Here is a 44,605-nt window from a genome sequence, read left to right on the forward strand (position 1 = left end):
CGGCGGCGGCGGCCAACGCGCAACGCTCCTTCCCTGCCCCCAATCAGGGGCACCCAGTGCGAATCAGTCAGCCGCGCTGACCGCCACCCCAGCCACCGACCATCTCGTCGGCGATGACCTCGGCACTGTCCCTCACCCGGCGGCCGAGGCCCCAACTCCTCGCCCTGCAACCCGACCGACGCCCTCCACCGCCACCCAAGATGTCGATCACCGAGAGCCAGGCATCCAGCACCGCAAAGTGACGGTAGTCGAAATCGGTGACACGAGCCATCCCCACCCACACGTGAGCCACCACACATCCAGGCGCGCGGCACGGGCGAACAAGACCAGCCGCGACGCCTCGTGCAGACACACCACCAGATCCAGCCGATCCGGCAGCAGCGTCCAGTGCTCGACGAGGCCATAAGTGTCCAGAGGCGATCGACTCACCAGCGATCATCCTGACCCCCCTCAGAGCCGCCGGGTCGCGCCACGCTTCGTCGCCAGCAGGTCGGTCTCCGACTCCAGCAGCGTCCAATGCTCAACCAGATCAGAGAAATTCTCCGGAAGCCCAGTCTACAGACGGACATCATCCCGGCCGAACCGGACCCAAGGCCATCCCTCAATCAGAGATCAACTAAATGATCCCCGGTGACACGAGCGTTAGGAAACCCCCTGAAGGGTCCGTCGGCGTGCGAGCAGGTCCAGCGCAGCCCTCGGTTGGTGAGCCACGCGCCGGCCCGGCCGGCGAGGTCGCGGTGCCGGCGTTGGGTCCTGTTGGTGTCGCCGCCGTCGGTGGTGAAGGCGAGCAGGGCGTAGCCGCCGGGGATGCCGGCGTCGGGCTCGCCGGGGTGCCGGCTGCCGTCGACGGGGAAGTGCACGCTGGCCAGGGCCGGTGCGCCCTGGCCGGGCAGGGTTTGCAGCATGTGGACGCGGCCGTGGTCGGTCAGGTGCCATCGGCCGTCCAGGGGCAGGCCGAGCGTGGTGCGGGCGTGGGCGAACAGGTCGTAGGCGTCGACGCGGTCTTGTACGACGAGGGTGGTGGTCACGGTCATCGCGGTCACCGGGCCCAGATCGCCAGGGCTGCGGTGGTGGCGGCGCCGGCGTACCCGGCGAGTAGCAGCGGCACGGCGCGGGAGATGGCGGTGTACTTGGCCCGTACGGCGTGGGAGAGCCACCACAACTCGCGGGCGCGTGCCAGGGGGGTCGTCTGGGCGGCCGGGTCGGTGTCGGCGCCGACGATGCGGGCCAGGACGTCCTGGGCGGTGTCGGTGTCGGCGTAGGCGACGAACCCGAAGTCCCCGCCCAGGCGCGGGCGGGAGGCCAGCAGCAGCAGGACCACTGCGGCGAGCACCACTGCGGCGGTGGCCGCGCCGGCCGCGAGCGCGGTCGGGGGGAGGTGTCCGCCGGCTCCGGCGCTGCCGAGCACGGCCAGGCCGGCGCCGAGCAGCACCCCGGCGATCTGCAGGTAGCCGGACGTCTTGGGGTCGATGCGGGCCAGTTCGGCGCGGACGGTGGCCACCTCGGCGTCGAGGGCGGTGGTGGCGGTGCCCCGGCCGCAGGCGGCGGCGTGGGCGCCGGCGCGGGCGAGGATCTCCAGGTGGGAGAAGTCGCTGTCGGTCGTGCCGCAGCCGGTGCAGTGGGAGGTGCTGTCGGTGATGCTGGGGGAGACGTCCACCAGCACCGCGTACGCACCGGCGGTCGGGATGGTGAAGTGGCGGCGTGGGCCGTGTGGGTCACGGTCGCCGGCGTACGTCGCGCCGAGATAGGCCGGATCGGGCACCATGGTGGTGACTCCTGTCGTCTGAGTGTGGATGGGGAGTTGGCGGGCGGCCCCGGCTTCTCAGGGCGTGGGGGCCGCCCGGCGGCGTTAGCGGCTGGTCGGGGCGTAGGTCGGGGAGTCGGGGCGCGGGTACGTCTGCGGGCGGCAGAAGTCGTCGTAGCCGCACCAGTCCCAGGCGACGGAACCGGGGCGGAGCGCGTTGACGCGAGGGTCGGCGAGAACCTGTGGGGAGTCCTCGGTCCAGTCGATGCCGGTGGCGATCGCCGCTGCGGCGGCCCGGTCGACGTGGCGGGCGCACAGCCGCTGGGTGATGGTCAGGCCGCTGGCCAGGTGAACGAGGCTGTAGCGGCCGTCCAGGCGCTGTCCGCCGTCGTCGACGGTGACGTGCACGGCCAGGCCGGGCGCGACCGGCCAGCCGGTGACGACCATCTCGCTGACGCGGGGCTGGTCGGCGGCGTCGGTGTCGAGCAGCTTGATCCGTACGGGGATGGTGACCGGCGCGGTGGTGGTCGTGGTGATCGTCATGCGGGTCTCCTTGTCGGTTTCAGCGGCGGGTGCCGCTGTGGGGGAACGGCAGCACGGTGGCGTCGGGGTTGGTGGGGGAGTCGCCGCCGAGGGCGGTGAGCAGGTCGGGCAGTTCGTCGGGGCGTACCAGGACCTCGCGGGCCTTGGATCCCTCGGAGGGGCCGACGACGCGCAGGTCGGCGAGGGTGTCCATGAGCCGGCCAGCCTTGGCGAAGCCGATGCGCAGCTTGCGTTGCAGCATCGAGGTCGACCCGAACTGGCTAGTGACGACCAGCTCGGCGGCCTCGCGCAGCAGGGCGCGGTCGTCGTCGCTGAGGTCGTCGACCACTGCGGTGTCCACGGCCGGCGTGGTGGCCGTCGGGGTGGCTGGCTCCACCGGTGCCGGCGGGGCTGGGGTGGCGTTCTGGCCGCGCCAGTGGTCGACCACGGCGGTGACCTCGTCGTCGGTGACCCAGGCTCCCTGGATGCGGGTCGGGGCGGACGCGCCGATGGGCAGGAACAGTCCGTCACCGCGGCCGAGGAGTTTCTCGGCGCCGGGCTGGTCGAGGATGACCCGGGAGTCGGTCAGGGAGCTGGTGGAGAACGCGAGCCGGGACGGCACATTGGCCTTGATCAGTCCGGTGACCACGTCGACGGAGGGGCGTTGGGTGGCCAGGACAAGGTGGATGCCGGCGGCGCGGGCGAGCTGGGTGATCCGCACGACGGAGTCCTCGACGTCACGGGGGGCGACCATCATCAGGTCGGCCAACTTCGTCGACAACCACCAGGTACGGGTACGGCTCCAGGACTCGCTGGCTGCTGGCCGGGGTGGTGATCTGGCCAGCGCGGACCTTGCGGTTGAAGTCGTCGACGTGGCGCACGCCGTGGGCGGCGAGGTCGTCGTAGCGCTGGTCCGACTCCCGCACGACCCAGCTCAGGGCGTCGGCGGCCTTACGCGGGTTGGTCACGATGGGGGTGACCAGGTGGGGGATGCCCTCGTAGGCGGTCAGCTCGACCCGCTTGGGGTCGATCAGCAGCAGCCGCACCTCGTCGGGGGGGTCAGCAGGGACACCAACAGGGTGTTCAGGCACCCGGACTTGCCGGATCCGGTGGCCCCTCCGATAAGGACATGGGGCATGGTCGCCAGGTTCGCGGTGACCGCGCTGCCGTCGATGTCCTTACCGAGGCCCACCAGCAGACGGTGCCCGTCGCGGGCGGCGCGGGAGCGGATCACATCGCCGAGGGTCACGGTCTCCCGGTCGGGGTTGGGCACCTCCACCCCGACGGCGCACTTGCCTGGGATCGGGGCCAGCAGCCGCACCTCGGCTCCGACGGCGTAGGCGAAGTTCTTCGCCAGCCCTTCGACCTTGGCGACCTTCACGCCGGCACCGAGGGTGATCTCGTAGCGGGTGACGGTCGGCCTGCGGCGGGCCCCGGACACCGTCGCGGCCACCTTGAACTCGTCGAGCACGCCCTGCAGCGTCGGTGGCGGCGGTCCGTGCACGCGGCGGGTCACCGGCGGCGAGCAGGCTCAATGGCGGCAGCCGATACCCGTCCGGGGCTGCCGGTGACACCGGGGCGGCAGCCGGCCGGGTGATTCCCCGGAATCAGCGCCGGCCGGGCGGGCCGACGTGGGCGTGGCCGGGCGGGCCGCCGGAGTCGGGCGCGGCGGCGCGTCCACCGTCTCCTCCTCGTCGTCCTCGTCGAGGTCGAAGCGGTCGTCGTCGAAGTCGTCGGCGGCGGCCGGGGTGGCGAGGGCCGGGCGGCGGCGGAGGGCTGCCAGGGCGGTCACCGCGGTGACCGGGGAGATGCCGGTGACGGCGGTGGTCCCGGCGGCGACCAGGGCGAGCGGCAGCGGCACCGCGCCCCACGCGGACAGGACGGCGTCGACGGCTCCGGTGGCCCGCCCAAGCAGACCGCCGATGCCGGTGGCGGCCAGGTCGAGCAGCCCGGCCACGCCGGCGGCGGTCAGCGCGATACCGGCGGCCTGGGCGAGGATCCGGACGGTGTGGGTGCCGGCCGGGTGGCGCATGACCTGCACGGCGAGCCACAGCAGCGGCAATGGGGCGAGCCGGCCGAGCAGCCCGCCGGTGATGCCGGCGGGGATGTCCAGGAGCCGGCCGGGCAGGCCGGCGGGGTGGGTCCACTCGGTGGCGGCGAGGAGCAGGCCGGTCAGCAGCAGCGCGAGGCCGGCGTTGTCGTGGCCGGGCAGGTCCAGGCCCGGCGTGCGGTGTGGGCTGGGCAGCCGGCGGGCCAGCCGACCCGCAGCGCGGGCCGTGTGGTGCCAGGCGGCGCGGGCGGCCAGGCCGGTGCGGCGGGCGAGTGCGGCGCCGTGGTCAGCCTCGGCCTGCTTGGCGCGGCGGCGGGGGCGGCGGGCGGTGCTGGCCATGGGTGGGGTCTCCTTGTCCGGGCAGGTGGCGTGCGGCAGGGGCGGGGGGTGGGGGGCTTGGCGGCCACCGCGAGAGGCGGACCACACAGTGGGGCCGGATCTCACGGCGGCGGTCAGGCCGAGACGGTCCAGGGGCCGCCACGCTGGGCGGGCGGAGTGACCTCCTTGGCGTCCTTGAGCCGGCTCAGCAGCGCGTAGAGCTGGGCCTGGTTGACCGGGCAGTCCGGCCGGTCCAGCAGCGCCTGCGCCGAGGCCGGGCCACGGCGCAGGCGCGCCAGGACCCACTCGGCGCTGGTCTGCGGCGTGACCTGCTCCACCACGGTGGTCTTGGAACGGCCGCCGAACGCGGCGCGCAGCCGGTCCACAGCGCTACCGCCGCCCTGCGCCGTCGGCGAACCGCCGGTGGCGGCGCTGGTCGCCGGAGCCTTGAACGCCCTCGGCCTGGTCGACCCGGCGGCCGGCCCGGACCAGCTCGCCCGATGGGGACAGTTGCACCTGGGCCTGGCGCTCGGGCACGCGAAGGCGGGCCGGGCCGGCGAGGCGTGGCGGGCGTGGGACGCCGCCGACAAGGCCAGCACCCGCCTCGGCGCCACCTACGTCCACCCCTGGCTGATGTTCGGCCCGGCCGCCTGCGCCGCCTACGCGGTCACCGTCGAGACCGACCTGTGCCGGCCGGGCGAAGCGGTTCGCCGAGCCGACTCGGCGGACTACTCGGCGATCCCGTCGCGCAGCCGACGAGCCGGACACCTGATCGATGCCGCCCGGGCGCACCTGCTGCGCCGGGAAGAGGTCGCCGCGGTGCACCTGCTCGGCCGGTCGCTGCGCGAGAGCAGCGACACGATGCGCCACCACCCGTTCGCCCGGGCCGCTGTGCTGGAGCTGACGGATCGGCGGGGCACGGTGGGCGAGGATGCCCGAGAGCTGGCCCTGGCCATCGGCATCGACTGGTAGGTGTCACCAGGGGACAGACTGTCCCTGTCGCTGTCCGTGATCGGTCGTAGCGTCTCTGCAACCGAATCGGTGGTCGTGTCCCCGTCACGACCGGTCCGGGGCAGCGACGGCGGTGCACATCCTGTGTCCGCGCGATGAGAGTGGTACCGCCGTCGCCCCCAGCAGGGGGCGCCCGTCACTTTGAGCGGTGGTCTGCGGCGCCCCACCGGCTGGGTGTGGCGGCAGGCAGTGTCCACGCGGCGTGGGCCGGCACTGGGCGCACGCGTACGCCGAGCTGCTCGCCCGGGGCCTGCCGGTCACCCGCGAGGCGAAATGACCGCGCGACTGCCTCGGCGGGTACCGACGTCAGCTGCCAGTCCTGGCGTCGAGAGCCCGTGCAACTACTGCGCCCGGGTCCTGGACCCCATCATCCCGGTACCGCACCAGCAGTGCGGCGGGTGGATGCTCACGCAGTCCCGCCCGGATCTGCCGATGACTCCGTGCGGGTGCCCGGTGTGCTGGCCGCCCGGGCGTCAGCGGCCGGCAGAGCCGAAGGATCCGCTGGAGGGCCTGCGCCTGCCGTGCCGGTAGGGCGCCGGTTGCCCGGCCGGGGAGGCTCGGCGCACGAGCCGGCCGCCCCTGTTCTCGGTCTTCCGGTAGACGTAGTTCCCGAAGGAACAATCCCGGTAGCCCTCGAATCTCTTGACCACTGTGAGGTTTGCCAGCGGGTCACTGAAGTTTGGAGGCGGTGGCGGGAACAGCCGCGGTGGAAGGGGCAATGCCGCCGGTCATCGGCGGGGCTGCGCTGGGCATGGGCGGTGTCGAAGCTTCCGGTGGCGTCGTCTGCTTCTTTTCCGGACCGCTACATGCTGTCAAGAATCCCAGCAGGACGACCATCGATATCGCGGTAACGCGGTACGCCCCCGCAACTCGACGAGACACGCCGGTTTTCATGCGTCGATTATCGGCGGGCCAGGTCAGAAGCGCTACGAGGGCAGCAGGCAGCATGATCTGTACGTCTCGGTGCGGGCCGCGCGCATCGTCACCCGGGTGTGCATGCCGGCCGCTGCCGGCGGTGGCGCGGGACCAGACCGGTAGCCGGCCGCCGGATAGTCAGCTGCGAACCTGTGGTGAAGCGGGCAGAATGCCCGCCCATGCAGGACAGACCGGCGGGTCTCGCGGAGACCGACCTGTTCGTGGCGCTCGACGAGGGCTGGGCCATCCGGGTCCGGTCGGCGGAGTACCTCCCGGTCGGGGCGGGCGGCTACCACTGGTCGGTGGTCGACGGGGCCGGCACGGCGTGGTTCGTCACCGTCGACGACCTCGGCGCTGGGGAGGCCGGGCGGAACGGGGCGTTCGACCGGCTCGACCGGGCGTTCCGTACCGCGCTGGCGCTGCACGCCGACGCCGGGCTGGACTGCGTCGTCGCGCCGGTCCCGACCCGTACGGGCGCGGTGGTGCGCCGACTCACCGACCGGTACGCGCTGTCGGTGGCGCCGATGGTGGCGGGCACCGCCGGACGGTTCGGCCCGCACCGGCCCGGCGACCGGGCCGAGGTGGTCGACCTGCTGGCCCGGCTGCACCGGGCCACCCCGGTCGTCGCGGCCACCGCACCCCGCCTCGACCTGGTGCTGCCCGGTTGGGAACGGCTGCACGGGGCGCTGGCGGATCTCGACCGGGAGTGGACCGGCGGGCCGTACGCCGAGCCGGCCCGGAAGCTGCTCGCCGGACGCGCCGGATACGTGGCACGCCTGCTCGCCGACTTCGACCGGCTGGTCGACCGGGTACGGCGGACCGGGGTGGACTGGGTGGTCACGCACGGAGAGCCGCATCCCGGCAACCTCATGCGTACCCCGCACGGCCTGCGACTCATCGACTGGGAGACGGTCCGCATCGCCCCGCCGGAGCGGGACCTGTGGATGCTCACCCCCGCCTTCGACCGGCTGGCCGGCGGTGCACCGGTCGGTGACGTGGACGACCTCCTCGCCCGGTACACCCGGGCTACCGGCCGGACGGTCACGGCGGACGGCTTCGCTCTCTGGGCACTGTGGTGGGAACTCGCCGACATCGCCGTCTACGTCGACGAACTCCACCGTCCCCACGGTACGGGTGCCGACCCCGCCGCCTCGTTGACCTATCTCGCCGGATATCTCGAATCCTGACCGGGTATCGGGCCCGCAGTAAATGGCACACGGGTGCGTGGAGCAGCCCGGATGTCGACCATGAATGCGAACGGTGTCCACGGAGCGGGGTCGCGGGATGCATCGAGCGTATGTAGTCTCGCCTATATGGATACCGTTACCCGTGCCTCAGAGCGTCCGCTGGCAACGGACACCCAGAACGACCTCGTCGAGTTGGACTTCACTCCGATCACCGACGAGGAAGCCTTCCAGGTGGAGGACCGGACGTACCTGTTCGGCGTCCACGTGGACGCGGTCCGCGGCTGACGTAGGACAGCGCACCACGCACCACCTCACGGGGGATCCGGCGGGCGCACCGCTCGCCGGAGTCTCCACGTCCTAGACGGGAGACCGAGGCTGCTCACCGACTCCGCCAGCGGGCTCGCGTACTCGTGCGACCCGCTCACCGGTCGGCCCGGCCTGTCGGGTCAGATCCGGTTCGCCGCGACGGGATCGCAGCTTCTCCTGACCGGCGGCCACGACCTTGCCGCCGTCGCCCCGGCGCACCCCTGGGGCGGGCAACTGACCGCGCTCGTGGACGCCGCGCACCAGCAGGCCGGCCATCCGGTGCGGGTCGAATTCGTGGTCGACGGTGCGGACGTGCAGGTCATCGCGGTCACCCCGGCCGAGCTGCGGGGCGCGGCCCTCGTCGCGCACGTCGCGCGTCTCGCGGCGCAGGGCGCCGTCACCGATGTGCAGGCCCTCGACCTGGTCGACGACGGGGACCTCGGTCGGGCGCTCACCCCCGTCGCGCGGGTGACCGGTCTCCCCGTCGTGTGCCACGGGCTCGGCGTCGCACCCGGGATCGTCAGTGGGGTCGCCGTGTTCAGCACCCCGGACGCGGTCGCCGCCCGGGCCGAGGGGGCCCACCCCGTCCTCATCCTGCCCACCAGCCGGCCAGCGGACCTGCCCGGACTGCTGGCCGCCGCCGCGGTGGTCACCGAGCACGGCGGGAGCACGTCCCACGCGGCCGTGGTGACCCGTGGACTGGGCCGGGTCTGTGTCACCGCGCTCACCGACGCCCGGGTCGACCCTGGTGCGTCCTGCCTGCGTCCGGCGGCCGGGGACCCGATCGTCGCCGGTGACGGGGTGACCGTCGACGGGCACACCGGCCGGATCCACCGGGGCGCCGCGGAAGCGACCCAGGCGACCGTCGCGGACGGCGTCGCACCGGCGGTCGACTGGCTCCTGACGGTAGCGGACCGGTACGCGGACCTGCCGGTGCGGGTGAACGCGGACACCCCGGCCGACGCCGAGGCCGGCCGGGCCGGTGGGGCGACCGGGATCGGTCTCTGCAGGATCGAGCACATGCTGCTCGGTGACCGGCAACCACTGCTCGCCCGCGCGCTGACCGGTGCCGGGACCGCATCGGGCGGCGAGGCCCTGGCGGAGCTGCGGGACATCCTGCGGGCCGACTTCGTGGCGATGCTGCGGGTGATGGACGGCCGGCCGGTGACCGTCCGGCTGCTCGACCCGCCCCGGCACGAGTTCCTACCCGACCTGGTCGGGTTGGAGGTCGCCGCAGCGGTGGCCGACAGCCGGGGCGAGTCCGGGCCGGATCCGGTCCGGCTGGCCGCCGTGCGCCGGCTCTGGGAGAGCAACCCGATGCTCGGGGTGCGCGGCGTACGACTGGCTGCCCTCGATCCGCTTCTGCTCGCGGTGCAGGTGACCGCCCTGGTGGAGGCGACCGCCCGGGTCCGGCGGGACGGCGGTGACCCCCGGCCGGAACTGCTGGTCCCGATGGTGACGGTGCCGGCCGAGCTGGACCTGGTCCGCGCCGCCCTGCGGCAGGCGTACGACTCGCTCGGGCTCGCCGGAAGGGTCGACCCGATGCCGGTGGGGGCCATGGTGGAGACCCCGCGCGCCGCGCTGGTCGCCGGTGCGCTGGCCCGGGTCGCCGACTTCCTCTCCATCGGCAGCAACGACCTCACCGCCCTGGTGTGGGGACTGTCCCGGGACGACGCCGAACGGGAACTCCTGCCCCGGTACCAGGATCTGGGCCTGATCACGGATCCGCCGACCGTCCGGTGGGACGACGAGGGTGTCGGCAGCCTCGTCCGTCACGCGGTCGACACCGCCCGTAGGGTGAAGCCCGGGATCGGGATCGGCGTGTGCGGCGAGCAGGCGGTCGATCCGGTGGCCGTGCGTCTGCTCCGGGAACTCCGGGTCGGCTATCTGTCGTGCTCGCCGGCGCGGCTGCCGGTGGTGCGGCTGACGGCCGCGCGGGCGGCGCTGGACGCCAGGCGGGACGGGGAGGCGTGATGGGCGTACCGGCGGTCGAGGTGACCGGGGTGGGTCGGGTGTTCGGCCGGGGCCGGCACGAGGTGGTGGCGCTGCGCGACGTCACGTTCGAGGTCGCGGAGGGGCAGATCCTCGGTGTGCTCGGCAGCAACGGCGCCGGCAAGACCACGCTGACCAAGATCCTGGCGACCCTGCTGGAGCCGACCACGGGTACGGCCCGGGTCTTCGGCCACGACGTGCGCCGCGAGCTGCGGGCGGTGCGTCGGCTGACCGGTGTGGTGTTCGGCGGTGACCGGGGTTTCTACGGTGCGCTGTCCGGCCGGGACAACCTCCGGTACTTCGCCATGCTCGCCGGGGTCGGGCGGCGGACCATCCGCGCCAAGGTGGACGACGCGCTCGCCGGGGTCGGGCTCGCCGAAGCCGCCCGCCGGCCGGTGGAGACGTACTCCAAGGGCATGCGGCAGCGGCTGCACATCGCGCTCGGCCTGGTCGCGGAGCCCCGCCTGCTGCTGCTGGACGAGCCGACCGTCGGGCTCGACCCGGTGGAGGCCGAGCGGCTGCGCACCACCATCGCCGCGTTGCGCCGTACCGGCGTCTCGATCCTGCTGACCAGCCACTACCTGCTCGACATCGAACGCCTGGCCGACCGGGTGCTGGTCGTCGCGCAGGGCCGGGTCATGGTGGACACCCCGGCGGCCGAGTTCGCCCGCTCGGCCGGGTTCGCGGCCACCGTGACGCTGCAGGGGCGCGGCCCGCTGCCGGCGCGGCTCGACTCCTACCGGATGGCGGTGGAGAGCGTCGAGGACCAGGGTGGGGTGTGGACCGCGCGGCTGCGCGTACCCGACTGGGGTGGCGAGATGTTCCAGCAGTTGAGCGCCGCGCTGGCCGACGCCGACGTGCTCGGCGTGGACGTCGCCCCGGTCCGGCTGGAGGACGTCTACGCGCTCGTCATGCAACGGCTGGCGCAGGGCGAGCCGGCCAGGACGGCTGGGGCAGCCGGAACGGACCGGCGATGACCGAGCGCCTCCTGACCGGCGGATGGGTGGCCTGGATGGCGCTCCGCGCCGAGCAGCAGGGCATGCGTACCCGGCCGATGGTGGTCGTGGTCGCCGTGATCCAGCCGGTCGCGCTGCTCTTCGTCGTCGCCGGCACCCGGGACCTGACCCCCGGCGAGGCAACCGTCACCGTGTCGGCGGTCGTGCTCACCGCGATGTGGAGTGCCACCGTCTGGACGGCGGGCGGGGTGCTGCGGCGTGAACGCGGCTACGGCACCCTGGCGCGCAGTGTCACGAGTCTCTACTCACCCAGCCTGGTGCTCTTCGGCCGCAGCCTGGGTGCGACGGTCTACAGCGCGGTCGGCATCCTGGCCAGTTCGGCGGCGGTGGTGGCGCTACTCGGCTTCCGGTTCGCCGTACCGCATCCGGGGTGGCTGCTGGTGGCGCTGCTGGTCGTGGTCGCCTCGGGTACCGCGCTCGGCATGTTGCTGGCCTGCCTGTTCCTGGTGACGCGGCACGGTCTGGCCTGGTCCGGTGCGCTGATCTACCCGGTCTTCATCCTCGGTGGCCTGCTGATCCCACCCGACGCGCTGCCGGCCTGGCTGCGCTGGGTACCGGCGCTGCTCAGTCTCCGGTGGGTGCACGAGTTCGTGGTGGCGGTCAGCGGCGGGTCGGTGCGGCTCGCGCCGCTCGGGGTGGCCGTCGCGCTGACCCTCGGGTACCTGCTGCTGGCGGTGGTCTGCCTGCGTGTCGCGGTCGACGCCGGACGGCGGAAGGGGACCCTTGAGCTCATCTGACCGGTTGGCCGTGCCGGCGGTGTGGCGGCTGGGGGAGACGGTCCGGTTCGGCTGGCGCGAGTTCCACGCCGTCAACCCGCCCAGCGTGGTCGCCGGCAGCCTCCTGCCGCGCATGCTGTTGCAGATCCTCTTCTTCACGCTGCTCGGCGGCGTCCTCGCCGGGACCCGGCACCAGGAGTACGCCTTCGTCGGCGGGCTGGTCCTCGGGCTGGCCATGACCAACATCCTCTACGTCTCCCAGGTGCCGGTGGCGGACAAGGAGTCGGGGACGTTCTGGCGGCTGCGTACCGGCCACCTGCCCCCGATGGTGGTGTTCACCGCCCGTGCCCTGCCGTACCCGGTGGTGGGGTTCGCCGTCCTGCTGGTCTCTGCCGCCGTCGTCGCCCCGCTCGCCGGGCTCGGTGGGCTCGCCGTGCGGCTGCTCCCGGTGGCCGGCATCTACCTGCTCATCTCGTTCACGGCGACGGCCGCCGGTTTGGCGGCGGCGGCCTTCGCGGTGGGACGGCGGGCGGAGACGCTGGTCAGCAACCTGATGGGCTACGTCGTGATGCTGTGCAGCGGTGCCTTCCTGCCACCGGGTCGGATCCCCGCGCTGGACGCGATCGGGACGGTGGTCCCCGGCCGGCACGGGCTCGCCGCCATCCACGCCCACCTGCGCGGTGACCCGTGGGCTTCCGGCGTGGTGGCCGAGGCGGTGGTCGGTGCGGCCTGGCTCGGTGCCGCGACGCTCGTGGTCGCCGTGCAGATCCGCCGGGCCCGGCGGCACGGGCACGACGACTTCGCCTGAGCTGCCGGTTCAGTCGACGCCGGTCGGCCCGGCACACCGGTCCGCCGCCGGTTCAGCCGGCGTCGATGGTCACCCGCTCGATCACCACCGGGTCGGGGGCGGTGGCGATGGCCGTGGCCAGTTCCCGGGAGGCCGGGTCGACCACCGCACCGAACGGCACGTACGCGCCGTCGAGGTGGCGGGCGGCGGCGAGGGTGATGAAGAAGCGGGACCCGGCGCTGTCCCGACCGTTGTTCGCCATCGCCACCAGGAACGGCCGGTCGAAGGTGGCATCGGGCTGGAACTCGTCGGGGATGCGGTAACCAGGGCCACCGGTACCGGTGCCCGAGCGGTCACCGGCCTGGATCACGAACCCGGGTACCCGCCGGTGGAACCGGGTGCCGTCGTAGAACGGCTCCCGGCGGCGGACCCCGGTCTCCGGGTCCCGCCAGGGGCGCGTGCCCCGGGCCAGCGCCACGAAGTTGTCCACCGTGTACGGCACCACCTGCGGCCACAGGTGCATCTCCAGCGGCCCCAGGTTGGTGTGCAGGACGGCGGTGACGTGGTCGTACCGCTGCGGTTCCGCCGGCCACGGCCGACGGAAGTGCCAGGTACGCGACCGGATCGGCTCGGTCACCGCCGCCGGGGACGGGGCGTACTCCGCCGCCTCCGCCCGGGAGCCGCAGCCCAGGCTGCCCGGTGGGGCGGCGCCGATGGTGAGCCGTCCGCCGGTCGGTGGCGGCCCGACCGGTGGCCCGACGGCCGCCACCATCCCGGGACCACCCGGCTCGGTCCCCGGGGCAACCGGCGCCCGGTTCCCGCCCAGCCACCGTGGTGAGTAGCCGGCCTCCCGTTGCCGCCGGTGCCGCTGCCAGCGCCCCCGGACCTCGGCGGAGGCGTGCCGGGCGAGCAGCTCCAGGTCACCGGCGGCCTGGGCCTCCAGTACCGGCCAGAGGTGTTCGGCCTCGAAGTACTTGTCGAAGAGGCAGCCGTTGTTGTGTTGCAGGGTGAAGCACTGGTCGATGAAGACCCGGGCGGGCAGTTCACCGGCGGCGTACCGGCGCAGCATGGCCGCGATGGGCGCCCACGCCTCCCCGCCGTACTCCACCCCGGGACCGGCGAACGCCTGCACCGCCAGGTCGAGGGCGGGTACCTCGCCGAGCGCGCGCCGGCTGCGCCACCAGCCCACCCGGCTGTCCCCGGTGGTCACCTCGGCGAGGAAACCGGCCAACGCCGGGTCGAGGGTGTCCCGCCGGGCACACTCGTAGTGGCCCAGCTCGGTGCCGATGATGACGTCCAACTGGGCGGCGAAGTCGGCGCCCAACTGCGGCGCCCACTCGGCCAGCCGGGCCCGGGCCGCCGCGTCACCCGAGGCGGCCAGCCACTCCAGCAGGTAGAAGTCGGCCGCCAGGGCAGCCCCGTCGATGTTCTCCACGTACCACCGTGGCGCGTACGACGCGGCCTCCCCGGCGATGGCCGCGAGAGCGTCCTCCCGGTCGGTCAGGCCGTCGAGGTAGCGCAGCCAGTGCCGGCGGGCGAGGTCGTAGAGGCGGGGGAACCGCCAGGCGGTACCCAACACGTCGACGCAGGGCCGGTGGGTGGGATCGGTGCTCCGGATCAGGTGGCCGGCGGTCAGCTCGACCAGGACCTTGGTCAGCAGCAGCCGCAACCGGTCCGGGTACGGGCCGGAGTCGGGGAGCAGCGCGCGTAGCCGGTGCAGCAGATGGTCCGGGTGCTGCTCGTTGCGCAGCAGCGCCCAGCCCAGCTGGGTCAGGGCGGCGTCGGCCAGGGTGGCGCCGACGTAGCGCCGGCAGTCGAGGTACCCGCCCACCACCCGGCCGCCGTCGGTCAGGAAACCCACCGACGGCGGGTACGGGGCGAACGGCACCAGGTAGAGGGGGAGTTCGAGGCCCGTCCCGGGGACACCCATCGCCTCGGCCAGTGGCCCGGCCACCCGGTCGAGGCACAGCCGCCGGTCGAGCTCGGCCTCGGCGCGGGCCCGGTGTTCCGCGTACCCGTCGATCGCCGGCAGCAGGGACGGGCGGGCCGCCGCCATCGCCCGCAGCACCGTGCGGGTCGGCTCGTCGAGGGGTTCCTGCGGGCCGCCCGTGGCGGCGAAGCCGACCGGCGGGATCGGGGTGGCGTTCCCGCGCCACCCGCGCAGCCCGTCGCGGAAGGCGGCGATCACCGGCTCGACCGGCCGGGGCAGCAGGCTCACCTCCCACGAGCACCGGCCCAGTACCTCACGGTGCAGGGCCAGGTAGAGGTCGAGGGAGGTGCTGCGGTGGTAGGTGACCTTCATGTCAGCGTCTCCGCTCGACGAGGCGGGCCTCGACCAGCCCGGCCACCAGCCCGGCGGTGCGCTCCCGGTCGAGGCCGTGGTAGACCGGGTGCGTCCGGCTGAGGCGTTCGGTGTCCTGCCGGAGGGTCCGGTCGTCGACCCCGTCACACAGCGCCCAGACCAGGGCGGCGGCGTGGCTCAGCCGGACCCGCCGGCTGTCGGGTGCGGTGACCACCACGCCGTCCACGTAGGCCCGGACGGACAGCTCCGGTGGCCGGTGCAGGCTGCCGTCCGCCGGCTGCCAGCGTGGCCAGCACGCCAGTGGTACGCCGTGCCAACCGAGGGTGGCCGCCGCCGCCAGGCAGGTCTGGGCGAACCGCCGCACGTCGGTCAGGCCGGTTCCCGCCGGATCGGCCAGCGGGTCCACCCGCAGCAGCCGGCGGAAGTCGGCGAGCGGGAAGCCGGCCGGGGCGGACCGGTCGAGCTGCCGCCACACCCACTTCTCCCCGGGGAACAGGTCGTCGCAGGCGGCGGCGACAGCCTTGCCGGCGGTCCGCAGCAGCAGCCGGGCGACCATCGTCGCGGCGTCCGCGTCCGCCGGGTCGTCGAGGAGCCCGGCCAGGTCCTCCTGCCCGTAGTGGGCCGCGTCGAACCACCGGGTGAGCAGGAGCCGGCGCAGCGTCCCGTCGCGCTCCCGCAGCCGTCGCTGGAGGGTGCCGAGGTACCCGCTGTCGACGACGACCTCCCCGCACCGCAGCCGGAGCGCGGCGACGACGTCCCGGTCGGCGACGACGGCCGCCCCGGCGTCGCTGCGCAGGGAGGCGGCGGCGACCCGGTCGACGGTGGTGGCCAGCCCGGCGGTCGACTGCCGATGCACGTCGATGCGTACCGACTCGGCGAAGACCTGGTGCCGCCCGGGCGCGATGTCCGGCCCGAGCAGGTAGAGGTCCACGTCGGAGGTGCGGTTGCCCAGCCCGACCAGGAGGCTGCCGGTGAGGAAGGCGTCGGTCACCCCGGGCGTCCCGGCCAGCCGCGCGGCCACCTGCCCGGCCAGGGCCCGGCGCTCGGCAGCGGTCACCACCATCCCGGGTTCTCCGGGAGCGCGAGGGACAGGTAGAGGCCGTTCTCCTCGACCATCACCCCGGACCGGCAGCACCGGTCCAGCAACCGGGTGACCTGCTCGACGGAGACGTCGTGCCCGTCGGCCCGCAACGACCCGTGGACCCGGCCCGCCGAGCGGGGCGAGTCGCCGCACCGCTCGTACGCGTCGGCCTGCCAGCCGGTGAGGACGGCCTTGCGGGGCTGGTCGGTGCGTCTGTCGACGAGCGTCAGCCGCCCCGGCAGGCGTTGGTAGATCAGGGACGGCCGGTTGGCCGTCCACCGCCGCCGCCACTGCCGTACGGCGGTGGCGAGTGCCTGGTAAGCCTCATCGCTACCGGTGCCCTCGGCGGTGTAGTCGAAGAAGTAGGCGATCCGCGAGTGGTCCAGGTAGTCGGGGTAGATGTGCCGGTAGCTGGCCCGGGGCCGCACGTCGGAGAGCGGGAACGAGGGGTCGGTGAAGTACGGGCTGAACCGTTCGAGCCACAGCCTGCTGCACCCGTCCGGGGGCTCCAGGTGGTGCAGCAGGGGGATCAGCGCGACCTGCTGGTGGTAGTCGTCGTCGCTCTCGCCGGGGAAGCCGGTCAGCAGGTTCCAGGCGACCCGGATGCCGTGGTAGCGGGCCCACTTCAGCAACCTGATGTTGAGCAGCCGGGTGGCGCCCTTGCGCATCAGCTTGAGCACCGGGGTGCTGAGGCTCTCGATGCCCGGCTGGATGGAGAGGATGCCGGCCCGGCGCAGCACCGCGAGTTGCTCCCGGGTCAGGTTCGCCTTGACCTCGAAGAAGACGTGGATGTCCCAGCGCCGTTCGGCCAGTTCCTGACAGAACGAGGAGAGGTACCCCATGTCGATGATGTTGTCGACGGCCTCGATGTGCACCGACGGGTAGGTGTCGAGCAGTGTGGACAGTTCGTCCAGGGCCCGGCCCGCGCTCTTCGACCGGTACGTCATGCCGAGCGCGTTGAGGCCGCAGAACGTGCAGTGGTGCTTCTGGCCCCACCAGCACCCACGGGCGAACTCCACCGGCAGCTTGACCGGGGCGGAGCCGAGGACGCTGGTCCGGCCGTGCGCGGTCAGGCTCGCGAAGTAGTCCGCGTAGTCGGGTACCGGTAGCTGGTCCAGGTGGGTGGTCCGGGGGGCGTCGGCGCCGTCCGGGTTCGGCCCTGCGGCGGTGTGCACACCCGGGACGCGGAGCGGGCCGTCCGGCGTCGTGCCGGACTCCGCGATCGCCGCGAGCAGGCGGGGGAAGGCGACGTCGCCCTCCCCGGCGACGATGTAGTCGAGCCAGGGCACCTTGCCGGCGTACTCGGCCCCCATGTCACCGTCGAAGTTCGCGCCCCCGTAGACCTGCACCACTTCCGGGTGACGCTCGCGCAGCACCCGCCCCATGGCGAGGGACGCGGTGTTCTGCAGGAACGTGGACGTGAAGCCGACCACGTCGTACGCGCCCCAGTCGATGCGCCCGGCGCAGGCGTCGAGCCACTGCGGGATCGTGGTGCGCCGCAGCTCGGTGAGCTCGTCGAGGCTCCGGCCGGTGATCCTGGCCCAGTCCGCCTCGACCTCGGGGAAATCCCGGTAGTACCGGTCCTCGGGGAGGATCTCGCCGAAGGCGGCGAAGGAGAACAGCCACTCGCCGATCAGGTGCAGCCGTTCGCTGCGCATCTCGGACAGGCCCTCGTACACCTGCCGTCCCACGGCGACGGCGAAGTCGAGGTTGAGGTAGTGCACGTCGCACCGGTGGCCGGCCCGGCGGGCCACGGACTGTAGGAGTCCACACTGGATCGACGGCGCGTCGAGCCTGGCCCACGGCATGTTGACCAGGGCGACCCGCAGGCTCCGGGCCGGTGCCCGCTCGGACACCACAGTGTCCGGTCGGGTGACCAGTGGAAGGAACTCAACCATGCATACCTGCCCCCCCGACGCTAGGTACGAATGCGGTTGTCGATGCTACCCGCGGTGGCGCTCCCGTGACGTCCCGGCGATCCGGCGCCGCCCTGGTCCAGGTTGCCTGCGCCCATCCCACCCTGGGCTGACCGTCGTCCGGCGGCCCGGCCCGCCTGACCGCCGGACGACAGCCCCCGTGAGCCGGACGACAGCCCCCGTGAGCCGGACGACAACGCCCCCGTGAGCCGGAACGGGCATCCGTGGGCCGGCGGGTCGGGGAGAGTCCGGTCGCTCCTGTCAGCTGCTGACCATCTTGGTGGCGAACTCGCTCAACGCGATCCGGTTCGGCAGACCGGTCTTGATGATGAGGCTGGAGACATGCCGTTCCACGGTGCGCGGGGACAGGTGCAGCCGGCCGGCTATCTCCCGGTTGCTCAACCGCCCGATGAGCATCCGCAGCACCTCGAACTCCCGGACCGTGACCCCCGCCGACCGTAGTTCGGCGGGGATGTCGCCGGCGCCACTGCGGCGCTGCGTCACCCGTACCCCGGCCTGCCGGAGCAGGGCCCGGCAGGCGCTGGCCACCGCCGGTACGTCGCTGCGGTGGAAGTGCTCCTCGGCACTGCGGAGCCATTCGACCGGGTTGCCCCAGCCCCTGTCGAGTGCGGACTCGCACACCAGGCGCAAAGCCAGGTGCCGCCCGGTGGCGTACGGCGCGCCGACCCGGAGCGCCTCACTGATGGTCGCGGTGGCCTCGTCCGCCGCGCCGCTGCGGCCGAGCAGGACCGCCCTGGCGAACAGGGCGAACTGCCGGTCCCAGCGCAGCCGGCTGGCCGGATCGGCCTGCACCGCGTCCATGGTGGCCAGATCCACTTCGCCGGACATGGCCCGGAGCAGCAGATGCAGGCCGTACCGTCCGGAGAGGTGGAACACCGTGGGACTCTGCTCCTCGGCCGTCAACGTCCGGGACAGTTCGTCCAGGGCGCGTGGCCGGTCCTCCTCCAGCAGCGCGCAGAATGTCCTGGCCAACCCGTGCACCCGTGGTGCGTGCAACGCCTGGTCACCGCTCCAGCGGCGGAACTCGGTCAGCGCGCTCTCCATCTCGCGGCGCCGGCCCTGGTGCCCGGCGAGCACCGCGCGCAGCAGCAGCACGTACTGGGTGGTCTCCAGCAGCTTCAGCCGGGTGGTGGCGGCCAGGACCCGTTTGATCAGGGCGCCCGCCGTGTCGAACTCGCCGTGCAGGATCGCGTGCAGCGCCAGACTCGCCTCCGCCTGGTACCGCGCGGTGACCGCACCGGCCCGGGAGGCCCGTTCCCGGGCCTGTTCGAGCCGGCCCAGGTCGGCGTTGCGCAGTGCGTCGTCGTTGCCCAGCCGGATCAGGGCGTGGATCTCCCAGATCGGCAGGTGGTGCTGGGCGGCGACCGTCCTGGCCCGCTCCAGGCACTCGGTCGCCTCGTCCGGGTCACGGTGCCGGGTGAGTGCACCGAGTAGCTGCCAGGCCTGACAGGCGACCACCGGCAGCGGTACCGCCTCCGCCACCGTGGCGGCCCGGCGGGCCATCGCCTCGGCGGTGGTGAGCTGGTCCTGGCCGGCGGTGTCGAGTACCAGGTGTGCGGCGACGACGTCGATCGGTGCCAGATCCTCGGCGGCGGCGTCCGGCCCGAGCAGTTGGCGGGCCCGCTCCACCTGGACCAGCGCGTCGCTGGAGCGACCGGCGACCGCAGCGGCCCAGGCCACGCGGGTGTGCAGTTGGGCCCGCCGGCGGGGTTCGACACCACCGATCTGGTCCAGGATGCCGACCGAGGAGAGCGCCCGCTCCACCAGTCCCGCCTCGGCGAGGGCGTAGAGCAGGGTCTCCAGGGCGTTCGCCCGGGCCGCCGCCGCACCGTCCCCGCCGAGCAGGCCCATCGCCCGGTCGAGCAGGGCGACCGCCGACGTCGCGGCGCCCTGCGCCAGCGCCCGGCGGCCCGCCTCGGTGAAGAGCCGACCGGCTGCGGCCGGATCGTCGGCCTCCAGGTGGAGGGTCGCCGAGACCTGGCACCACTCACCGGGCAGGCCGGGGAAGATCGTCTCCACCGCGCGCACCACCGCCCGGGCGAGTTCGGCACGGTCGGCCGGTCCGAGCAGGGTGAGCAGGGCGTCCCGGGTCAACTGGTGACGGAAGGCGTACCACTCGGTGAGCTGGTCGTCCACGGTGACCAGTTGTGCGGCCGAGTCGCCGGTCAGCAGGTCGAGCAGGTCACGTTCGGCAAGGCCGGCGGCCGCCTGCACCACGGCGAGAGGGAAGCGCTGGCCGATCAGGGCACCCATCGAGAGCAGTTCCCGTGTCTGGTCGCCGAGCCCCGCCACCCCCTGCGTCATGCTGCGCGCGAAGGTCGCAGGCAGGGCCGCCGGCACCTCGTCGGCCATCCGCCAGCCCCGGTCACCGCCGATCAGCAGCCCGGCGTCGACCATCCCGGCGACGAGTTCCTCGATGAGGAAGGGGTTGCCGGCGCTGCCGGCCCAGAGCAGATCGGTGGCCTCCGCCGGTAGGCGCTCCGGTCCGGTACCCAGACAGGACCCGGCCATCCGGCGCAGTCCGTCCCGGTCGAGTCGCCCCACCTCCAGTACCTGGCACTGGCCGCGTTGGGCGGCGGCCCGGGCGATGGTCAGGGCGGGGCAGGACTCGGACCGGATCGCGCCGAGCAGCATCGTCGGTTGGAGGGTGAGGTTGTCGATCAGGTATTCGAGGACAGTCAGGGTCTCCGGGTCGGCGTCCTGAAGGTCGTCGAGGAGCAGCAGACAACCGCGGTCCTGCCCGGCCAGCCCGGTCAACCGGAGGACGGCCTCGGCGAGGATCACCAGTGAGGCACCCTCCTGGTCGGCCGACGGTCGCCCCCAGTCGGGCACCAGCCGGCCGAGGATCGGCCCGTACGGGCCGAGGGCCGTGGGATCGACCGGGCCGGAGCGCAGCAGGGACAGCAGCGCCTCGGTCAGCGGGCGTAGCGGCACCACGGCACCGATCGCGCTGCTGCGCCCCCGCATCACCCGCATGCCCCGGGTCGCGGCCAGCTCCACGACGGCCGACGCGAGCCGGGACTTACCGACGCCGCTCTCACCGACGAGGAAGACCGCACCCCCCCGCCCGGACCGGGCCGACTCGAGGCTGTGCTGGACCGCGCGGAGTTCGGCGTCCCGACCGATCAGCTTCGAGGAACGGTACACAACTCCGCACGTTAGCCGAGCAGATCCAGGGCGATCCAATAACGTTCGGTCACCGACGGCCCCCGTCCGGTCGGTCTGGAGGGGAGCCGTCGGTGACCGAACGGTCAGAGAGTGAGGGTGGGACAGCAGGTCGTCATAGCCACCTGCTGGACGTCACCGCCGGCACCGAGGAAGCCGCCGGCCACCAGACCCACGGGGACGGCCAGGCTGGCGAGGGCGGCGGCCCGGATGCCGAACGCGACCGTGGACTGTGCCCACAGGGCGCCGGCCGGGTGGTCGGCGGTCGGTGACTGCCCTTCGGCCCCGTTTGCGGTGACGGCGGGGCGGTGGTTCTCAGACAACTGCTGTTCCTCCTGTTGTGTCGGATCATCTGTAGTGGACGTGGGGGTGGCGTACCGCTCCCGACCGGACGGTCACCGGTTCCGGCAAGCCGATCAAGCCAGGTGGGCCGGCCGGGATTCCTGGACCATCGGGGACCGGCGGGGTGTCGGTTCCAGCAGCAGCGCCGAGGGGACCCGGCCGGGGTCGGCGATCCGTAGCAGTCCGTACCCGATCCCGGCGAGCCCGGTGAGTAGACCGGGGGTGGGCACCCCGTCCGGGGTCGCGCAGCGCGGGTCCGAGCGGGTGACCGCGCCGAGGATCTGCCCGTACCGGCGCTGCCGGGCGGCCGGTGTCCCCGTGTCGGTGCCGGCTGGGCCGGCCGGTGTCCCGCCGTCACCGGTCAGGGCGACCAGTGCGTCGGCGACACCCAGTTCCCCGTGGCAGAGGCCCAGATCACGCAGGAGCGGGCGGTCGGCGAGGTCGGTCACCATGGCCCCCGGTAGGTCCACCGGATCACCGGGCAGCCGGCTGGCCGCCAGCGTCAGGCCGGCGGCACCGGCACACCATCCGGTCGGTGCCGGTCGGCGGTCCCCGCCGGCAGCGGTCACGGCCCGACGGAGCGCCCGGTGGGCGGCCCGGACGTGCCGAGACAGCTCACCACCGTCGGTGGTGGCCGTTCCGTGGCCGCTGGTCGTGCTGGCGGCGGTGTAGGAGCCGCTGGTCGTGCTGGCGGCGGTGTAGGAGCCGCCGACCCTGCGGGTGGCGGCAGGGCCGGCGACGTACCGGTCGAGGGCCCAGCCGATCCCGGCCTGACCGTCGGCGAAGCCGGCCGCCGTCGGCCCGGCATCCGCCAGGACCAGGTCGGCGAGCCGGTCGGCACAGGCCGTGGCGAGATCCGCCGCCGACGCCAGACCCAGTTCGACGTGGACGGCGGACATCGCCGCGAGGCAACCGGCGGTGCCGTCGGCCCAGCCGGCCGGCCGTGCGCCACCGCCGGGAGCCGGGGTACCCATGGTCGCGGCACCGGCCTCGACCGCAGCGCCGGCGAGTTCGACCGCGGTACCGGCGTACCGGGCCCGGCCCGGGTCGCCGAGCAGGGTGGCCAGCCGGGCCAGCCCGTAGGCGATGCCGCCGAAGCCGGACAGTCCGCCGCAGCCGATCGCGGCGACCAGATCCGGTCGCGTGGCGAGCAGGTCGTAGAGCCGGGGTACCGCGTCGAGGGCCCGTCGGGCGGTGTCGGCGTACCGGCTGATCCCGGTCAGGTCGGTGAGCTGGGCGAGGAAGAGGGCCACCCCGAGGTATCCGTTGGCGAGTCCGGCCCCCATCGGAAGGACGAGCCACTGCCGGTCGTCGACCAGTTCCAGACCGAGCCAGTTCACCCGGTCCGGGCCGGTTGCCGCCCGGGCCAGGATCCCGTCACCGATGTCCCGGGCTGCCTCGATCAGCCGTTCGGCGGTGGCCGGGCATCCGTCGACCGGGTGGGTGGTGGGCCCGGTGTGGTGTGCGCCGGTGCCCGGGTGGCGGGTGGCGAGCGTGGCCGAGATGATCCACTCCTGCTGCCGGCAGTCGGCCCGGCCCCACGAGCCGAGCTTGTCCAGGACCGTGTCGAGTCCGCTGCGGGGCAGCCGTGCCACCGGCCGCGGGTCACCGGCGGACCGTACCTCGCCACTGCCGGGGGCGGTGTGGAACAGCGGTACGTCGCCGGCCCAGAGCGCGACGGCCTCCCGGGCGGGGAACCGGGCGAGGAACGGCGCCCCGTCCAGCCCGGCCCACAGCACACCGAGGAGCCGGTCCCGGTCCAGCCCGTCGCGGAGCACGTCCGGATGGGTCGACCCGTCCAGCAGGCTCTGGTACGCCGACGTGGGGCGGACCACCAGCCGGGTCTCGATGTCCGCGCAGGACCCGACGAGCGCCCGGAACCCGGGCAGGTGCGCGGTGATCGTGGCGTACGCCCGGCGGAAGCCGTCCCGCAGTGCATCCCCGTACGCGGTCGGATCGAGGTCGGTGTCACCGATCCGGGGACGGTTCAGTCCGCCGGGGAAGGTGACCGCGCGTCGGGTCAGTCGCATCCGGTCGGTACCGGGGTCGGCCCAGTCGACCGCGCCGGTCGGTGCGGTCGAGCCACGGTCCCCACCGATGCCGGAGAGGTCCATGATGCCCTCGTCGCCGACCACGATCAGCGGCACCAGTCCGGTCCGGTGCACCGAGGCGGCGAGCAGGTCGGCGGCCGGGTCCCCGGTCCCGGACGGGTCGGTGAGCGCGGGATGGAAGAGGGTCTCGACGTCCACCGCCACCGGCATGGCCCCCTGGGCGATGACGTTCTCGTAGTGCATGTCGGTGGCGTGCAGGGCGTGCAGCAATGCCAGCAGGGCGCCCTGCCGCCGGTAGAACGTCCGTGCCTCGTCGACGGAGGTCAACGGCCGACCGTCGACGTACGCCGTCCAGCCGTAGCCGGCCCGGGGGAGGATGGCGGATGCCGTGAGGTCCAGCTCCGGCGCGGTGTCGCCGAGCCAGGCCAGGAAACCGCTGAACGCGACCTCGGCGGCCGGGTCGCGTGGCTTGTACACCACCCGCCGGCCGTCCGTGAATGTCAGGATCGCCGGGGAGCGCCCACCGGCGTGGCTGTCACCCAGATCGCCGTCGACCGCGACGAGCGGCCCGGGGTCACCACCGGCGAGCAGGGTCCGGGTCAGGTCGGCCCGGTCGGCGGTGAACCGGGACAGCAGTTCCGCGCCGGCGTCGGCGGCCGACCGGCTGGCCTGGCCGAGCAGGCGGGCCAGTACCGGGTAGCCGCCGACCAGCCCGGCGAGCCCGACCGGCCCGGTGAGCTGGGCGACGAAGTCGGCGAACCGGGCGTGTCCGTCGGCGCCGGAGAGCCGCCCGGCCACCCGACGGATGTGCAGCTCCGCGACCAGGGTGCGGGCGGCGATGGTGACCAGTCGGCGGCTCAGCCGCGCGGCGAACTGCCGGGTCACGGCGGCGAGGTCGATCCGGTCGGGTGGCGGCAGCCGGTCGGCGGTGTCGAGCAGCCGGTCCACGGCCGCGTCGACGAAGGGCTGTAGGGGTACCGCGAAGGCGGCCCGCCAGTCGGCCGACGGCGGTGGCGGGTCGGCGGGAGCCGCGGTCCGCAGCGCCTCCTCCACCGTCTCCGCCCAGGGCGGTCGGGCGGCGCGGGCGGCGAGTCCGCTGCGCTTCTCGGCCAGCAGGGCGAGCAGTCCGGTCTCGGTCAGCCCGAGGTCGGCCAGTCGCCGGGCCAGTGCCGGCCCGTGCTCGGCGCGCCACTGCGCCAACCGCTGTCCGGCCCGGTCCGCCGGGTCGTTGACGGCGACGTGAGCCGGGTCGCTGTCGCTGTTGTCCGGCCTTGCCGGGGCCGGAGGGATTGATGACGGTGCGTGACTGTCGTCCGGATTGGGTAACCGTTCGTGTAACGCCAGCCCACCGGCCCACCAGTGCGGGTCCACCGGCATTTCGCCGGTGTGGACACCGCCTGGAGTACGGGCTGCGGTGGGGGTCACCGAAGCACCGTGCCAAACCTGGACGCGGAGTTCATGCGTGGAGAGCACGCACATTTGTGTGATCTGGGCTGGCGGTGGTGGCTGTGCCGGCCCGGACGGCGTTGGTCGGCGGGGCGACGGGAAGGCGGCCGTGGGGCGACGGAAGGGCGGCGCCGGGCGGTCGGCAGGACCGTCGGCGGGGCTCCGCCCGCCTGCCCAGCGCCTACGGTCGGTAGTTTCAAGATCGCCTGAGGTGACTCTGCGTGAATTTAGGTATGCCGTACGCATGTTTTGCGGGGCAGCGCCGATGAGTCTCCGGACGACTGTGTTGACCGTGGGCAGCCGACACGAACGGAGCCAACCATGGAGTTTCGCGTCCTGGGACCGGTGGGTGCGTTCCGAGACGGGGTGGAGGTCGCGTTGGACGGCGCGAAGCAGCGGACCGTCCTGGCCGCGCTGCTGTTGGCCGACGGCCGGAGCGTCTCGGACACCCGACTCTGCGAGCTGCTCTGGGGCGAGCGCCCGCCGGCCACCTTCGCCGCCCAGCTCTACAACTACGTGTCCCGGCTGCGCAAGTACCTCGGCGCGACGGTGGACATCGTCCGCCAGTGGTCGGGCTACCAGCTCCGGATCGGCCACGCCCGACTCGACATCGAGGAGTTCAGCCGGCTGGCTGAACTCGGCCGGGAGGCCCTGCGCGACGGCCGGCACGGCGAGGCCGCCGGGCTGCTGCACACGGCGATGTCCCTGTGGCGCGGAGCGGCACTGTCCAACGTGACCGAACACCTGCTCGGTGCCGAGTCGCACCGGCTGGCGGAACTGCGGATGGCGGTACTGGAGAGCCGCATCGAGGCCGACCTGCTGCTGGGCCGGCACGTCCGGCTCGTCCCCGAGCTGACCCAACTGGTCGCCGAGCATCCGCTGCACGAGGGGCTGCGCGGCCAGCTCATGACCGCGTTGGTCCGCTGCGACCGGCAGGCCGACGCGCTCGCCACCTACCACGAGGGACGACGGGTACTCGCCGACGAACTGGGTGTCGACCCGGGCCCGGCACTCGCCGAGGCGTACCGGTCGATCCTGGCCGGTCCGGTGGCGGTGGCGCCCGCCCGGGTGACGGGGGAGTCGGGCTGGCACGGGGTACGACCCGCGATGCTCCCGCCCGGGGTCGGTGACTTCACCGGCCGGGACCACGAGCTGCACCTGCTCACCCGGGTGCTGACCGCGGCGCCCCCGGCCAGCCCGCCGGTTGCGCTGCTGACCGGGATGGCCGGCGTCGGCAAGAGCACCCTCGCCCTGCACGCGGCCCATCTGTCCCGGGCCGGGTTCCCCGACGGGCAGCTCTACGCCGATCTCGGCGGCACCCGGGGTAACGCCGTGGAGCCGTACGACGTGCTCGGCTGGTTCCTGCGCGGTCTGGGCCAACCCGAGTCGGCGATCCCGAAGGGGCTGGACGAACGGGTCCGCCTCTACCGCAGCCAGCTCGCCGGCCGGCGGGTGCTGGTGATGCTCGACGGCGCCGCGAACTACGCGCAGCTGCGACCGCTGCTGCCCGGCGACCCGGCCTGCCGGGTGATCGTCACCAGCCGGACCCGGCTGCCCGAACTGGCCGGGGCCGCCTCGATCGAGGTGGACACGCTGGACCGGACCCAGGCGCTCGCCCTGTTCGAACGGATCATCGGCGCGGACCGGGTCGGCGCGGAGTCGGCCGCCGCGCACCGCATCGTGGCGCTGTGCGGCCGGCTCACGCTGGGCGTACGGGTCGCCGGCTCGCGGTTGCTGGCCCGCCCGCACTGGTCGCTCGGCTACCTGGCCGACCGGCTGGCCGACGAGCGGTTCCGCCTCGACGAGCTGCGTCTCGGCACGATGGACGTCCGGGAACGGCTGGAGGGCAGCTACCTGGCGCTGGCCGCCCCGGGCCAGCTCGCGCTGCGTCGGCTCGCCCTGTTGGATGCCCCGGCCTTCCCGAGCTGGGCCACCGCCGAGGTGCTGGGGGTCCCCCGGCAGGCCGGCGAGGAGGTTGCCGAGCACCTGGTCGACGCCCGGCTGCTGGAGATCGTCGACTCCGACGGCGGGCGGCGGCAGCGGCACCGGTTCCACGACCTGGTCCGGGTCTTCGCCCGGGAGAAGGCCGACCAGGCCGACCGGCTGCTGGTGGCCGGTAGCGGCGCACTCTGCGGCGTGCCGGCCTGACCGCGTCCCGGGTGGACCGGCCTGACCGCGTCCCGGGTGGACCGGCCTGACCGCGTCCCGGGTGGACCGGCCTGCCAGCGTCCCGGGTGGACCGGCCTGCCAGCGTCCCGGGTGGACCGGCCTGGCAGCGTCCCGGGTGGACCGGCCGGACGCCGGGTGTAGAGAAGATATAGCCCGGGGCCGCACGGTCACCGGTGTGAAGCCCGTGACATCGAGCGCCTGCGCGACCACCGCCCCGGTGAGGATCGAGCAGGCCGACCCGGACCGGATCGTGGCCCGGATCCGTCCCGACCTGGCCGACCCGGTCTTCGCCGGGCACTACCCGGGATTCCCGCTGCTGCCCGGGGTGCACATCTTCGAGTTCGTGCACCGGGCCGTGGTCGAGGCGGTCCCGCACCTGGTCCTCGACGAGGTCGTGTGCTGCCGGTTCCTGCTGCCGGTCGACTGCGACGAGGAACTGGTCGTGACCGTACGCCGCGACGGTGATCTGCACAGCGGCGTCGTCGCGGTCGCGGGCACCCCGGTCGCGGAGATCCTGCTGCGCTACCGGAACGAGGAGTGACCGTCATGATGGGGATCGAGGAGATCAAGCGGATCATCCCGCACCGCCCCCCGATGCTGCTGGTCGACCGGGTCACCGAACTGGTGCCCCGGCGCTGGCTGGTGGGCTCGCTGACGCACACCGGCGACGGGCCGCTGCCGATGTCGCTGCTGATCGAGTCCTGGGGGCAGGCGGCGCTGGTGCTGATCCGCCACGACCGTCCGATGCCCGACGTGCTCACCGACGGGGTACCGGTCGCCGGGGTTTTCGAACACGTCCGGTTCGGCCGGCCGGTGCTGCCCGGGGAAACCGTGGAACACCGGGTCACCATGCAGCGGCTGGTCGCGGACACGGCGTTCGTCACCGGCGAGAGCGTGGTCGGTCCGCAGGTGGTGATGCGGATCGGCCGGCTGGTCGGTGCGATGCGTCCGGCGGAGTCGCTGCGCCCGTCCCGACCGGCGGTCGCCGCGGTCGCGGGTGGGGCGGCGTGAGCGCCGTCGACGGGCGGCCGGTCGCCCTGGTCACCGGGGGGTCGCGGGGTATCGGCCGGGCGGTGGTTCGCCAGCTCGTCCGGGACGGCTACGACGTGGGCATGTGCTACCAGGCCAGCCGGGAGGCCGCCGAGCAGGTGGTCAAGGAGGCCGAGGCGGACGGTGGCCGGGTACTGGCCATGATGGTCGACGTGGCCGACCCGGCGGCGGTGAAGGACTTCGTCGGCGCCGTCGAGCGGGAACTCGGCGATCCGGACGCGGTGGTCAGCGTCGCCGGGATCATCCGGGACCGGCCGCTGGCCCTGATGGCCGACGCCGACTGGCGCTCGGTCATCGAGGTGAACCTCGACGGCACGTACCACCTCTGCCGGTCGGTGATCCGGCGGATGATGCGGCGGCGCGCCGGCTCGATCGTCACCGTCTCCTCGGTCTCCGGGGTGGCCGGCAACGCGATGCAGACCAACTACTCCGCCTCCAAGGCCGGGGTCATCGGCTTCACCCGGGCGCTCGCCAAGGAGGTCGGGCGGTACGGGATCCGGGCCAACGTGGTCGCCCCCGGCTACATCGAGACCGACATGATCGCCAGCCTCTCCGACGAACTGGCCGCCATCGCCCGGGACCGGGTGGCCCTGGGCCGGCTCGGCCAGGCCGAGGAGATCGCCGAGGTGGTGTCGTTCCTCGTCTCGCCCCGGGCGTCGTACCTCACCGGGCAGGTGCTCACCGTCGACGGTGGCCTGTCGATGTGACCGGGACGCGGGCCCCGGCACGTCTCGGGGCCGGTGACCGGCGGGTGCGACCGGTCACCGGCCCCGTCCGGCGGTGATCCTCGGGTACGCCGGGCCGAACAGCCGGGTCAGCACATCGAGCCGGTACGCGTCCGCGCCGATGAGGATCCGCTGCCGGTTCCGGGTCACCCCGCGCAGGATGACCCGGGCCGCGTACTCCGGGGTCACGGTCACCGTACGGTCGAACTGCTCCCGTACCGTGCGGTAGTCACGGAGCCCGTCGTTGCGGGCGTTGCGCATGATGTTCGTCCGGATCCGACCGGGGTGCACGCAGCTCACCCCGACCGGGACCCGGTCGGCGCGCAGTTCCTGGGCGAGCGCCTCGGTGAAGCCCCGGACGGCGAACTTCGCCGCGTTGTACCCGCTCTGCATCGGTGCGCCGGCCAGCCCCAGCATGCTGGAGACGTTCACCAGGTGGCCGCGGGCGGCGGTGAGCATCGGCAGGAACGCCCGGGTGCCGTGCACGACGCCCCAGAAGTCGACGTTCATCACCCACTCCAGGTCCTCCCAGGCCATGTCGGCCACCGAGGCGAGCAGGGTCACGCCCGCGTTGTTCACCACCAGGTCGGCTCCGCCGAAATCGGCCCCGACCTGTCCGGCGTGGTCCAGTACGGCGGCCCGGTCGGTCACGTCCAGCCGGTACCCGCGCACCCGCGCACCGCGCTGGGTGCACCGCCGTACGGTTTCCCGCAGCCCCTCGTCGTCCACGTCGGAGAGCGCGAGGCGGGCGCCCCGGGCGGCCAACTCGACGGCGAGCGACCGGCCGATGCCGGAACCGGCGCCGGTGACCACCGCCACCTTGTCGTTGAAGTCCTTCACCCTGGGCCTTCCCGGTCGGGCGGGGCATCTCCTGCTTCGGCCCACCGCAGGTCGGCAGGTACCGGCGGTGCCCGCCGTCGGCAGGCTGCGCGGACCGGCTATGCGTTTCCTATGGGCGCTCGATATGTAGAGCCGCTATGAGGCCACCTGGCCAGACTCCCTCCCGGTAGCCGTCGACGCGGCTGCCCGCCGGGTTGACGAAGGGAGAACGATGTCGGACATCTTCGGTTCGGCGATCACCGGGCTCGGTGCGTACCGACCCCATCAGGTGGTCACCAACCCGGACATCTCGTCGCGTACGGAGGTGACTCCGGAATGGATCGAGGAACGCACGGGGATCCGGACCCGGTACCGGGCCAGCGCTGAGGAGACCGTGCCGGTGATGGCGGCCGAGGCCGGCGGCAAGGCCCTGGCCATGGCGAACGTCGACCCGTCCGAGGTCGACCTGCTCATCCTCGCCACCGCTACCAAGCGGGACCGGATCCCCGGCGGCGCACCGGAGGTCGCGTACCGGATCGGCATTCCGGCCACCGGTGCCTTCGACCTGAACGCGGCCTGCGCCGGGTTCGCCTACTCGGTGGCGCTCGCCTCGAACGCGGTCCGGCTCGGCGAGGCCCGCAACGTGCTGGTCGTCGGCGCCGAACACCTGAGCGAGTTCATCGACCCGAACGACCCGGCCACCTACGTCATCTTCGGCGACGGGGCCGGCGCGGCGGTGATCTCCCGGTCCGGAACCGAGGGCATCGGCCCGGTGGTCTGGGGCAGCGACGGCCGGCGGGCGCCGATCCTCGGCACCACGTGGGGCGCCGACGGCAAGGAGTACGCCTCGATGAACGGCCCGCTGGTCTACCGGTGGTCCACCAAGAACGTCCCACCCGTCGCCCGGCAGGCCTGCGCGAAGGTCGGGCTCGACATCTCCGACATCGACTGGTTCGTACCGCACCAGGCGAACCTGCGGATCATCGAGCAGCTCGCCGAGATCCTGGAGATCCCCGAGGAGAAGGTCGCCGTCGACGTCGTCGACACCGGCAACACCTCCGCCGCGTCGGTGCCGCTCGCGCTGAGCCGGCTGCACGAGAGCGGTCGGACCCGGCCCGGCGACAAGGTACTGCTGCTCGGCTTCGGCGCCGGCCTGGCCTACGCCGGCCAGGTCGTCCGGATGCCCTGACCCGCCCCTCCCGTACCACCTCTGGAAAGGAAGACCACCATGACCATGACCGTTGACCAGGTGTCGGCCGATGTCGAGCGGCTCACCCGCAAGCTGATGACCGAGGACGTGGACCGACCGATCTCCCCGGACGACACCTTCGTCGAACTGGGCCTCGACTCGCTCAAGCTGGTCGACCTGCTCGGCGCGGCCGAGGTGCACTTCGACATGGAGGTACCGGACGAGGAGGTCGGCAGCTTCGTCCGGGTCCGCGACCTGACCGACTTCGTGCTCCGCGCACGGTGACCGGCAGCGGCGGGGACACCCGGGAGCTGTCCACCGGTCAGGCGGCGCTCTGGGCGCTGTACCGGCTCGCGCCGGAGAGTCCCACCAGCAACGTCATGTCCGCCGTGGTCGCCGAGCCGGCCCTCGACCTGGACACCCTCTCCGACGCCGTCGCGGCCCTCCAACAGCGGCACGACCTGCTCCGGTCCCGGTTCGCCGAGACCGGGGCGGGGCCCGTCCGGCTGGTCTGCCCGCCGGGACTCGGCGGGGTCGAGGTCATCGAGGCGGGTGACATCGACGGCGCCGACCTGATCGACCTGGTACGCACCGTCGGTGAACGACCGTTGCGGCTGGAGCAGGACGGCCCGCTGCGGGTCACGGTACTGCGGCGCAGCACCGACTGCGTGCTGGTGGTCGTGGTGCACCACATCGCCACCGACGGGCTGTCCCAGCGGATCGTCTGGCGTGACCTCGGCGACGCGTACGGGCTGCTCCGCAACGGCGTCGGGTTCGACTGGAGTCCGCTGACCGGGTACGACGAGTTCGTCGCCCGGGAACGGGCCATGCTCGCCGGTCCCCGCCGCGCCGAACTGGCCGACCACTGGGCACGTACCTGCGCCGGGGCGACCGCCGCCCTGCTGCCCACCGACCGGCCGCGCCCCGCGCACCGCTCGTACCGGGGCGCAGCCGTGGCGCGGACCCTGCCGGACGATCTCACCCGGCAGGTCCGGGCCACCGCCGTGGCCGCCCGGGTGACCCCGTTCACCGTGCTGCTCGGCGTCTTCGAGGCGCTGCTGTACCGGTACACCGGGCAGGACGAGTTCACCATCGGCTGCCCGGCGTCGCTGCGGCGCAGCCGGGCCCTGCGGGACGTGGTCGGACTGCTGGTCAACCCGATCGTGCTGCGCTCCTCCTTCCCACCGGGCACCACCTTCTCCGACGCGATCGCGTCGGCCGGACAGCAGGTGACCAGCGGGACGGCGCACGCCGCCTACCCGCTGCCGCTGGTGCAGGCGGCCCGACCGGACCGGGACCCGCTGGTCCGGATCACCTTCACCCTGCTGGCCCGGCAGGCCGACGACACCCTCTCCGACACCAGCCACGGCTTCGTCGGGCACGAGATCCGGCAACTGCCACTGCCGTACGACGAGGGCCAGTTCGACCTGGCGGTGACCGTCTACCAGTGGCCGGACGGTTCGTTGTTCGCCGAGTTCAACTACGACACCGACCTGTTCGACGCCGACACCGTCAGCCGGCTGCTCGACCGGTACCTGGACCTGCTCGGCACCGCCTGCGCCGACCCGGGCGCCGTGGTCGCCGACGTGTCCATGGTGGACGACGCCGAACAGCGGCTGTTGCTCGAACTCGGCATGAGCTGAAAGCCCAGTCAGGGCCGGGATATAGGGCCGCTATAGCGCCCGCCGGCAGCATTTCCGCGACACCCGGAAAGGGGGCTGGAATGGATCACGGAATTCTCTCCGCAGTCGGCAACACGCCGTTGGTGCGGCTGTCCCGGTTGTTTCCCGGATCCCCTTCCCGGGTGTACGCGAAACTCGAACAGTTCAACCCCGGTGGGAGCATCAAGGACCGGGCCGCGCTGAACATGCTGCGCGGCCGGATCGAATCCGGGGAACTGGAGCCGGGGCGGTCGGTGGTGGTCGAGTCCAGCTCCGGCAACCTCGCCATCGGGCTGGCCCAGGTCTGCGCGTACTACGGCATCCGGTTCATCTGCGTGGTCGACCCGAAGACCACCCGGCAGAACCTCGCGGTGCTCGCCGCGTACCGGGCCGAGATCGAGATGATCGAGCATCCCGACCCGGAGACCGGCGAGTACCTGCCGGTCCGGCGTCGCCGGGTCCGCGAACTGGTCGAGACGGTGCCCGGCGCGTACCGCCCGGACCAGTACACCAACCCGCTCAACGCCCGCGCCCAGCGGCAGACCATGGCGGAGATCATCGCCGCGCTGGACGGCCGGGTGGACTACCTGTTCTGCGCCACCGGCACCTGCGGCACCCTGGTCGGCTGCGCCGACTACCTGCGCGAGGGCGGGTACCCGACCCGGATCGTGGCGGTCGACGCGGTGGGCAGCGCCATCTTCGGCCAGCCCCCGGCACCCCGGTTGATCCCCGGGCACGGCGCCTCCGTCGTGCCGCCGCTGGCCGAGCGGGCCGCACCGGACGAGGTGCTGCACGTCTCCGACCTGGACTGCGTGGTCGGCTGCCGGCTGCTGGCCGACCGGGAGGCGATCCTCGCCGGTGGCTCGTCGGGGGCCACCGTCGCCGCCCTGCGCCGCCGGATCGCCGACCTCCCGGCCGGGGCGACCAGCGTGCTGATCTTCCCCGACAACGGTGACCGCTATCTCGACACCATCTATTCCGACCAGTGGGTGACCGGACAGTTCGGCGAGGTCACCCATCTGTGGAAAGGCGACGCATGCTGATCATCGGACACGCCGTGGTCCGGGACGTTCTCGACGGTGCCGACGCGCGGGTCGTCGATCTGGTCCGGCAGGCGTACCTGTGGCACGAAAAGGGCCGGACCAGCCTGCCGCACTCGGTTTTCCTACGTTTTCCCGACGCCCCCCGGAACCGCATCATCGGACTGCCGGCGTACCTCGGATCGGAACCGCCGTCCGCCGGCATGAAATGGATATCGTCGTTTCCGGCGAACATCGACCGGGGGCTGGACCGGGCCAGCGCCGCCATCGTGCTGAACTCCCTGGACACCGGAGCGCCGACCGCGCTCATCGAAGGGTCGGTCATCTCCGCCCGGCGTACCGCCGCCAGTGCCGCCCTGGCCGCCGACCTGCTGACCGCCGCCCGCCGACCGGACGGGGTGGCGCTGATCGGCTGCGGACTGATCAACCGGGAGGTGCTGCGCTTCCTCACGGTCACCCTGGGGCCGCTGCCCGCCCTCACCCTGCACGACACCGACCCGCGCCGGGCCGCCGCCTTCGCCGCCGACGCGGCGACCCTGCTGCCCAACGCCACGGTCACCGTGGTGGACCGCGCCGAGCGGGCCCTCGCCGCCCACCGGCTGACCTCGATCGCCACCACCGCCAGCGAACCGCACCTGGACCTCGCCGCCTGCCCGTCCGACGCCGTGGTGCTGCACCTGTCGTTGCGGGACCTGCACCCGGCGGCGCTGCTGGCCGCCCGCAACGTCGTCGACGACCCCGACCACGTCTGCCGGGAACGCACCTCCCTGCACCTGGCCGAGCAGTCGACCGGCGGCCGGGACTTCATTCACACCACGATCGGCCGGCTCGCCGGTGGCGCGGCCCCGCCGCCCGGGGACGGGCCGGTCGTGGTCTCCCCGTTCGGTCTCGGGGTGCTGGACATCGCGCTGGCCGAACACGTCCGCACCGTCGCGGCGAGCCGGGGCCTGGGCGTGCGGATCGACGACTTCGTACCCGTGCCGGCCGCCACCGTGGCGGCGGCGGAACCCACGAGGGAGAACACATGAGCGACGACGACCGCAGCTACCTGGTGGTGCTCAACGACGAGGAGCAGTACTCGATCTGGTGGAGCGACCGGGCCCTGCCGGCCGGTTGGCGGGCCGAGGGCACCACGGGTACCCGCGACGAGTGCCTGGCCCGCATCGGCGAGATCTGGACCGACATGCGGCCGGCGAGCCTGCGCCAGCGCATGGACGGCAAGGCGACCGTCTGACGGTCCGCGACGGCCCGGTGGCCGCCTGACGACGGCGACGGCGGAACGGCCGGCTGGCCGGTCCACCCACGCCCCATCCCCACCCCGGAGGAGCCCCGATGAGCACCCCCCTGTCCACCGTAGCGGCGCCCGGCCCGGACAGCGCCGAACCGGTCGTCCTGTCGGAACTGATCACCCGTCAGGCCGCGTCGACGCCGCAGGCCACCGCGTTGATCGCCGGGGACGAGCGGGTCGACTACGCCGACCTCGCCCGCCGCGCCAACCGGCTCGCGCACCACCTGGTCGGGCTCGGGGTCGGCCCGGAGTCCCTGGTCGGCGTGTACCTGCGTCGGGGGGTCGACCTGGTGGTCGCGCTGCTGGCGGTGTGGCGGGCCGGTGGCGCGTACGTGCCGCTGGACCCGACCCACCCGGTGGACCGACGGCGGTGGATCATCGGGGAGACCGGGGTGGACGTCCTGCTCACCCAGGTCGACCTGCTCGACGAGGGCCTGGTCGGGCCGACCCGGGTGGTCTGCCTGGACGCCGACCGGATCCCGGCCGGCCCGGACACCGCCCCGGTGGTGCCGATCCACCCGGACCACGCCGCCTACGTCCTCTACACCTCCGGCTCGACCGGCCGGCCCAAGGGCGTGGTGATCACCCACCGGGGGATCGGCAACCGGGTGGCCTGGACGGTCCGGCGGCCCGGTCTCGCCGTCGGCGACCGGGTGCTCCAGAAGACCCCGGTCAGCTTCGACGCGGCCGGCTGGGAGTTCTTCGCTCCGCTGATCTGCGGGGCGACCGTCGTCCTGGCCCCGGACGGGGCGGACCGGGACCCGGCCGCGCTGGTCGCCGAGATCATCCGGTCCGGGACCACCGTGCTCCAGGGCGTCCCGTCGGTACTGCAACTGCTGGTCGAGGAGGCGGACTGGTCACGCTGCCACACCCTGCGACTGGTCTTCTCCGCCGGTGAGCCGCTGCACGCCGAACTCTGCCAGCGGCTGCTGGCCGTGCCCGGGGTGCGGGTGTGGAACACCTACGGCCCGACCGAGTGCGCCATCGACGTCACCGCCCAGCCGGTCGACCCCGACCAGCGGTCCGGGCCGGTGCCGATCGGTCGTCCGCTGGACAACCTGCGGCTCCAGGTGCTCGACGGCAACCGGCGGCCGGTACCGATCGGCGTGGTCGGTGACCTCTACGTCGGTGGTGCCGGCCTCGGCCGGGGGTACCTGAACCGGCCGGACCTGACCGCCGACCGGTTCGTGCCGGACGAGTACGGCCCGCCCGGCACCCGCCTCTACCGCACCGGCGACCAGGTCCGCTGGCGCTCCGACCGGACCCTGGAGTTCGTCGGCCGCTCCGACGACCAGGTCAAGGTCAACGGGGTACGCATCGAACCGGCCGAGGTGGAGGCCGCCCTCGCCGCCCACCCCGACGTGCGCAGAGCCGTGGTGGTGGCCACCGGTGAGCCCGGCGCCCCCCGCCAGCTCGCCGCGTACGTCGCCAGCCGGCGCCCGCTGACCGGCGCCGAACTGCGCGCCTTCCTCGCCGACCGGCTGCCCGAACCCCTGGTCCCGGCGGTCTTCGTGCCGGTCGACGAGTTCCCGCTGACCAGCAGCGGCAAGATCGACCGGTCGGCGCTGCCCCCGGTCGACACCGCCGACCGGCCGGACCACCAGGCGCCGCGTACCGAGGCCGAACGCCTGGTCGCCCGGGTCTGGCAGGCGCTGCTCGACGTCGACGAGGTCGGCGTGCACGACGACATCCACCAGCTCGGCGGATCGTCGCTGGTGACCATCCGGCTGGCCGGCCGGCTCGCCGCCGAGTCCGGTATCCGGCTCGACCTGCGGGACCTGCTCACCGCGACCACGGTCGCCGAGCAGGCCGCCCTGCTGGAACAGGCCCGCGCCACCACGGACCCGGCGGCCCCGGCCACCGCCGCGTCCGCAGCGGTGGTACCGGTGCCCCGGACCGGTCCGCTGCCGCTCTCCGCCGCCCAGCGTCGGCTCTGGCTGCTGGACCGGCTGCACCCGGCCAGCCCGGAATGGGTGGTGCCGCTCTACCTGCGGCTGCCCGGCACCCTCGACCCGGCGACGGTCCGGGCCGCCCTGGCCGCGCTGGAGGCCCGGCACGAGGCACTACGGACCCGCTACCTGGTCGTCGACGGCGAGCCGCGCCAGCAGGCCGCGCCACCCGGCGAGGTCGACCTGGTGATCCGGGACGCCACGGAGGTCCCGCTGGCCGACCTGGTCGACGCGCAACTGCGCGAGGGCTTCGACCTGGCCGCCGGTCCACTGTGGCGGGCCACCCTGGTCACCTCGGCCGGGCAGGACCACCTGCTGCTGATGGCGCTGCACCACATCGCCTCGGATGCCGGCACCGCCGCCGTACTGGAACGGGACCTTCGGCACTGCTGCGCCGCCCTCACCGCGGGCCGTACCCCCGACCTGGCGCCGTTGACCGTGCAGTACGCCGACTACGCCGCCTGGCAGCACCGCCACCTCACCGACGGGCTCGTCGCGCGGGAACTCGACTTCTGGCGGGCGGAACTGGCCGGCGTACCCGAGCTGACCCTGCCGGCGGACCGGCCCCGCCCGCCGGTCCGTGACCCGCACGGCGCGCACGTGGCCTTCGAACTGCCGGCCGACCTGGCCGCCGAGCTGACCGAACTGGGCCGGCACTGCACGGCCACCCCGTTCATGACCCTGCTGACCGGCTTCGCCACCCTGCTCGGCCGGTACACCGGGCAGTGGGACATCCCGGTCGGCGCCCCCGCCTCGGGTAACCGCCCGGTCGAGGTGGCACAGGTCGCCGGAGTCTTCCTCAACCCGGTGGTGCTCCGCTGCACCCTCGACCCGGCGGTCAGCTTCCGCGCAGCGGTCGCCACCGTCCGGGACCGGACGGTGGCCGCCCTGGCCCACCAGGAGCTGCCGTTCGAGCGGCTGGTGGAGGAACTGGTCACCGACCGGGACCTGTCCCGTACCCCGCTCTACCAGGTGATGCTCAACGTGCAGGAGGGCGGCATCACCGGTCAGTCGACCGACGACCCGGCCCTGCTCGCCGCCCTGCACGCCGCCGCGCAGGTGGCCAAGACCGACCTGACCATGCACGTCTGGCCCCGCCCCGACGGCTCGTACACCGGCACCCTGGAGTACGCCACCGCGCTGTTCGACGAGGTGACGGTACGCCGGATGGCCGACCACTTCGTCCGGTTGCTCACCGCCGCGGTGGCCCGGCCCGACGACCGGCTCGGCGACCTCGACCTGCTACCGCCCGAGGAGCGCGAGCACCTGCTGCACGGCGTGCAGGGCCGGCACGTGCCCCGGCCGGCGGCAGGCGTCTGCGACCTGTTCGAGGCCCAGCGGGCCCGTACCCCCGACGCGGTGGCGCTCCGGCACAACGGACTGACCACGTCGTACGCCACCCTCGACGAACGGGCCAACCGGTTCGCCCACCACCTGCTCCGGGCCGGTACCGCCCGGGGTGACGTGGTGGCGGTCCTGCTCGACCGGGGACCGGACCTCGTCGCGGCGATCCTCGGCACCTGGAAGGCCGGCGCGGCGGTCCTCCCGCTCGACCCGTCCTACCCGGCCGGCCGGATCGGGCACATGCTCGACACCGCCGGCGCCCGGCTCGCCGTCACCCAGTCCGGGTACGCCGCCCGGTTCGACGTGCCGACCCTGCACACCGACACCCACCGGCTGATGATCGGCGCCGGCCCGACCAGCCGGCCGGACCGGGCCACCGACCCGGAGCAGACCGCGTACGTGCTGTTCACCTCCGGGTCGACCGGCCGCCCCAAGGGGGTGCTGCTCTCCCACCGGGCGGTGTCGAACTTCCTGGCCTGCGCCACCGAGACCGAGGCGCGGGGTGACCGGGGATCCCGGGCCGGGCAGGGCAACGGTGCCCCGCTGTTCACCACGATCGCCTTCGACCTGTCCATTCCCAACCTGTTCAGCCCGCTCACCAGCGGCCAGGCGGTCACCCTGCTCCCGGCCGACCTGGACATCGCCCAACTCGGCCGGCTGCTGGCCGCGGCCGGACCGTTCGACCGGTTCATCATGACGCCGCCGCACCTGGAACTGCTCACCGAACAGCTCGACGACACGCAGGCCGGCCGGCTCTCCGGACTCATCTGGACCGCCGGTGCGGTACTGCGGAGGGACACCGCGAACCGGTGGCTGGACCGGCTCGGACCGGGCGGCCTGACCAACAGCTACGGCCCGACCGAGACCACCGTCATCATGACCGCCCACCCGGTCACCGAACCGCAGACCACCGAGATCGTGCCGATCGGCCGGGCGATGGCGAACACCGTCGTGCGGATCCTCGACGACGAGCTGCGCCTGCTGCCGGTCGGCGCGGTCGGCGAGCTGTACATCGGCGGCGCCTGCCTGGCCACCGGGTACGCCGGCCGGCCGGACCTCACCGCCGACCGGTTCCTGCCCGACCCGTACGGCCCACCGGGCAGCCGGCTCTACCGCAGCGGCGACCTGGTCCGGATGCGCCCCGACGGCACCATGGACTTCGTCGGCCGGGCCGACGACCAGGTCAAGGTACGCGGCTACCGGGTCGAACTCGGTGAGGTCCGCGCGGTCGTGGAGGAACACCCCGGGGTACGCCAGGCCGCCGTCGTCGTCCACGACGACCGGCTGATCGCCTTCTACCGGGGCGACGCCCCCGACCTGGCCGGGCACTGCGCCCGGCTGCTGCCCGACTTCATGATCCCGGGCCGGTTCGTCCCGGTGCCGGAACTCCCGTTGAACACCAACGGGAAGGTGGACCGGGCCACCCTGCTCAGCCTGCTCGCCTCGGCGCAACCGGCTGGCGACGCGGGGGAGACCCCCGTGGCCCCCCGCACCGTCGTCGAGGAACGCATCGCCGCGATCTGGCAGGAACTGCTCGCCGTACCGGTGGTCGGGGTGCGGCAGAACTTCTTCGCCCTCGGTGGGCACTCCGTCCTGGCCGCCCGGCTGGTCGCCGCGCTCCAGGAGGAGTTCGACCTTGACGTACCGATCCGCCTGGTCTTCCAGCAGCCGACCGTCGAGGCGCTGGCGACCGCGGTGGAGGACCTGATCCGGGCCGAGGTGGACGCCCTGCCCGACGCCGACCTGACCGAAGAACTGCGGCAGACCAAGGAGCACCACTCATGACCGCGACCGCGAACGAGCCGAACCTGCGCGAGGAACTCGTCCGGCGGCGGCTGGCCGGCCGGACCACGGGCCGCCGCAGCCCGATCCCCACCGTCGACCGCTCCGGGGACCTGCCGCTCTCCTTCGGGCAGCAGCAGATGTGGTTCCTCAACCGGATGGATCCGGCCAGCGCCGAATACCTGGTCTCGTCGGCGCTGCGGCTGCGCGGCCCGCTGAACCACCGCGCCCTGGTCCGCGCCTGGGACGCCCTGCTCGCCCGGCACGAGATCCTGCGTACCCGGTACACCCTGCGGGACCTGACCCCGCAGCAGGTCGTCGACTCCCCCCGGCACCAGGAACTGCCGCTGGTCGACCTGACCGAACTGCCGGCCGCCGACCGGGTCGGGCGGGCCGACCAGCTGATGGCCGAACTCGGTGACATCGGCTTCGACCTGGCCGTCGAGTGGCCGGTCCGGGCCACCCTGCTGCGCCTCGGCGCCAACGAGCACCTACTGGTCATCGCGGTGCACCACATCGCCTGCGACGCCCCGTCCACGGCGGTGCTGATGGACGACCTGGCCCGGCTCTACGGCGGGTACGCCCTCGGCGACGACCCGGCGCTCCCGCCGCCGGGGGTGCAGTTCGCCGACTTCGCCGCCTGGCAGCGCAACCGGCTCCGGGGTGACCCGCTCAACCGGCACCTCGACTACTGGCGCCACCAGCTCGCCGACAGCACCCCACTGGAGCTGCCCACCGACCGGCCCCGACCCCGGGTGCGGGACTGGCGGGGCGCCTCGGTGCCGTTCGCGCTCCCCGCCGACCTCTCCGCCGCGCTGCGTCAGGTGGCCCGGGCCGCCGACACCACCCTCTTCGTCACCCTGCTGACCGCGTTCCAGGCGCTGCTGTCCCGCTACACCGGGCGGACCGACATCCCGGTCGGCAGCGTCACCTCGGTGCGCAGCCGGGCCGAGCTGCAACGGCTGGTCGGGTACGGCGTCGACAACCTGGTGCTGCGCGGCACCTGGACCGGCGACCCCACCTTCACCGACCTGCTGGCCCGGACCCGGGCCACCGTGCTGGACGCCTTCGACCACACCGACACCCCGTTCGCGCTGCTGGTCGACGAACTCGAACCGGACCGGGACCTCTCCCGCACGCCGCTCTACCAGGTCGCCTTCACGTTGCAGGACGACGCCCCGGCCGGTGACTGGCCGGCCGGTATCACCGCCGAGGCGGTCTGGCCGCCCACCCGGACCGCCAAGACCGACCTCACCCTGCACGTCATCGAAGGCGCCGACGGGGTGCTGCGCGGGCACATCGAGTACGCCACCGCGCTCTTCGACACACAGACCGTGCAGCGGATGGCCGGTCACCTCGGCCGGCTCCTCGGCCACGTCGGCGTCGACCCGGGCGCCCGGATCTCCGAGCTGACCCTGCTCGACGCGGCCGAGCTGGCGGCGGTCACCCCCGTCCCGGCCCGGCCCACCACCGGTGTCACCGGCACCGTGCACGGCCGGTTCGCCGCTGCGGCAGCCGCCACCCCGGACGCGACGGCCGTCGTGCACGGCGGGCGGAGCTGGACGTACGCCGAACTGGACACCGCCGCGAACCGGGTCGCCCGGCACCTGCGGGACCTCGGCGCCGGCCCGGAACGCCTCGTCGCGGTCTGCCTGGACCGGGGCCTGGACCTGGTCGCCGCCCTGCTCGGGGTCCTCAAGTCCGGGGCCGCGTACCTGCCGGTGGACCCCGGTACCCCGGCGGACCGGATGGCCTTCATGCTCGACGACGGTGACGTCGGGATCGTGGTCACCGACACCGCCCACCGGGAACGCTTCGCCGGGTTCGGCGGGACCGTGGTGGTGCTCGACGAGCCGGGCACCGTCACCGCGCTCGCCGAGCGGCCCGGCACCGCACCCGCCGTGCCGGTCGGCCCGGACAACCTGAGCTACGTCATCTACACCTCGGGCTCCACCGGCCGCCCCAAGGGCGTCTGCCTCACCCACGGCAACGTGCTGCGGCTGATGTCGACCACCGAGGACGAATTCGGGTTCGGACCGTCGGACGTCTGGACCCTGTTCCACTCGTACGCCTTCGACTTCTCCGTCTGGGAGCTGTGGGGCGCCCTGCTCTACGGCGGTAAACTGGTCGTCGTCCCCCGCGAGGTCGCGCGTACCCCGGAGGAGTTCCTGGACCTGCTGGTCACCCAGCGGGTCACCGTGCTCAACCAGACCCCGTCGGCGTTCCGTGGCCTAGTCCGGCTGGCCCGCGAGGGCGACCCCAGGATCGACCGGCTCGCGCTGCGCGCGGTGGTCTTCGGCGGCGAGAAACTGGAGTTCGCCGACCTCGACCCGTGGGTCACCCGGCGCGGGCTCACCGCGCCCCGGCTGCTCAACATGTACGGCATCACCGAGATCACCGTGCACGCCACCTGCCACGAGCTGACCCCCGGTGACCTGGTCGAGGGGACGGGCAGCCTGATCGGTGGACCCCTGCCGGACCTCGCCATCCACCTGCTCGACCGGCACGGCAACCCGGTACCGGTCGGTGTCGCCGGGGAGATCCACGTCGGCGGGCCGGGGGTGGCACGCGGCTACCTCGACCGGCCGGCGCTGACCGCCGAACGGTTCGTCCCCGACCCGTACGGGCCGGCCGGCGCCCGGCTGTACCGCAGCGGTGACCTGGCCCGGCGGCGTACCGACGGGAGCCTGGAGTTCCTCGGCCGAATCGACGACCAGGTCAAGATCCGGGGCTACCGGATCGAGTTGGGCGAGATCGAGGCGGCCATGGCCGCCCTGCCCGGCGTACGCGAGGCGGTGGTGGTGGTCCGGGAGGACACCCCGGGAGCGCGGCGGTTGGTCGCGTACTCGGTCCTCGACGAGCGGGCCGAACTGCTCCGGCCGGCCCAGATCCGGGCCGCGCTGGCCCGTACCCTGCCCGACTACATGATCCCGACGGCGTTCGTGCCGCTGGCCCGGCTGCCGCTGACCGTCAACGGCAAGCTCGACAAGCGGGCCCTGCCCGCCCCGGACCGCCGGCTCACCGCCACCGACCGGCCCTACCTGGCCCCGCGTACCGAGGTGGAGGAGCGGATCGCCGGGGTCTGGACCGAGGTGCTCGGCGTGGAGCGGATCGGTGTCGAGGACGGCTTCTTCGACATCGGCGGCGACTCCATCCGGGCCGTCGCGCTCGCCACCAGCCTCCAGGCCGCCGGCTTCGACGTGGAGGTCCGGGACCTCTTCGAACGGCGGACCGTCGCCGAGCTGGCCGAGTTCCTCACCGGCCGGCCCGCACCGGCCGCACCGGAGCCGGCGGTCGCCCCGTTCGAGTTGATCTCCGACGCGGACCGGGCCGCCCTGCCGGACGGCATCGTCGACGCCTACCCGTGCACCCAGGCGCAGCTCGGCATGCTGGTCGAACTGCTCGCCGACGACGACCGCAACCCGTACCACAACGTCACCACCTACCGGATTCCCGACCGGGGCGAGTTCTCCTTTGCCGCGTTCCGAGCCGCCGCCGACCTGCTGGTGCAGCGGCACGAGGTGCTGCGTACCTCCTTCGACCTGACCGGCTACTCGGTGCCGATGCAGCTCGTGCACGCCACCGCGCAGATGCCGGTGGCGATGGACCGGGCCGTCGCCACCGACCGGGCGGCCCTGGAGCAGGAACTACGCGACTTCATCGCCGCCGAGCGGGCCAACCTGTTCGACCTGGGCCAGCCCGCGCTGTTCCGGTTGCACGCCCGGGTCTGCGCCGACGGCGGCTGGTGGCTGACCCTCACCGAGTGCCACCCCATCCTGGACGGCTGGAGCTACCACTCGCTGATGATGGAGGTGGTCCGCGACTACCACCGGATCCGCGACGGGCTGCCGGTGCAGGAGCGGCCCACCCCGCCGGTCCGGTTCGCCGACGCGGTCGCCGCCGAACTGCGGTCGACCCGCGAGGGAACCGACCGCTACTTCTGGCACCGGGCGCTCGCCGGCCGGGAGCGGTTCGCCCTGCCCGATTCCTGGGCCGACCCGGGCGTCGACGAGGGCGTCAAGCACGAGCACTGGGTACCGCTGCACGACCTGGAACCCACGCTGCGCGGCCTGGCCCGCACCCTCGGGGTGCCGTTCAAGTCCGTGATGCTGGCCGCGCATTTGAAGGTGATGAGCCAGCTCACCGGCGCCGAGCGGTTCTTCACCGGCCTGGTCTGCAACATCCGGCCCGAGGTCGCCGGTGCCGACCGGGTGTACGGCATGCACCTGAACACCGTGCCGTTCGGGCACGACGCGCGGGTGGCGACCTGGCGGGAGCTGATCCGGCAGACCTTCGCCACCGAGTTGGCGTTGTGGCCGCACCGGCGGTACCCGCTGTCCGCGCTCCAGCGCGAGGCCGGCGACGGTGGCCGGATGCTGGACGTCCGGTTCAGCTTCCACGACTTCCACCAGATCGACACCGAGGAGATCGACTACGCCGACTCGATCGACGACAGTCCCACCGAGTTCCCGCTCGGGGTGATCAGCCGGCTCGGCTTCGTCACCCTGCTGGCCAGCCGGCGCCACCTCACCCCGGAGACGCTCACCCGGCTCGGCGGCATGTACCGCGCCGTGCTGGAGGCGATGACCGCCGAGGTGGACGGCGACGCCCGGCTCTCCTGCCTCTCCCCGGCTGAGTTGCCGGTGGTGTTGGTGGATGCGGTGCCGGTGGTGGAGCCGGTGGTGCGGTCGGTGTTGGCGG

Annotated in this window: 32 protein-coding genes and 2 pseudogenes; 19 read left to right on the plus strand and 15 right to left on the minus strand. The window is 73.4% G+C overall.

The annotated features are described in order from the left end of the window. Positions 1-67: 67 nt before the first annotated feature. The 8 genes and pseudogenes from V6U90_RS25040 to V6U90_RS25075 form a co-directional block, all read right to left on the minus strand. The gene (locus V6U90_RS25040) at positions 68-271 is read right to left on the minus strand and encodes a hypothetical protein (protein WP_334441372.1); all 204 of its coding nucleotides are present in this window, start codon (positions 269-271) and stop codon (positions 68-70) included. A gap of 334 nt (positions 272-605) precedes the next feature. Further along, a complete protein-coding gene (locus V6U90_RS25045; protein ID WP_334441374.1) occupies positions 606-1,034 on the minus strand; it encodes a hypothetical protein in 429 nt (142 codons plus the stop codon). Between the two features lie 5 nt (positions 1,035-1,039). Then, the gene (locus V6U90_RS25050; protein WP_334441376.1) at positions 1,040-1,765 is read right to left on the minus strand and encodes a Pycsar system effector family protein; all 726 of its coding nucleotides are present in this window, start codon (positions 1,763-1,765) and stop codon (positions 1,040-1,042) included. A gap of 84 nt (positions 1,766-1,849) precedes the next feature. Then, positions 1,850-2,287, minus strand: a complete 438-nt coding sequence (locus tag V6U90_RS25055; RefSeq protein ID WP_334441378.1) for a hypothetical protein — start codon at positions 2,285-2,287, stop codon at positions 1,850-1,852. A 19-nt stretch (positions 2,288-2,306) separates the two neighbouring features. Further along, positions 2,307-3,047 carry a DNA translocase FtsK gene (locus tag V6U90_RS25060; RefSeq protein ID WP_334441380.1) on the minus strand — a complete coding sequence of 247 codons (741 nt, stop codon included), beginning with the start codon at positions 3,045-3,047 and terminating at the stop codon, positions 2,307-2,309. Continuing rightward, positions 3,004-3,782, minus strand: a pseudogene (locus tag V6U90_RS25065) (DNA translocase FtsK). Before V6U90_RS25065 ends, V6U90_RS25060 begins: the two are co-directional and overlap by 44 nt. A 15-nt stretch (positions 3,783-3,797) precedes the next feature. Continuing rightward, positions 3,798-4,655 carry a hypothetical protein gene (locus V6U90_RS25070; protein ID WP_334441383.1) on the minus strand — a complete coding sequence of 286 codons (858 nt, stop codon included), beginning with the start codon at positions 4,653-4,655 and terminating at the stop codon, positions 3,798-3,800. 113 nt (positions 4,656-4,768) lie between these two features. Further along, positions 4,769-5,020: a hypothetical protein gene (locus V6U90_RS25075; RefSeq protein ID WP_334441386.1), complete on the minus strand. Its 252-nt coding sequence runs from the start codon at positions 5,018-5,020 to the stop codon at positions 4,769-4,771. 61 nt (positions 5,021-5,081) lie between these two features. Between V6U90_RS25075 and V6U90_RS25080 the strand changes: the two are divergent. The 7 genes and pseudogenes from V6U90_RS25080 to V6U90_RS25110 form a co-directional block, all read left to right on the plus strand. Further along, positions 5,082-5,606: pseudogene (locus V6U90_RS25080) on the plus strand (XRE family transcriptional regulator); the annotation flags it as partial. A gap of 1,133 nt (positions 5,607-6,739) precedes the next feature. Further along, positions 6,740-7,747 carry a phosphotransferase family protein gene (locus V6U90_RS25085; RefSeq protein ID WP_334441388.1) on the plus strand — a complete coding sequence of 336 codons (1,008 nt, stop codon included), beginning with the start codon at positions 6,740-6,742 and terminating at the stop codon, positions 7,745-7,747. A gap of 126 nt (positions 7,748-7,873) precedes the next feature. Continuing rightward, positions 7,874-8,032 (plus strand): hypothetical protein, encoded by a 159-nt coding sequence (locus V6U90_RS25090; RefSeq protein ID WP_208811573.1) that lies wholly within the window; start codon positions 7,874-7,876, stop codon positions 8,030-8,032. 267 nt (positions 8,033-8,299) lie between these two features. Further along, positions 8,300-10,027: a putative PEP-binding protein gene (locus V6U90_RS25095; protein ID WP_334441392.1), complete on the plus strand. Its 1,728-nt coding sequence runs from the start codon at positions 8,300-8,302 to the stop codon at positions 10,025-10,027. Next, complete coding sequence (locus tag V6U90_RS25100) at positions 10,027-11,022, plus strand: ABC transporter ATP-binding protein (RefSeq protein ID WP_334441394.1); 996 nt, start codon at positions 10,027-10,029, stop codon at positions 11,020-11,022. The genes V6U90_RS25095 and V6U90_RS25100 overlap by 1 nt, the downstream gene beginning before the upstream one ends. Further along, positions 11,019-11,798: an ABC transporter permease gene (locus V6U90_RS25105; RefSeq protein ID WP_334441397.1), complete on the plus strand. Its 780-nt coding sequence runs from the start codon at positions 11,019-11,021 to the stop codon at positions 11,796-11,798. Before V6U90_RS25100 ends, V6U90_RS25105 begins: the two co-directional genes overlap by 4 nt. Then, positions 11,785-12,585: an ABC transporter permease gene (locus V6U90_RS25110; RefSeq protein WP_334441399.1), complete on the plus strand. Its 801-nt coding sequence runs from the start codon at positions 11,785-11,787 to the stop codon at positions 12,583-12,585. The genes V6U90_RS25105 and V6U90_RS25110 overlap by 14 nt, the downstream gene beginning before the upstream one ends. A 52-nt stretch (positions 12,586-12,637) precedes the next feature. Here V6U90_RS25110 and V6U90_RS34005 read toward each other — a convergent pair whose 3' ends face one another. The 6 genes from V6U90_RS34005 to V6U90_RS25140 all read right to left on the minus strand — a co-directional run bounded on the left by V6U90_RS34005 (position 12,638) and on the right by V6U90_RS25140 (position 24,867). After that, positions 12,638-13,114, minus strand: coding sequence for a peptidylprolyl isomerase (locus V6U90_RS34005; protein ID WP_442933670.1), 477 nt, complete (start codon positions 13,112-13,114; stop codon positions 12,638-12,640). 1,753 nt (positions 13,115-14,867) lie between these two features. After that, positions 14,868-15,929 (minus strand): hypothetical protein, encoded by a 1,062-nt coding sequence (locus V6U90_RS25120; RefSeq protein WP_334441403.1) that lies wholly within the window; start codon positions 15,927-15,929, stop codon positions 14,868-14,870. Beyond that, positions 15,920-17,845: a RiPP maturation radical SAM C-methyltransferase gene (locus V6U90_RS25125; protein ID WP_334441405.1), complete on the minus strand. Its 1,926-nt coding sequence runs from the start codon at positions 17,843-17,845 to the stop codon at positions 15,920-15,922. The genes V6U90_RS25120 and V6U90_RS25125 overlap by 10 nt, the downstream gene beginning before the upstream one ends. A 279-nt stretch (positions 17,846-18,124) precedes the next feature. Further along, positions 18,125-21,031: an ATP-binding protein gene (locus V6U90_RS25130; RefSeq protein WP_334441407.1), complete on the minus strand. Its 2,907-nt coding sequence runs from the start codon at positions 21,029-21,031 to the stop codon at positions 18,125-18,127. Positions 21,032-21,135: 104 nt separating this feature from the next. Continuing rightward, complete coding sequence (locus V6U90_RS25135) at positions 21,136-21,372, minus strand: hypothetical protein (RefSeq protein ID WP_334441409.1); 237 nt, start codon at positions 21,370-21,372, stop codon at positions 21,136-21,138. Between the two features lie 93 nt (positions 21,373-21,465). Beyond that, positions 21,466-24,867 (minus strand): type 2 lanthipeptide synthetase LanM family protein, encoded by a 3,402-nt coding sequence (locus V6U90_RS25140; RefSeq protein WP_334441412.1) that lies wholly within the window; start codon positions 24,865-24,867, stop codon positions 21,466-21,468. Between the two features lie 342 nt (positions 24,868-25,209). On the opposite strand from V6U90_RS25140, the gene V6U90_RS25145 reads away from it, so the two are divergent. The 4 genes from V6U90_RS25145 to V6U90_RS25160 all read left to right on the plus strand — a co-directional run bounded on the left by V6U90_RS25145 (position 25,210) and on the right by V6U90_RS25160 (position 28,814). After that, complete coding sequence (locus V6U90_RS25145; RefSeq protein ID WP_334441414.1) at positions 25,210-27,036, plus strand: AfsR/SARP family transcriptional regulator; 1,827 nt, start codon at positions 25,210-25,212, stop codon at positions 27,034-27,036. Positions 27,037-27,232: 196 nt separating this feature from the next. Beyond that, positions 27,233-27,598, plus strand: a complete 366-nt coding sequence (locus V6U90_RS25150; protein ID WP_334441416.1) for a hypothetical protein — start codon at positions 27,233-27,235, stop codon at positions 27,596-27,598. Between the two features lie 5 nt (positions 27,599-27,603). Continuing rightward, a complete protein-coding gene (locus V6U90_RS25155) occupies positions 27,604-28,068 on the plus strand; it encodes a 3-hydroxyacyl-ACP dehydratase FabZ family protein (RefSeq protein WP_334441418.1) in 465 nt (154 codons plus the stop codon). Next, positions 28,065-28,814 carry an SDR family oxidoreductase gene (locus V6U90_RS25160; RefSeq protein WP_334441420.1) on the plus strand — a complete coding sequence of 250 codons (750 nt, stop codon included), beginning with the start codon at positions 28,065-28,067 and terminating at the stop codon, positions 28,812-28,814. Before V6U90_RS25155 ends, V6U90_RS25160 begins: the two co-directional genes overlap by 4 nt. A gap of 54 nt (positions 28,815-28,868) precedes the next feature. On the opposite strand, the gene V6U90_RS25165 is transcribed toward V6U90_RS25160, so the two are convergent. Beyond that, positions 28,869-29,672: an SDR family NAD(P)-dependent oxidoreductase gene (locus tag V6U90_RS25165; protein ID WP_334441422.1), complete on the minus strand. Its 804-nt coding sequence runs from the start codon at positions 29,670-29,672 to the stop codon at positions 28,869-28,871. Between the two features lie 220 nt (positions 29,673-29,892). Between V6U90_RS25165 and V6U90_RS25170 the strand changes: the two genes are divergently transcribed. The 8 genes from V6U90_RS25170 to V6U90_RS25205 form a co-directional block, all read left to right on the plus strand. Continuing rightward, positions 29,893-30,840, plus strand: a complete 948-nt coding sequence (locus V6U90_RS25170; protein WP_334441439.1) for a beta-ketoacyl-ACP synthase III — start codon at positions 29,893-29,895, stop codon at positions 30,838-30,840. Between the two features lie 39 nt (positions 30,841-30,879). Beyond that, positions 30,880-31,125 (plus strand): acyl carrier protein, encoded by a 246-nt coding sequence (locus V6U90_RS25175; RefSeq protein WP_334441424.1) that lies wholly within the window; start codon positions 30,880-30,882, stop codon positions 31,123-31,125. Next, positions 31,122-32,483, plus strand: coding sequence for a condensation domain-containing protein (locus V6U90_RS25180; protein ID WP_334441425.1), 1,362 nt, complete (start codon positions 31,122-31,124; stop codon positions 32,481-32,483). Before V6U90_RS25175 ends, V6U90_RS25180 begins: the two co-directional genes overlap by 4 nt. 80 nt (positions 32,484-32,563) lie before the next feature. Beyond that, positions 32,564-33,544, plus strand: a complete 981-nt coding sequence (gene sbnA, locus V6U90_RS25185) for a 2,3-diaminopropionate biosynthesis protein SbnA (protein WP_334441427.1) — start codon at positions 32,564-32,566, stop codon at positions 33,542-33,544. Beyond that, complete coding sequence (gene sbnB, locus V6U90_RS25190; RefSeq protein WP_334441430.1) at positions 33,538-34,569, plus strand: 2,3-diaminopropionate biosynthesis protein SbnB; 1,032 nt, start codon at positions 33,538-33,540, stop codon at positions 34,567-34,569. Before sbnA ends, sbnB begins: the two co-directional genes overlap by 7 nt. After that, complete coding sequence (locus tag V6U90_RS25195) at positions 34,566-34,775, plus strand: MbtH family protein (RefSeq protein ID WP_334441433.1); 210 nt, start codon at positions 34,566-34,568, stop codon at positions 34,773-34,775. The genes sbnB and V6U90_RS25195 overlap by 4 nt, the downstream gene beginning before the upstream one ends. A gap of 98 nt (positions 34,776-34,873) precedes the next feature. Beyond that, positions 34,874-39,907, plus strand: coding sequence for an amino acid adenylation domain-containing protein (locus tag V6U90_RS25200; protein ID WP_334441435.1), 5,034 nt, complete (start codon positions 34,874-34,876; stop codon positions 39,905-39,907). Further along, positions 39,904-44,605 (plus strand): amino acid adenylation domain-containing protein (locus V6U90_RS25205; RefSeq protein ID WP_334441437.1); only part of this gene is annotated, 4,702 nt, incomplete at its 3' end. The genes V6U90_RS25200 and V6U90_RS25205, both read left to right, overlap by 4 nt.

This window comes from Micromonospora sp. CPCC 206060, from assembly GCF_036906895.1.
Lineage (GTDB): Bacteria > Actinomycetota > Actinomycetes > Mycobacteriales > Micromonosporaceae > Micromonospora.

Coding starts and splice junctions, on each gene's coding strand:
- sbnB (WP_334441430.1), top strand. CDS start 33,538: ATGCTGATCATCGGACACGCCGTGGTCCGGGACGTTCTCGACGGTGCC.
- V6U90_RS25125 (WP_334441405.1), bottom strand. CDS start 17,845: ATGGTTGAGTTCCTTCCACTGGTCACCCGACCGGACACTGTGGTGTCC.
- V6U90_RS25120 (WP_334441403.1), bottom strand. CDS start 15,929: ATGGTGGTGACCGCTGCCGAGCGCCGGGCCCTGGCCGGGCAGGTGGCC.
- V6U90_RS25055 (WP_334441378.1), bottom strand. CDS start 2,287: ATGACGATCACCACGACCACCACCGCGCCGGTCACCATCCCCGTACGG.
- V6U90_RS25145 (WP_334441414.1), top strand. CDS start 25,210: ATGGAGTTTCGCGTCCTGGGACCGGTGGGTGCGTTCCGAGACGGGGTG.
- V6U90_RS25050 (WP_334441376.1), bottom strand. CDS start 1,765: ATGGTGCCCGATCCGGCCTATCTCGGCGCGACGTACGCCGGCGACCGT.
- V6U90_RS25090 (WP_208811573.1), top strand. CDS start 7,874: ATGGATACCGTTACCCGTGCCTCAGAGCGTCCGCTGGCAACGGACACC.
- V6U90_RS25195 (WP_334441433.1), top strand. CDS start 34,566: ATGAGCGACGACGACCGCAGCTACCTGGTGGTGCTCAACGACGAGGAG.
- V6U90_RS25200 (WP_334441435.1), top strand. CDS start 34,874: ATGAGCACCCCCCTGTCCACCGTAGCGGCGCCCGGCCCGGACAGCGCC.
- V6U90_RS25045 (WP_334441374.1), bottom strand. CDS start 1,034: ATGACCGTGACCACCACCCTCGTCGTACAAGACCGCGTCGACGCCTAC.
- V6U90_RS25175 (WP_334441424.1), top strand. CDS start 30,880: ATGACCATGACCGTTGACCAGGTGTCGGCCGATGTCGAGCGGCTCACC.
- V6U90_RS25040 (WP_334441372.1), bottom strand. CDS start 271: ATGGCTCGTGTCACCGATTTCGACTACCGTCACTTTGCGGTGCTGGAT.
- V6U90_RS25070 (WP_334441383.1), bottom strand. CDS start 4,655: ATGGCCAGCACCGCCCGCCGCCCCCGCCGCCGCGCCAAGCAGGCCGAG.
- V6U90_RS25155 (WP_334441418.1), top strand. CDS start 27,604: ATGATGGGGATCGAGGAGATCAAGCGGATCATCCCGCACCGCCCCCCG.
- sbnA (WP_334441427.1), top strand. CDS start 32,564: ATGGATCACGGAATTCTCTCCGCAGTCGGCAACACGCCGTTGGTGCGG.
- V6U90_RS25085 (WP_334441388.1), top strand. CDS start 6,740: ATGCAGGACAGACCGGCGGGTCTCGCGGAGACCGACCTGTTCGTGGCG.
- V6U90_RS25105 (WP_334441397.1), top strand. CDS start 11,019: ATGACCGAGCGCCTCCTGACCGGCGGATGGGTGGCCTGGATGGCGCTC.
- V6U90_RS25100 (WP_334441394.1), top strand. CDS start 10,027: ATGGGCGTACCGGCGGTCGAGGTGACCGGGGTGGGTCGGGTGTTCGGC.